This window comes from Micromonospora sp. WMMC241 (assembly GCF_027460165.1).
Classification (GTDB): Bacteria; Actinomycetota; Actinomycetes; order Mycobacteriales; family Micromonosporaceae; genus Micromonospora; species Micromonospora humi.
This window is the reverse complement of sequence record NZ_JAPZBF010000001.1, coordinates 6,652,675-6,707,999: the sequence shown is the minus strand read 5'-3', so window position 1 is coordinate 6,707,999 and position 55,325 is coordinate 6,652,675. Positions and strand designations below refer to the sequence as shown.

Below are 55,325 nucleotides of genomic sequence, written 5' to 3'. Positions count from 1 at the left end.
TGCTCCTCGGCGACGCGGAGCTGGACGAGGGATCCAACCACGAGGCGATCGCGTACGCGGGTGCGACCGGGCTGGGCAACCTGACCGCGATCGTGGTGGACAACGGTTCCGCCACGCACGGCTGGCCGGGCGGCGCGGCGAGCCGGTTCACCGTCAACGGGTGGACCGCCGCCACCGTCGACGGCCGCGACCACGACGCCCTGCACACCGCCCTCACCGGGCACGACCACCACCGGCCGCACGTCGTCGTCGCGGCCGTCGCCGACGGGGAGTGACGCCATGACCATGCGGGACAGGTTCGTGACCAGCGCCGGGGAGGTGCTGGCGGATCCCCGGAGCGTGATCGTGCTGGCGGACATCTCCGCGGACGCGTTCGCCCCGGCCGCCGCCCGCCACCCGGACCGGGTGGTCAACGTCGGGATCCGGGAGCAACTCATGATCGGGGTGGCCGGCGGGCTGGCGTTGACCGGGCAGCGGCCGATCGTGCACAGCTACGCCCCGTTCCTGGTCGAGCGGGCGTACGAGCAGATCAAGCTGGACCTCGACCACCAGGGCGTCGGCGCGGTGCTGGTCGGCATCGGCGCCTCGTACGACCGGGCGGCGGCGGGGCGGACCCACCTCGCGCCGGCCGACGTGGCCCTGATCGACACGCTCGACGGGTGGACCGTGCACGTGCCGGGTCACCCCGACGAGGTGCGACCGCTGCTGCGCGACGTGGTGTGCGGGACCGGCTCGGCCTACCTGCGGCTGTCCACCCGGAGCAACGCGGAGGCGTACCCGGAGGCGGGTGACCTTCGGGTGGTGCGCGACGCCGGTCCGGGCGCGCCGCTGCTGGTGGCGGTCGGGCCGGTGCTGGACGCGGCGCTGGCCGCGGTGGCCGACCGGCCGGTGACGGTGGCGTTCACCCACCGGCCGCGGCCGTTCGACACCGCCGGGCTGCGCGCGCTGGCCGGCGTCGAGGTGATCCTGGTCGAGCCGTACCTGGCCGGCACCTCGTCCCGGGTGGTGGCCGATGCGCTGGCCGACCGGCCGCACCGGCTGCTCGCGCTCGGCGTGGGCCGGGCGGAGCTGCGCCGCTACGGCGGCCCCGAGGACCACGACCGCTGGCACGGGTTGGACGCGGCCGGGCTGCGCCGCTCGGTCGACGCTTTCCTCGACCCGGCCTGACCGGGGACGACGGGCCGGCCCGGGGAGCGACGGGACCGGCCCGGGGAGCGACGGGACCGGCCCGACCCGGAGACGACGGGACCCCGCGACCCGGCCGGTGCCGGGTGCGGGGTCCGCAGGTCGTGCAGGGTCAGCGCGCGGCGGCGCCGGCCGGGCGGCGCCGGGTGCGCTCGCGGGCCAGGATCCAGATCGCCTCGACGCCGTCCTTCCAGGTGATCTTCTTGCCCTCCTCGCGGCCCCGGGCCCGGTAGCTGATCGGCACCTCGTAGGGACGGATGCGCTGGCGCAGCAGCTTGCCGGTGACCTCGGCCTCCATGCCGAAGCCCCGCGACCGCACCTGGAGCGAGCGGTAGAGCTCCAGCGGCATCAGCTTGAAGCAGGTCTCCAGGTCGCCGATGTAGGAGTTGTAGAGCACGTTGGCCGCCAGCGTGACGCCCTTGTTGCCCACCACGTACCAGAAGCTGTAGGAGCTGTGGCTGCCGAAGGTGCGGTTGCCGTAGACCACGGTGGCCCGACCGTCGAGCACCGGCTCCAGCAGGCGCGGAATGTCCTGCGGGTCGTATTCGAGGTCGGCGTCGAGGATGACCATGTATTCACCCTCGGCGTTGTCGACGGCGGTCTTGATGGCCGCGCCCTTGCCGGCGTTGCGCTGGTGGGTGATCACCCGCAGGCGGGCGTCGTCGACCCGGCCGAGCACCTCACCGGTGCCGTCGCGGCTGCCGTCGTCCACCACGACCAGCTCGATCTCGCACGGGTAGTCGACCGCCAGTGCCTGCTTGAGCGCGTCCGCGACACGATCTTCCTCGTTGTAGACCGGCATGAGGATCGAGAGCTTCACGGGTTCTCCACGGAGGCGATGGCAGGTCGGGGCATAGCGTAGCCTGGCAGATCCGGCAGGTCACGACGGCCCGTCAACCTTACTGCTGCTTGCGGGGCACCACGACGAGCCGGGCGATCCCCTGGTCGCCCTCCTTGGCGCCCGCCACGCCGACCGTGGTGCCGACCTTCACGTCGGTCGCCCGGAGCGTGGCGCGCCGCTCGACCACCCGCAGCTTCTCGTCGAACGTCCAGGTCATGGTGAACCCGTCGGCGGACTTGACGGTCATCGACTTCGCGTCGACCGCGGTGACCTGCCCGCGTTGGACCGCGACCGTCTTCGTCCCGTTCTCCTTGGTCTGCACCACCACCTCGCCGTGCAGCGTGTTCCGGCGCAGCAGCACCTTGGCGCGGTGCCGCTTGCGCCATTCCTGGGCCCGGTCGCCCTTGCGTTCGCCGGCCTGCGTGCCCGGCGAGCCGGAGGCGGACGGGGCGGGCGCGGCGACCGGGTCGACGTCCAGGTCTTCGGCGTCGACGCCGAGCGCGGCGAGGGCCTGCCCGTCCACGCCCATCGCGGCGGCCACCTCGACCGCGCTCTCCCGGGCCTGGTCCGTGCCGACCTGGGCCGCCCCGCACCCGGCGAGGCCGAGCGCCGCGGCGGCGAGCAGTGCGGTGGCGCCGGTGACGATCCGCTGACGTGTCACGTGGGTTCCTCTCGTCCGGTGGTGACGTCAGCGTTCCGCACCGGCACGAGCGGACCGTCAGGCCGATGTTCGAGTCAGGTAAGGGTCTCCGGGCAGCCGGACGGCGAACGCCGCGCCGCCCTCCGGGGCGTGCCCGGCGGCGATGTCCCCGCCCAGCCGGCGGACCAGGCCGGCGGCGAGCGCCAGCCCGAGCCCGCTGCCCACCTTGCGCACCCCCCGGTACCGCTGGTGCAGCGCACCCCGCTCGAACGCCACGGCCAGGTCGTCGTCGGTGAAGCCGGGTCCGCCGTCCCGGACCTCCAGGACACCGCCGGCGGCCGGGCCCGCGCCGGCCGGCCGGACCGCGAGCACCACCGGCGCGCCCGGGGGTACGACCCGCAGCGCGTTCTCCAGCAGCCCGTCCACCACCTGCCGGATCCGCCCCGGATCGGTGTACGCCGGCACCGGCAGGCGCGGCGTCTCGACCCGGAACGGCACCCCCACCGCCGCGCACCGGTCCGACCAGGTGCGCTCGGCGTCGGCGGCGAGCCGGGTCAGGTCCACCGGCCCCGGCTCCAGCGGGAAGTCGGCGGCCTCCAGGCGGGCCAGCGCCAGCAGGTCGCTGACCAGCCGGTCCAGGTGCTCGGCCTCGGCGAGCACGGTCCGGCCGGTCGCCGGTACCGCGTCCGCGTCGAGGACGCCGTCGGCAAGCGCCTCGGCGTAGCCCCGGATGGCGGTGAGCGGGGTGCGCAACTCGTGCGAGACCGAGAGCAGGAACTCCCGTTGCCGGCCCTCGCTGGTGGCCAGCGCGGCGGCCAGCCCGTTCAGCGCGTACGCCAGGTCGGCGACCTCGTCGGGCGGCTCGACCGGCACCCGGACCGCCCGGTCACCGGCGCGGAGTCGGGCGGCCGCGTCGGCCGCGGTGCGGATCGGCCGGGCCAGCCGGCGGGCGAGGAGCAGCCCGGCGGCGGCCCCGGCGGCGAGGCCGGCCAGCAGCGGCAGCCACAGCCCGCGCAGCACCTGCCGCCACGGGCCGGTGGTGACCGCCCGGGTGAGCACCACCCCGTCGCCTCCGGGCAGCGCCCGCGCCTCGACCAGCCGGCGTTGCCCGTCGACGAGCCGCCGGCCGGAGACGTTCCCGCCGGCAGCGACCCGGGCGACGAGCGGCCCGGGCAACCCGCGCCGGTCGACCTGGCCGCCCCGGACCACGTACACGTCGATCCGCTGCTGGCGGAGCTGCCGGATGAGCCGGTCCCCGGCGCCGTCGCGCTGGCGCGCCGGCCGGATCCGCAGCACGTCGGCGGCGAGCCGGGCCTGGGCGGCCAGCGCTTCCTGGTCCCGCCGTTCCGCGCCGCGCACCGCCAGCGGCACCGCGACCAGCGCGGTGACCAGCACCGACACCAGCGCCACCGCGCAGGTGACGAGCACCGCGCGGGCGGTCAGGGTGTGGCCGGGCCGGCGGCGGGCGGGCGGCGCGCCCGGGCCGACGACCGGCAGCGCCATGGTGGGCGGCTCAGGCATCGGCCGCGTACCCGACGCCCCGGTGGGTGCGGATCACGCCGGCCGGGCCGAGCTTGGCCCGGACCTGCGCCACGTGCACGTCGACGGTTCGGGTGCCGCCGTGCGCCGCGTAGCCCCAGACCGCGGCCAGCAACTCCTCCCGGGTGAACACCCGGCCGGGCCGCGCCATCAGGTGGGCGAGCAGGTCGAACTCGGTGGAGGTGAGCTGCACCGGCGTCCCGCCGGCGGTCACCGCCCGCCGGACCGGGTCCAGCGTCACCGCGCCCAGTACCCGTGGCTGCTCGACCGGCGTGCCGGCGCTGCGGCGCAGCACCGCCCGGACCCGGGCGACCAGCTCACGCGGGCTGAACGGCTTGGTGACGTAGTCGTCCGCGCCCAACTCCAGGCCGACCACGCGGTCCACCTCGTCGTCGCGCGCGGTAAGGAAGATGACGGGCGTCCAGTCGTCCGCCGCGCGCAGCCGCCGGCAGATCTCGGTGCCGGCGAGGCCCGGCAGCGCGATGTCGAGCACGCAGGCCACCGGGCGCAGGCGCCGCGCGGCGGCCAGGCCGGCCGTGCCGTCCCGTTCCAGGTGTACGCCGAAGCCGTCCCGGGTCAGGTAGAGCCGGACCAGGTCGGCGATGGCCGGTTCGTCCTCGACGACGAGGACGAGCCCGCGCTGCGCGGCGTCGACGGTCACCGGCCCATGATGACCGACCGGCGGCGTCGGGGACGGTACGGGCGATGTTCGGGTTCGGTAAGGAGAACGTCAGTGCGCCGCGGCCGGGCGGAACACGGCGGGACGGGTCACGGCCGGCGGGTCACCGATGGTGGCGACCAGCCGTTCCGCCGGCGTCCGCAGCCGGGTCCGGAAGGCGTGGTTGAGCAACGCGTCGAGCTGCCACACCTGCTTGGGGTGGTGGGTCCGGATGAGGAAGCGCTCCCGTGCCCCGTCGATGGCGGTGGCCGCCAACTCCAGGCTGTGCGTTCGCGGGTCCGGGCTCCAGGTGACGTTGCTCAGCTCCCGCAGCTCGGTGTTGAGGTGCAGGCGCAGCCGGTGCAGCACCCGCGTCTGCCGGGTCACCACCAGCCGGCGGTGGGTGAGGAGCATCAGGTATTCGCCGCCGACCGGGTGGTCCGGCCGGCTGCACCGGGTGACCAGGATGGTGGCGTCGCCGGAGCCGACGCACCGACGGAAGACGGGCATGTGCCGGGTGGCGGTCTGGGTCGCCAGGCCGGTCTCGGCGGCGGCCGGAAGGAACGTTCGCGAGAACACGTCCATGCCCGGTGCAACGAGCGTCTGACCTGGAGTGATATGGGTCACGCCCGATTTCTGGAACTTCCATCCGTGCAAATCGCACCCGCGGTGCGACCTCCGGCTCCGCTCAGAGCAGCTCGACGATCGTCGCGTTTGCCATGCCGCCGCCCTCGCACATGGTCTGCAGGCCGTAACGGATGCCGTTGTCCCGCATGTGCTGGAGCATCGTCGTCATGATCCGGGCGCCGGAGCCGCCCAGCGGGTGACCGAGCGCGATCGCCCCGCCCCGCGGGTTGAGCCGCTCCGGGTCCGCCTCCGTCTCGGCCAGCCAGGCCAACGGCACCGGGGCGAACGCCTCGTTCACCTCGTACACCCCGATCTCCTCGATGCCCAGCCCCGCACGGCGCAGCGCCTTCGCGGTGGCCGGGATGGGTGCGGTGAGCATGGCCACCGGGTCGTCGGCGGCGACCACGGCGGTGTGCACCCGCGCCAGCGGCCGCAGGCCGTGCCGGCTCGCCCACTCGGCGGTGGTCACCGCAAGCGCCGCGGCGCCGTCGGAGATCTGCGACGCGGACCCGGCAGTGACCACGCCGTCGGCGCGGAACGGGGTGGCCAGCTCGCCCAGCTTGGCCAGCGACGTGTCCCGGCGGATGCCCTCGTCGGCGGCGAACTTGCCGCCGTCGGCGAGCGCCACCGGGGCCAGCTCCGGGTCGAACGCCCCGGCGTCCTGCGCGGCAGCCGCCTTCTCGTGGCTGGCCAGCGCGAACTCGTCGAGTTGGGTGCGCGAGAAGCGCCACCGCTCGGCGATCAGCTCCGCCCCGACGCCCTGGTTGAACGGCAGCGGCGAGTCCGCCGCGACGCCCTCGACCCCGCGGTAGCGCTCCAGGATCGCCGCGCTGAACGGCATCCCGCCGGCCACGCTGGAGCCCATCGGCACCCGGGTCATCGACTCGACACCGCCGGCGACGACGAGGTCGGCCTGCCCGGAGAGGACGGTGGCGGCGGCGAAGTGCAGCGCCTGCTGGCTCGAACCGCACTGCCGGTCGAGCGTGGTGCCGGGGACCGACTCGGGCCAGCCGGCGGCCAGCACCGCGTTGCGCGCCACGTTCCAGGACTGCTCGCCGACCTGCGACACGCAGCCCCAGATCACGTCGTCGACCTGGCCCGGATCGATGCCGGTGCGCTCCGCCAGGGCACGCAGCACATGCGCCGACAGATCGACCGGGTGCACGCCGGCGAGGCTGCCCTTGCGCCGCCCGACCGGGGTCCGTACCGCACCGACGATGACCGCGTCACTCATGTCTACTCCCCGGTAACCTCGCTTCCCCCGATCCTACGTGCTGACCGACCGGTCGTCCTCCCCCGCGCCCGGGGCGGTCGCGGCCGGGTCGTGCGGTCGTCCTACCCCGCGCCCCGGCGGCAGTGACCGGGTCGTGCGGTCGTCCTCCCCCGCGCCCCGGCGGCAGTGACCGGGTCGTGCGGTCGTCCTCCCCCGCGTCCCGGCGGTAGTGACTGGCATACTTGGCGCATGGATCCACAGCCGTCGCCGGCCCGGCAGTGGCGCGTGCCGCGGTCGCTGCCGCTGGTCAAGGCGCTCGGCGCGCTCGCCGTGACCGCCCTGGGCCTGCTCCTGGCCGCCGGTGACCCCATCCGCCCGGCGCTGGCCGGGGCGGTCGCCGCCGCGCTGCTCGCCTGGGCGCTGCGCGACCTCGTCGCGCCGGTCCGGCTCACCGTCGACCCGGAAGGGCTCACCGTGATCCGCGGGTTCGCCGGGCGGCGACGGCTGCCGTGGGCCGCGGTGGAGGCGATCCGGCTGGACCGGCGCAGCCGTCGCGGGGTGACCGCCGAGACGCTGGAGATCGACGCGGGCGAGTCGCTGCACCTGTTCGGCCGCCGCGATCTGGACGCGCCGCTGGACGAGGTGGCCGCCGCGCTCACCGCCGCCCGGTCCGCCGCGCGCTGACTCCCGCCCCGGCGCGGCTTCCCGCCGCACGACCCCGATTCGCGCGCTACCCAGCCCGGCCACCTCGCCCGCCGCCCGCTGCCCGCTGCCCGCCGCCCGCCGCCCGCCGCCCGCCGCCCGCTGCCCGCTGCCCGCTGCCCGCTGCCCGCTGCCCGCTGCCCGCTGCCCGCTGCCCGCTGCCCGCTGCCCGCTGCGATGATCATGAAGTTGACGGTTCGATTCGACCGTTTCGTCACCGCTAACTTCATGATCGACGCCACCGGGCCGAGATCTTGGAAGGAAGCGGTCCCCGGAGGGGCACTCATCTTCCAAGATCTTCCCGGATTCCGGCGTGCGAGAAGGCTCGTCCTCCGTATGGGAGCCGTGAGCGAATGCATGCGACGGACCCCCACGAGCGCCCCCAGGGGCCGCCCCGCCGCGCCGACGTTCATGAAGCCTCGGCGGCGCCGCGTCACCTCGCCGGAATGGCGGCAACCGGGACGGCGGGACGGCACCACCTCGGCGAAGTGGCGTTGATCAAGGAATCGGGTCACCGGGAGGACGTCCACCTGCCGGCACAGTGCAGCACGCCGACCAGGCCGGACCGTGCGAGGGGCGTACCCGACCGGGTCAGCCGGTCAGCGCGGCGGTGCGGACCAGCGTCAGGCCGATCAGGGCGATCAGTACGAGCGCCCCGCCGGCGACCTGGAACGCGGTCCGCCGCGATCGCGGCGCGTACGCCAGGACCAGTGCCATCACGGCGCCGACCACCAGCCCGCCCAGGTGCCCGGCCACCGAGATGCTCGGCACGGTGAACGTGAAGATCAGGTTGATCACCAGGATCGGCACGATCGCCGACGTGTCCCGGCCCATCCGGCGCATGATCACGAAGATCGCGGCGAACAGGCCGAAGATGGCTGTCGACGCGCCGGCGGTGGACCGGTTCGGCGCGGTGAAGACGTAGGCCGCGACGTTGCCGCCGAGCCCGGCGATCAGATAGAGCGCGAGGAACCGCAGCGGCCCGAGCACCGCCTCCAGCGTCCGCCCCAGCACCCAGAGCGCCCACATGTTCAACAGCAGGTGCAGCACGCCGAAGTGCAGGAACATCGCGGTGACCAGCCGGTACCACTGCCCGTCGGCCACCCCGCCGAGCGTCTGGTCCGGCAGGATCGCCAGGCCGATCACGCCGCCCCAGTCGGTCAGCGGGGTCGAGCCGCCCATCAGGCCGCCGAGGCCGCCGCCGGCGATCGCGTTCCCGCTGCGGGCCGAGATGACGGAGAACACCATCATCAGCACGTTCAGCCCGATCAGGGCCTTGGTGACGTAGCCCTCGCGGCCGGCGGCACCGCCACCGAAGGCGGTGCGCGCCGGCCGCACGCTGCGGCGTCCCTCCGCGACGCACTCCGGGCACTGGTGGCCGACGGAGGCGTCCCGCATGCACTCCGGACAGATCGGCCGGTCACAACGCGTGCACCGGAGGTAGGTCTCCCGATCGGGGTGCCGGTAGCAGACCGGAGTGGTCGGCACCGGCCCCTCGGTCGCGTCGCCTGCCGGCCCGGAGCGCTCAGTCATGCGAGCAAAGGTACCCGCGCGACGCTCAGGACTGCTGCCGCTCGATCTCGACCCGCTCGATCACCACGTCCTGCAGCGGCCGGTCGCTCGGCCCGGTGGGGGTGTTCGCGATCGAGTCGACCACCTTCACCGACTGCTCGTCGGCCACCTGACCGAAGATGGTGTGCCGGTTGTTCAGGTGTGGCGTCGGTCCCACCGTGATGAAGAACTGCGAGCCGTTCGTGCCCGGCCCGGCGTTCGCCATCGCCAGCAGGTACGGCCGGTCGAAGCGCAGCTCGGGGTGGAACTCGTCGGCGAACTTGTAGCCCGGACCACCGCGACCGGTGCCGGTCGGGTCGCCCATCTGGACCATGAAACCGCTGATCACACGGTGCGAGATGGTGCCGTCGTAGTACGGCCCGCTGCCCGGCTGGCCGGTGCGCGGGTCGGTGTACTCCCGGGTGCCCTCGGCCAGCTCCACGAAGTTCCGGACGGTCTTCGGCGCGTGGTTCGGGAAGAGCTCCAGCCGGATCGGGCCGGCGTTGGTGTGCAAGGTGGCGTAGACAGCCTCGGCCACGGGTACTCCTCACTCGTTGGTCAGTTCCTTGCGGATCCTCCCATGTGCCCGATCTGGCCATGCGGAGGCATCCGAAGGTGGAGGATGACGAAGGAACAACTCCCAGGAGGTGGGACCGTGTTTGGAATCGGGCGGCGAAAGACCCAGGGCCAGCTCGCGAAGGTCGAGCTGAACCAGGGCATCGGTCACCTGAGGCAGGCCGCCTCGCACGCGGCGAAGGGTGCCGGCGCCACGGTCGGCCCGCGGGTCCAGGCAGCCCGGGTCGCGGTCGCACCCACCGCCGTCCTGGTCCGGGACCGGGCGTCCAGCGGTGTCGCGTCGAGCGCCGCCGCGCTGGCGCCGGTGCTCCTGGCCGTGCGCAACGCCCGGGCCGAGGCCGCGGGCAAGGCGCTGACCGGCCGCAAGGCCGTGGCGGCGAAGCAGTCCGCGATGACGAAGAAGGCGAAGAACATGAAGGCCGGAAAGAAGAAGCAGCGCAGGTCGCGGGGCATGACCACCGGCCTGCTGATTGCCGGCACGGTCGCCGGTCTGGCCGGGGCGATGGCCATGCGCCGCCGGCGCGAGCAGCAGGAGTGGGCCGAGTACGACCCGACCGGCGCGATCGCCCCGACCGGTCAGGACAAGTTGGAGCCGATGCGGGAGGACGTGGACACGATCGTGGTGGAGACCCCGGACGCGACCGCGAAGGTCACCCAGGCCGGCCCGACCGGTGCCGGCAGCTCGGCCGTGGCCGACGGCAGCAGCGCGTCGACCACCGCGCCCGGCGCCGACCCGGTGATCCACCCGAACAGCCAGGTCCCCTCGGTCGCCGAGGGTGCCCGGGACGTCTCCGGCCGCCCGGCCGACGACATCACCAAGGCCGCGCAGAACGGCAGGAGCGCCGCCAAGGCCAGCGGTCGCCGCTGAGCCGGCACCGGCCGTCGGACCAGCGCCGGCGCGCGGGCACACGTCCCGCGTGGCCGGCGCTTCCGTGCCCGGACCTGCGCGCGTCGCCGGTCAGAGCCAGCCGTTGCGGCGGAACCAGCGGTAGAGCACGAACGACAGCGTCAGGTTCACCGCCCAGATGCCCGGATAGCCGTACGTCCACTTCAGCTCGGGCATGTTGTCGAAGTTCATGCCGTAGATGCCGGCGATCGCGGTCCACACCGCACCGATCGCGGCCCAGGCGGCGATCTTGCGCATGTCGTTGTTCTGGTCGACGGTGACCTGGGCCAGCCGGGCCTGGAGGATCGAGTTGAGCAGGTCGTCGTAGGAGTTGACCTGCTCAACCGTGCGGCTGAGGTGGTCCTGCACGTCCCGGAAGTAGCGCCGCACCTCCTGCGGCACCGCGCGGTTGGCCTGGGAGGTGAGGGTGAGCAACGGTCGCTGCAACGGCACCACCGCCCGCTTGAACTCGACCAGCTCCCGCTTCATCTGGTAGATCCGCTGGATCCGGCCGCTGCTCTGGCGGTCGAAGACGTCCGCCTCCAGCACGTCGAGGTCGTCCTCCAGCCGGTCGGCGACCTCCAGGTAGAGGTCGACCACCCGGTCCGTGATCGCGTACGCGACCGCCCACGGCCCGTGCCGCAGCAGGTCCCGCTTCGCCTCCAGGTCGGCGCGCACCGGCGACAGCCGGCAGGCGTCCCCGTGTCGCACGCTGATCACGAAGTTCGGCCCGATGAAGAGCATCACCTGGCCGGTCTCCACCACCTCGGAGTTCTCCGTCAGCTCGGCGTGCTCGCAGTAGCGGGCGGTGCGCAGCACCAGGAAGACGATCTCCCCGAAGTGCTCCAGCTTCGGCCGCTGCTCGGCCTTGACCGCGTCCTCCACGGCCAGCTCGTGCAGGCCGAACGTGGCGGCGATCTCGGTCATCTCGGTCAGGTCGGGCTCGTGCAGGCCGAGCCAGACGAACCCGTCGCGCTCCCGGCGGGCGTCGGCCAGGGCCTCGGCGTACTGCGGGCGGCCGGGCCGGCGCTCGCCGTCGACGTAGAGCCCGCAGTCGACGATCCCGCTGCGCCCGGAGCGGGCCGGCTGCGGCGTCCGCGGCGAGCCGTCGGCGTTGAGGATGCGGGACATGGCTCGTACCGGGGCCGCCCAGGCGCGTGGCCTGACCGTCCGGTCGCCGTTCTGGCCGGCGTTTCGCTCGCGTGCCACCCGGTCCGTCATCTCTCGCCCCCTCCCCACGTGGCTGCGGCTTGCAGGCTACGCCGCCGGGGAGCGCGGGTGCCGGTCACGTGTGTGGCGCCGGGCGGGCCGGCCGCGTCAGGGGGGTGAGGGGCGACACGGCCCACCCGGCACCCCTTGGGGGCGGGAGTGATGCTGGACGCGCCGCCGTCCCGCCGGGACGGGTCGCCGACCGGAAACGTGAGCGACGCTCGCAGCATTGTGGGCCGCAGGCCGGCCCGGCGGGAGAGCCGGACCGGCCTGCGAGGTCCTTCTGTCGGAAACCCGACAGATTCTCAGCCGCGAACGGCCGCCATCGCCTCGGCGAGCCGCCGGACACCCTCGTCGATCCGGTCCGCCGTCACCGCGGAGTACGCCAACCGCAGCGCGTGTCGGCCGCCGTCGACCATGAAGTCGCTGCCCTTCACCACCGCGACGCCGCGCTCGGCCGCGGCCGGCGCCAGCCGGTCGACCTCCACGTCCTCCGGCAGCTCCACCCAGAGGAAGTAGCCGCCGTCCGGCTCCACGAACCGCGCCTCCGGAATGTGCCGCCGCAGCGACTCGGCCAGCGCGCCGGCCCGCTCGCCCAGCGCCGTGCGGACCGTGTGGATCGACCGCTCGATCGATCCGGAGACGCAGAACTGGTGCACGATCGACTGCGCCACCATGCCCGGCGAGATGTAGAGGTTGGTGGCCTTCTTGGCGATCGCCGCGATCAGCTCCGCCGGGCCCACCAGGTAACCGACCCGGACGCCCGGGCACACCGTCTTGGTGAAGCTGGAGGCGTGCACCACCACGCCCCGGCCGTCCATCGACAGCATCGAGGGCAGCGGCTCGCCCCGGAAGCGGATGTCCGCGTACGGGTCGTCCTCGAAGATCGTGAACTCGTACTCGGCGGCCAGGTCCAGCAGCTCACGACGCTTCTCCAGGGAGAGGGTCACGCCGGCCGGGTTCTGGTAGTTCGGGATCACGTGGGCCAGCCGCGGCCGGACCCCGGACTCCAGCAGCTTGCGCAGCTCGGCGGTGTCCAGGCCGTCCGGCTGGATCGTCACGCCGTGCACCTCGCCGCCCATCTGCTGGAGGTTGAGCAGCGTGCGGTCGTACGTCGGGCGCTCGACGACCACCGCGTCGCCCCGGCGGACCAGGTGGTCGAAGAGGAACGCGTCGGCCTGCAACGAGCCGTTCGTGACCAGCACCTGGTCGGCCTCGACGCCGTGCTTCTCGGCGATCCACTTCCGCAGGGGCGGGTAGCCGACGGAGGTGCCGTACGCCGTGACCCCGGCGGGGTCGGCGTCGAAGGCGCGGACGGCGGCGGCCTTGAGCCCCTCGACATCGACGATGTCCAGCGAGGGAGCCCCACGGGCGAAGGAGATCAGCTGCTCGGCGGTCATGCGCAGAGCCTAGGGCCTGCCCCGGCGGGTCCGACCGGCATACACGCGAAGTTCAACATGCGGGCGGTCGTCGGCGTCCACCAGGGTCGACGCGGAACCGAGACCGACTCGCGGCTGTCTACGATCCGACCGGACGGTGGCACCGACCGCACCGGCCGCCGAAGGATGACGGGTCGACAGACCCGCGAGACAGGGATGGGGCTCGTGACCGAGGACGAGACGGGACGACTCGACGACCAGCGGTTCGCACAGTGGCTGGCCACCGAGGCCGGGGGCGCGCTCACCGCGCTGCGAAAGCGGCAGGGCCACGCCGACCCGAAGGCGCTCAAGGACGCCGGCGACCGGGCGTCGCACGAGCTGATGACCGCGGCGCTGGCCCGGTGGCGCCCGGCCGACGCGGTGCTCTCCGAGGAGGAGGCCGACGCGCGCCGGGCCTGGGCGGACGGCGAACGCGCGCCCCGGCACGAGGCGGACCGGGTCTGGATCATCGACCCGTTGGACGGCACCCGCGAGTTCTCCGAGGCCGGGCGGGACGACTGGGCGGTGCACGTGGCGCTCTGGCAGCGCTCCGCCGCGCCGGACGGCGCGCTGGTCGCCGGTGCGGTCGGCATGCCGGCGCGCACCACCGTGGACGGTGACCCGGTCGTCCTCGGCACCACCTGCCCGATGCCGAAGGCGACCGACGGGCCGATCCGCATCGCGGTGAGCCGCAGCCGCCCACCGGCGTTCGTCGGCGAACTGGTCGAGTTGCTGGGCGCCCGGGCCGTGCCGATGGGCTCGGCCGGGGTCAAGGTCTGCGCGGTGGTGACCGGCGAGGTCGACGCGTACGTCCACGCGGGCGGCCAGTACGAGTGGGACAGCGCCGCGCCGGTGGCCGTCGCACTGGGCGCCGGCATGCACGCGTCCCGGATCGACGGGTCGCCGCTGCGCTACAACCGGGCCGACCCGCGCCTGCCCGATCTGCTGGTGTGTCGCCCCGAACTGGCGGACCGGCTGCTCGACGCGATCTCGCGTACCGGGGTCGAGATGCCCGCTTCGGCCGTCACCGGTGGGCAGGGTGAGGCGTTCGGCTGAGAGTGACGGTACGTACGGCCAGGGTGAACGAGGGATATTGTCGGGCGGGAATGCGCGTCCGACCTGAGCCCACGACACGGGCCGCCGACAGCCAGGGAGGGCCATGCCGGCCGACCGAGACCCGCACACCGCCTTCGGGCAGCCGCCCGGCCTGTGGCCGGGGCAGGACATTTCGCACCAGCCGGACAGCTTCGCGCTGCCCTGGCCCGATGCCCGGGCCGCGCCGCCGGTGCCACCGCAGGTCCACGACGACCTGCCCTGGCCGGAGCGCGAGCTGCCCGGCCACGGCCACCCGGACCAGCCGTGGACGGACGCCGACCAGGGCTGGCCGGGCTACGACCCGGCCGGCGTCGACCGCGCGTCGCGTGTGGCCGACCCCGCGTCCGGCCGGAGCCCGTCGGCCGGGCCGGCGTTCGACGACGGCACCGGCTGGGCCGGCTCGCCGGAGGGGACCGGTTCCGGGCCGGACTGGGGTCCGCCCGTCGGACCGACTCCGCACGAGGGTGCCGGCTGGGGTCCGCACGAGGCGTCCGGCTGGGGTCCGCACGAGGGTGCCGGCCGGGGTCCGCACGAGGGTGCCGGCTGGGGTCCGCACGAGGGTGCCGGCCGAGGCGTGCCGGTCGACGGCGTCGGCCGGGGCGAGGCGGCGACCGCCACGCTGACCGACCCGCGTACCCGACCGGGCGTCGGCGGCCCCGGACAGCCGCCGCCCCCGCCCGTCGCACCCGGCCCGCCGCCCGGCGGAGCCCGGGGGCGTGGGCGGATGGTTCTCGCGGCGGCCGTGGCGCTGGCCATGGTGGGCGGCGGCGTCGCGGTGGCCGCCCTGCGGCCCGACGCGACCAACCCGCAGGCCGGCCAGGTGCCGACCACCGCCGGGCCGGCGCCGTCGGCCGGCCTGGGCGCCCCCGCCGCGCCCGCCGCCTCCCCGAGCGCCGCCCAGGGGCTCGGTGGCAAGCCCGCCGTGAAGCCGTCGGCGTCCGCGAGCGCGAACGCGAACGGCTTCTCCGGGACCCGGCTGACGCTGCCCGGCGCCTCGGTCGACCCGCAGAACGGGGAGACGTTCAGCCAGGCGCTGTCCCGCTCCGACCGCACCATCGGCCGGCTGCGGATGGCCCGGGTGTTCTACCCCGGCCTGCCGCCGGCCTGGGGCGGCAGCCGCAGCGACGTGGTCGACCGGACGGTGGTCGTCTCCTTCAAGGCGCCGCCTCAGGAGATCAACGCGGGCAAGTACGACGCCCGGCTCACCTCCTGGTTCGCCTCGATCCCCCGCGACCACGACGTCTACTGGGCCTACTTCCACGAGCCGGAGGACGACGTCGAACGCGGCTCGTTCACCGCCGCCCAGTACAAGCAGGCCTGGCGCCGGATCGCCGGCATGGCCAACCGGGCGAACAACCCGAAGCTGATCAACACGGTCATCCTGATGTGCTGGACGGTCGACCCGAAGTCCGGCCGGAGCTTCGACGCCTTCTACCCCGGCAGCGACCTCGTCGAGACGATCGGTTGGGACTGCTACAACTGGGCGGTCAAGTGGAAGCGCTACGCGCCCCCGACCGAGGTCTTCGACCGCATGGTCGACAAGTCCCGGGCGCTGGGCAAGCCGTGGGGGCTGGCAGAGACCGGCAGCGACCTGCTGCCCGGTGACGCCGGCACCGGGCGGGCGGCGTGGATCCGCTCCATGACCAGCTACATCAACGGCAAGCGGCCCGAGTTCGTGGCCTACTGGAACAACGCCGTCAGCTACGGCGACTTCCGGCTGCTCGACCAACCGAGCATCCAGGCGTGGAAGTCGTTCTGCGTGGCCTGACCGGCCCGGCGCGGTGAACGGGCGGGCGCCCTGGGGTCGCCCGCCCGTTCACCGTCTCTCTCAGATGCCCCGGCCGCGCTTGTGCAGCGTGCGCAGCACCCGGTCGGCCTGTACGGCCCGGCTCGCCACGGCCAACGCGAGATAGGCGCGTGGCTCCTTCGGGTTACGGGCCAGCGTGCGCCGCGCCCAGCGCACCGCGTCCCGCCGGTTGCCCATCGCCGCCTGGGCGAAGGCGATCTGACCGGCCACCCGCGCCTCGCCGTGCGGCACGGTGGCGAACTCCGGATAGCGGCGCAGCAGCCACTGCAACGCGGTCGAGATCGTCTCCCAGCGCTGCGCGAAATAGGACCGCTTGTGCCAGCGGACCAGCACGTACGGGCTCTCCACGTTGACCAGCGGGGCGTACCGGGCGGCGCGGAGCAGGAACTCGTAGTCCTCCGCGTAGCTGCCCGGGATCTGCTCGTCGACCAGGCCGATCGCGTCGAGCAGCGCGGCCCGCCGGATCAGGAACGTCGACGGGTGCAGCTCGGTGAGCCGGTCGCGGAGCAGCGCCTCCAGCGAGATCCGGGCCCGGTCCAGCGAGCGGTCCACCGTGCGGTCGTCGTAGCTGACCCGGATGCCGCAGCTCACCAACGCGCCGTCCGGGTGCGCGTCGAGCGCGCCGAACTGGGCGGCCAGCTTGCCGGGCAGCCACTCGTCGTCGTCGTCGCAGAACGCCACCCAGTCGCCGGTGGCCGCCTCGATGCCGGTGTTGCGGGCACCGGCCAGCCCGGCGGTGCGGGTGTTGGTGATGACCCGGACCCGCCGGTCACCACGGTCCGACTCCAGCGACCGGTCCGGCTCGGACTGGTCGTAGACCACGATCGCCTCGACCAGGCCGGGATGCGCCTGGCTGAGGATCGCGTCGAGCGCCGCGCGCAGCAGCTCCGGACGGTCCCGCGTCGGTACGACGACCGAGATGCTCGGCCCACTCATGTTCTCTCCCCGGACTCGTCGGATCCCCGCTGGCCCAGGTAGCCGTAGCGGACTCGGAGGGGCAGCGTGGCCAGGCTGACCACGGCCCGGCTGCGGCGCGGCAGGCGCTCCCGCCACGCCTCGTCCCGCCGTACCGTCAGCGGGCCGCCGCTGAACCGCAGCGGGTTGCCCGCGACGCTGTGCGCGCGGAACGGCGCGGCCGGCTCCGCCGAGGCCTCGGACGCGCCGCCGGCCAGGACGCGCAACGCCGCCGGATCGTCCGGCAGGCCGCTGAAGTCGCGAACCCGGCGTACGGTGCCGGCCGGGTCGGCGGTGAAGTCCTCGTAGCGCAGCCGGAGCACCTTCGCCCGCCCGGCGAGCAGGTGGAACGCGGCGTTCTGCGCGGTCCACAGCTTGCTCACCTCGAACGGCGAGAACGTCGGCATGAAGTCCTCGCCGTCCACCACCTCGGGCCGGCGCACCTGCTTGCCCCACGAGTACGCCACCGCCCGACTGTCCCGGACCAGGTGCAGCACCCGCAGGTCGAGGTCGTCGGCCCAGCTCAACGCGAAGGCGAGCGAGGCGTGCTTGCTGGAGTCGACCACCACCCGCGCGCCGGTCACCGCGAGCGCGGCCCGGTAGATCCGGGTGTAGAGGTCGGCGTAGCGACGCACGTCGGCGAGCTGCTCCGGGGGGAGCGAGGTCTTCGCCAGCCGGGGGATGTGCCGGGTCCGGTCGACCCGGTCCTTGAGCGCCAGCACGTCGTCGCGGTCGACCGCGGACCAGCCGCCGAACGCCTGGTCGCCGACCTGCCGCCAGAACGGGCAGGCGGTGAACCGCTCGCCGCAGCCGCACCGCTCGTCGGCGCCGAGAGCCCGCTCCCAGAGGTGCACCACCTCACCGACCGCGCACACGTCCCGACTCTGCGCCAGCAGCAGTTCCAGCAGCGTGGAGCCACTGCGGCCGAGGCCGCCGACGAAGAGGACGCGGGGTTGCGGCGACTCCGGCGCGCTCATCCGCGCCGCCCGCCGGCCCGCTGGCGGCCCCGGCGGGCCACCAGGTCGTCGATCACGGCGCCGACCCGGGCGACCGCCTCGGCGCGCGGGTCCGGCCGGCCGGGGTCGGCGGTCAGGGCGAAGCGGGCCGGCTCGGCCAACCCCTCGTCGAGGGCGGCGAGCAGCTCGGCCTCGGACTCGCAGAGCCGGACCATGCCGGCCGCCCCGAGCCGCCGGGAGAACAGTTGCTGGTGGTTGTCGACGTGCTCGTCGTGGGTCGGGTCGCGGGGCACCACGATCGGCAGGTGGCCGGTGCGCCGGGCCTCGGTGATGGTGGCCGGGCCGCCGTGGCTGACCACCAGCGTGGCCTCGGCCATCGCGCGTTGCAGCTCGTCGTGGCCGAGGAACGGGGTGGCCTCGGGAAGCGCCGGCGGGCGGCTGTGGCCGTACTGCAGGACGAGCCGCACCCCGGGTCGGGCGGCGTGCCAGCGCTCCAGCCAGCCGACCAGGCGGTCGAAGCGGTGCACGTCGGTGCCGACCACGACCAGCACGAACGGCACCGAGCGGCGGTCCCGCTGCTGCGGAATGTGCGCCATCAGAGGAGGTTCCCCACGACGGTCGCCTCCGGGTACATCCGGCGCTGCTCCTCCCACTGCACGAGCATCGCGGAGAGGAAGGGCCGGCAGAGCCGGGCGGTCAGCGTCGCGCTGTCGATCCGGTCGTACACCTCGATGTAGACCGTGGGGATCCGGCGCAGCCGGGCCGCCACCACGAACGGCAGGGCGACCCCGGCCCCGGTGGTGACCACCGCGTCCACCCGGCGCCCGCGGACCACCTTCAGCGCGAGGAACGCGTTGCGGACCAGGTTCTTGACGTTGCGGGTGGTGGGGTGGTGGGCCCAGACCACCTCCTCGCCGTCGAGCAGTGAGCGGGCGTCCGGTGTGTCGAAGGTGACCCAGGCCCGGTGCCGATCCCGGTACCAGGGTTCCAGTGCCAGCAGCTGGGCCAGATGGCCGCCGCTGGAGCCGACCAGCAGGACCTGCCCCGCGCCGTCGGTTGACCCGCTCACCACAACGTTTCCTCCCGTACACGTGTGATCGCGTCCGGATTTACGTGAATGACCCTCGGACGCGCCCTGACAACCTACTGGCGCGCCCCTGGACAACTGAAGGGGCCGTTGGACGGATCCCGGCCCACCGGTCGGGTCACCTCGGGATTCCCGCCGCCGGGATCCCCCCGAGGGTGGGACCCGCCAGGTCAGTCGCGGTGCCGCCGGGGCGGTGGGCCGGGCCGACGACGTCGCGGCGGCATGTGTCAGGATTCCGTCACCGCTCCGCACGCGAGCCGGCGACGACGTCGGCTCCCGGGGGCAGGTCGGGCCCGCTGCCGGGAACCCGCCGAATGGCCAGCACCGGTCGGCCATCTCTATGCGGGCTGCCCACACCTGGGCAGGCTTACCGGAACGTGAGCAGACTTTCCCTCAACGTTCGGATCGGGGACACTCGAAGTCACGGTCAGGTCCAGCTGTGCCGTGGGACTGCCCGGCTCGGTCGAAAGGGAGCGACAGACACTCATGCCCTCACCCCATTTGGCCGAGAACGACGCCGACGGTCTTGCCCTGATGGCCTACCTGGGCTGGTTGCGCCGCCGCTGGTGGATCCTGCTGCTCGCCGCGGTCCTCGGTCTGGCCGGCGGTCTGGCGGTGAGCCAACTCCAGGAGGCGCGCTACACGTCGACCACCTCCCTGCTGGTGCGTCCGCTCAGCTCCGGGTCGGAGAACAACCCCAACACCAAGGTCAACCTCGACACCGAGGCGCAGGTGGTCCGCTCACTCGTGGTGGCGGAGCGGGCGAAGGACCTGATGAAGATCGGCACCGGCGGTGACGAGCTGGTCAAGTCGGTGACGGTGACCGTCCCGCCGAACAGCCAGATCCTCCAGGTGGCCTACGAGGCGACCAGCCCGGAGGAGGCGCAGTCGGGCTCGCACGCGTTCGCACAGGCCTACCTCGACCTGCGCAAGGCCACCGCGCAGAAGGCGCTGGAGAACGAGACCAAGGCCCTGACCCAGCAGATCGACCAGGTCAAGAAGCAGCTCAACGAGGTCGCCGGGAGAATCGCCGCGGCGCCCTCCAACTCGCCCGAGCGCCAGCGCGCCGAGGCCGACCAGAACGTGCTGACCAATCAGCTGAGCGGCCTGAACAACCGGCTCAGCCCGCTGATCTCGGCCGACATCGACCCGGGCGAGATCATCTCGGACGCCCGGCTGCCCGACCACCCCAGCTCCCCGAACCGGACCCTGAACCTGGCCAGCGGCATGGGCGCCGGCCTGCTGCTCGGCATCGTCCTGGCGTTGGTGCTGGACCGGCTGGACAACCGGGTCCGGCGCGGCCGCGACATCTCCGACCGGGTCGGCCTGCCGCTGCTCCTGGAGCTGCCGGCCCGCACCCCGTCGCTGTCCGTGCTGCCCGCCTCGCACAAGATCTCCCGGGAGCTGGGCCGGCTGCGCAACGTCCTGCTCTCCGCGGTGCCCGAGCCGGCGCAGGCCGGCCGCGGCCGCCAACTCCTGCTCTGCGACGGCTCGGCCGGCACGGCAGCCGGGTTCGTGGCCGCCAACCTGGCCGCCGCGTACGCCCGCACCGGCGCGCAGGTCGCCCTGATCACCACCAAGCCGGACTCGGCGTTGAGCAGCATCACCGGGGTGGCCGAGGGGCGGCACAGCCTCGCCTCGGTGCTCCGCCGCGACGTGCCGGCGCTCAAGGCGCTGGCTCCGGTGCCGGGGCTCGGCCAGCTCCGGGTGCTCGTGCCGGGCGACCTGGACGCGGAGGTCGAGCTGCCGGTCGCCGGCCTGCTGGAGATCCTGCGCGAGCTGACCGCGCGCTTCGACCACGTGCTGATCGAGACGGCCCAGCCCACCCACGCCGTGGAGGCGCAGGCGCTCGGCCGGTACGCGGACGCGGTGATCGTGGTCGCCGAGACGGGGCGCACCCGCAGCGTCGAGATCACCGCCGCACTCCAGCAGTTCGAGCAGGTCAACGCGCCGGTGCTCGGTGCCGTGCTGGCACCGCGGATGCCGGCCGCGCCGGCCGCCGCCGGCCGGCCGGCGACGCCGTCGGACCCCGCCAACCCGGCGGGTCCGGCAAATCAGACGAACCGGCCCAAGCCTCGACCGAGCCCCGGGCCGTCCGCCGAGTCCACCATGGTGCTGCCGCGGATGCGGCCCTCCGGCACCGGCGCCCCGGCCAAGCCGGCGACCCCCGGGCCGACGTCCGGCACGGCGTCCTCCACCCCGGTCAAGCCGCCCGCGCCGCGCAAGCCGTCGACCCCGAGCAACCCGATGCCGGTCAACGGCGGCGGCGGGACCTACCGGTCCCGGGGCGACGGCGACGGCCGCAGCTACGCCCTGGAATCCGGCGAGGACCTGGGGTGAGTCGCCGGCAGATCCTCCGCGCCGTCGTCGGGCCGCTCATGGTGGCCTGTCTCGTGACGGCGTGCCAGCCCGAACCCAAGCGGAGTGGCGTCCAGGTCGTCGAACCGGGCACCGCGCCCGCGACGACCGCGGCGAGCACCGCTCCGAGCCAGCCCCCGGCCCCGTTGACCGGGGTGCCGGCCGGCACCCCGGCGGTGGCCACCCGGCCGGCGCTCGCGGTGCCGGTGCGGGTGAGCCCGTCGACCACCCCGGCCGGGCTGGACGCGGCCGACGTGGTCTACGCCGAGTTCGCCGAGTCCGACTCCCTGCACCTGACCGCGGTGTTCCACTCCCGGGAGGCCGCCAAGGTCGGGCCGGTCACCGAGATCCGCCCGGTCGACATCCGGTCGGTCGCCGTGCTGCGTCCGTTCGTCGGCTACACCGGTGGCCCCACCGGCTTCCTGGCTCAGTTCAAGGACTCGAAGCTCGGCGGGATCACGCCCGACGACGACGACAAGGCGTTCTCCGGGGACTACACCTCGACGGCGGCGCTCTGGCGGGCGGCGCCGAAGGCCGCAGCGCCGCCGACCCCGGTGCTGGACTACGCGACGACTCCGGGCGACGCGCTGGCCGGGCGCGACCTCGCCCCGGCCCGGCAGCTCACCGTGAGCGTTCCCGGTGGTCCGCCCATGGTGTGGCGTTACGACGCGGCGAAGTCGGTGTGGACCACCCGGGTGGGCAAGGCGACCGTCGCGGCGACGTCGGTGGTGGTGCTGACGACCGAATACCGGACGCTGGACGTCCGCAAGCCGTCACCCCGCTCGCTGCCGTCCGCCAAGGTCTTCGGCCAGGGTGCCGCGATCGCCGTCTCCGGTCCGTCCGGCGCCAAGGGGACCTGGCGGAAGCCGGGCCAGGACCTGGTCTGCAACGTGGTGGACGCCGACGGCGGCCTGATGCATCCGCAGCCGGGCAACGCCTGGGTGGTCTACGTGTCGAGCACCGCCAAGGTCACGCTCGGATGAGCACCCTCGCCCCGAACGAACCGACCCACGGATTCGCGCCGGCGCCGCCGACGGGCTCCCCGGCGGCGGGCGCCGTCCCGGCCCGGACGCCGGTCCGACCGACGGCTCCGTCGTTCCGACTGTCGCCGTCCTGGCCGCTGAGCGCGGCGTTCGTGCTCTACCCGGTCGCCTGGATGCTCGGGGTGTCCACCTTCATCTTCGTCGTGCTGGCCGTGCCGATGGCCGTGCAACTGCGCCGCCGGGGTTCCGTCCAGGTGCCGCCGGGCTTCGGCATCTGGCTGGTCCTGCTGCTCTGGATCTTCCTCTCCGTGGTGATGCTCGGCCTCCGGGCACCCAACACGCTGCCGCCCTCCGGCGGCGGCCGGTACCTCGGCTGGGGCATCTGGCTGGCCAACTACGTGGCCCTCACCGTGGTCATGCTCTACGTGCTGAACCTGCGCGAGCGGGAGCTGTCGCAGCGTCGGGTGATCCGGCTCTTCGGCTTCATGGGCGTGGTCACGGTGATCGGCGGCTACCTCGGCTCGCTGCTGCCGTCCGTCGGCTTCGTAGCGCCGCTCAACTACCTGCTGCCGCCCGCCATCGCCAACCAGCCCTACGTCGCCTCGCTGATGGACGTGCGGTTCGCCCAGGTGCAGCAGGTGCTGGCCGGCGAGAGCGAGTCGCCGCGCCCCTCGGCCCCGTTCGAGTACACCAACTCGTGGGGCGAGAACATCGCGATCCTGCTGATCTGGCTGATCGTCGGCTGGGTCGTGCTGGGCGGGCCGGTGCGGCGCCTGCTCGGCATCGCGATCGCGCTGGCCGCGATCTTCCCGATCGTCTACTCGCTCAACCGCGGGCTCTGGGTCGGCCTCTGCATCGCCGCGGTCTACGTCGCCATCCGGCTCGCCCTCCGCGGCCGGATGGTGGTGCTCGGCGGGCTCGCCCTGGCGGTCGGGTTGATCGGCGTGCTGGTCGTCGCCACCCCGCTCGGCCGCACCTTCGACGAACGGCTGCAGAACGGGCACAGCGACGACATCCGGGCCACGCTCTCCGCGGGCGCGGTCACCGCGGCCAACCACTCGCCGGTCCTCGGCTACGGCGGCAACCGGGCGCTGATCGGCAGCAACCGGTCCATCGCCATCGGCAAGTCGGAGGACTGCAAGCAGTGCGGCAACCGGGAGCTGGGCAGCAACGGCCAGCTCTGGGCGCTGCTCATCGGCCAGGGGTGGGTCGGCGCGCTGGCCTACAACGGCTTCTTCCTCTACTGCCTCTGGCGTTACCGGCGCGACCACAGCGCGATCGGCATCGCCGGCACGCTCGTCATCATCCTCATGCTCTTCTTCCAGTTCACCTACGGGGCGCTGGAAGCCACCCTCGCCTACGCCCTGATCTCGGTCGCCCTGCTGGCCCGCAACGACCGGCTGCGCCGGGCGCTCGCGCCGACGCCGCCCAAGGGCACGATCGCCGGGCTACGGGCCCGACTGGAAGCAGCCGGTGACCGCTGATGGTGTTCCGCGTACCTCCGGACGGCGACGGCCGCTCCGCCTACCTCGGTGAGCTGGCCGGCCTGATCTGGCCCGAGCCGGCCGAGCCCGCCCTGCGCCGGGGCGGCCCCGGCTGGGTGGTGGTGCCCTCGGCCGCCCGTCCCCGGCTGCTGGTGCCCACCGGCTCCGGCCGGGCCGCCGCCGGCGCCGTGCGGCACTCCACCGAGGCGGTCGGCCGCAAGGCCAGGCTGGTCCGGCAGGGGCTGGCCACCGCGTTCCGACTCGGGCTGGGGCCGGTGGTGTTCCGCGACCGGCTGGTGGTGGACGGCGGCGGGCTGGACGCCTACCTGACCGAGGTGCTCGGCGAACCGGCGCTGGTCAGCCTGCACATCGGGCCGGCCCGGGCCAACCGCAAGCCGGTGCTGCAGCTGCTCGCGCCGGACGGCCGGGCCCTGGGCTACGCGAAGCTCGGCGTCGACCCGCTGACCCGGGCCCTGGTCGACGCCGAGGCCGCCGCGTTGCGCCGGCTCGCAGGCGTGCCGCTCGGCCCGGTCGTGCTGGCCGGGGTACGCCACCACGGCGACTGGCACGGGCACGCGTTGCTAGTGCAGGAGGCGCTCCCGGTGCGGTTGCCCCGGGCCACCCCGGCCGTCGCGGCGGAGGCGGAACGGGCCGCCATGGTCGCGGTCGCCGGCTGCCTCGGCGTACACCGGGGGTCGTGGGCGGGCAGCGGGCACGCGGCCCGGCTGGCCGGCGCGGTGGACGAGTTGGGTGACCGGCCGGAGGCCGGGCGGTTGCGCGCGGTGCTCGCCTCGGTCGCGGACGCCGACCCGGTGGTGGCGTTCGGCGCCTGGCACGGGGACTGGAACGGCGGAAACAGCGCGGTGCTGGCCGACGGCCGGGTCCTGGTCTGGGACTGGGAGCGGTTCGAAGCCGACGTGCCGGCCGGTTACGACGCGCTGCACCTGGCGGTGCAGGGCGCGATGAGCCACGACGGGGTGGAGCCGCTGGCGGCCGCCCGGGCGTTGATCGCCGGCGCGGACCGGACGCTCGCGCCGTTCGACCAGGGCGGCGGGGGCGCCGACCTGGTCGCCGTGCTCTACCTGGTGGAGCTGGCGACGCGTTATCTGCGGGACCGGCAGGCCGAGGCGGGTGCGCGACTGGGGCACGTCGACACCTGGCTGCTGCCTGCCGTCGAGGAGCACCTGGCCCGCCGGGCCCGGTGAGAGTGAGGAGTGGGGACGTGACGGTGGCCAGGGAGCAGGCGCTCCGCGCGGTGAAGTCGGTGAGTCGGACGGTCGGTCGGTTGACCGCGGGCTCACGGATGGTGCCGGGATTCCTGATCGTGGGGGCGCAGCGCTGCGGCACCACCTCGCTGTTCAAGACGCTCTCGCAGCACCCCGGGGTGCTGCCGCCCGCCTACCACAAGGGCGTGCACTACTTCGACATGTCCTACCACCGGGGGATGAGCTGGTATCTCGGCCACTTCCCCACCACGAGCAAGGCCGACGCGGTGAAGGAGCAGCTCGGCGTACGCGGGATCACCGGCGAGTCGAGCCCCTACTACATGTTCCACCCGCTGGCCGGGCAGCGGATCGCCAAGGACCTGCCGTCGGTGAAGCTGCTGGTGCTGCTGCGCGACCCGGTGGAGCGGGCCTACTCGGCGCACTCGCACGAGCTGGCCCGGGGCTTCGAGACCGAGGCGGACTTCGAGCGGGCACTGGCGCTGGAGGAGCAGCGGACGGCCGGCCAGCGGGAGCGGATGACCGCCGACCCGTCGTACGCCAGCGAGCACTTCCAGCACAACGCCTACCTGGCCCGGGGTCGTTACATCGAGCAGGTGGAGCGGTTGGAGGCGCTTGTCGGCCGGGACCGGCTGCACGTCATCGACAGCGACGACTTCTTCGCCGACCCGCGCCCGTCCTTCGACGCGGTCTGCGACTTCCTGGAGCTGCCCCGCTGGGCGGACATCGCCTTCGGCAAGCACAACTCGCGGTCCCGCTCGCCGATGTCGGCCGAGCTGCGGGCCCGGCTGGAGGACCACTTCGCCCCGTACGACGAGCGGCTGGCCACCTGGTGGGGACGCGTGCCGTCGTGGCGGCGGTGACCCGGCCGGACGCCGGGGGGGTCGAGACCGCGGAGGCGCCGGCCGGCGGCGGCGGGTCCGGCGCGGGTCTCGGCGGCGCCGCACGTCAGGGCTTCGCCAACCTGGTCGGGGTCGGGCTGGCCGCGGTGGCCGGTTTCGGCCTGAACATCGTCATCACCCGCGGCTGGTCGGTCCGTGAGGCGGGCATGTTCTTCGCCGCCACCAGCGCGTTCATGATCGCCGCGTCGGCGGCCCGGCTCGGCACCGACGTGGGGACCATCTACTTCGTCAGCCGGCACCGGACGCTCGACCGACGCGACCGGATCCGCGGCACGATCGCGGTGGGTCTCGTGCCGGTGCTGGTCGTCGGGGCGCTGCTCGCGGTGGCCGGCTGGCTGGCCGCCCCCGCGTTGGCGCGGCTCACCATGCCGGAGGCGGGCCCCGGCGCGGTGACCGCGCTGCGGGTGCTGCTGGCGTTCGTGCCGCTCGCCGCGCTCAACGACTACGCCGTCGCCGCCTGCCAGGGCTTCGGCCAGATGCGCCCGCTGCTGACCGTGGAACGGCTCGGCCGGACCCTGGTGCAGTTCGTCGCGGTCGCCGTGGCGGCCTGGCTCGGCCTCTCCGCCACCAGCGCGTTGCCGCTGGCGTGGGCGCTGCCCTACCTGTTCGCGGCCGCCGCCGGCCTGCTCTGGCTCCGCCGGCTCGTGCGCCGGGCGGAGCGCGACGTGCCGAGGCCGGTGCCGGCGGCCGAGCAGATCGGCCCGTTCTGGCGGTTCACCGGGCCCCGCGCGCTGAGCACGCTGGCCGCGATCGTCGTGCAGCGGCTCGACATCGTGCTGCTCAGCGCGTTGCGCGGGCCGGCCGACGCGGCCCTCTACACCGCCGCCACCCGGTTCCTGGCCCTCGGCCAGCTCGCCGGGACGGCGTTGGGCAGCTCGGTGCAGCACCGCATGGCGGCGGCCTTCGCGCGCGCCGACCACGACGAGGCGCGTCAGCTCTACCAGGTGGCCACCGGTTGGCTGGTGCTGTTGTCCTGGCCGATCTATCTGGGTTTCGCCGCCTTCGCCACGCCGATGCTGGCCCTGTTCGGCTCGGGTTACGGCGCCGGCAAGTCCGTGGTGGTGCTGCTCTCGCTGGTCATGCTGGTGGCCACCGGGTGCGGCATGGTGGACGTGGTGCTCAACATGGCCGGCCGCACCGCGTGGACCTTCTACAACGCGATGGCCGCCACGGTCCTCAACGTGGTGCTCAACCTCGTGCTGATCCCACGCCACGGCATCGTCGGCGCGGCGCTGGCCTGGACCGGCGCCATCCTGGTGAACAACCTGGTGCCGCTGGCGCAGCTCTGGTGGTCCCTGCGGCTGCACCCGTTCGGGCGCGGCAGCCGGGTCGCCATGACGCTGGGCCTCACCTGCTTCGGCCTGCCGCTGGGGGTGGCCGTCCTGTTCGGCGCCGCACCACTGGTGCTCGTCGCGGTGACGCTGGCCGGTGGCGCCGCCTACGTGGCGGCGGCCTGGCGCTGGCGGGGCACGCTGCACCTCGACGCGCTCCGCAGCCTGCGGCGTGGGGGCGGTGCGGGAACGGCCGCCCGGGCCTGACCCGCCGGCGTCCGCGCGGTCCGTCGAGGACTCGGGGTCCGGCGGACAGGACTCAGCACGGGTAGAGTGCCAAGGGTCGCCTGCCCGCCCGGCTGGCCGTCGCCTCGGGGAGGTCCGCCAGGGCTGCATTCGTCGGCCGGCGACATCCTGGGGAGAGGTTGCGGTGGTGCTACGGGTGCGGCGTGCGTTGGCGTCTCTGTCCATTCTGGTCTGCCTGGTTCCGGCGGTGGTGGCCTGCGACTCCGGGTCGGGCCGACCGTCCGGGCAGGCGTCCTTCGTGCCTCCGCCCCCGTCGGTGGCGCCCCGGACCGATCCGGTGCGCACCACCGGCCGCGGGCCGGAACCCCCGGAGAAGGGCGCCTGGCTCGGCGCCTGGGTCCAGCCGGAGTTCCACAACCCGGCCGGACGGGCGACCGCGTTCGAGGCGTTCGACCAGGCGGCCGGCGGCAAGCTCACCGTGGCCCACATGTTCCACGAGTGGAACAAGCCCTTCCCGGGCGACACGCAGACCGCGTTCAACGCGATGGGCAAGCTCCAGATGATCTCGTGGAGCGGCACCGACACCCGGTCGACGGTCAGCGGCGTCTACGACCCGCTGATCCGGCAACGGGCCGAGAACGTGAAGGAGTTCGGCATCCCGGTGCTGCTGCGCTACCGCTGGGAGATGGACCGGCCGAACCTGCGCGCCAGCGTCCACTCGCCGGAGGACTACATCGCCGCCTGGAAGCACATCCGGGCCATCTTCACCGAGGTCGGCGCCACCAACGCGGCCTGGGTCTGGTGCCCGCACGCCGACGGCTTCGCCAACCCGGAGCGCGACGCCGCGGCCTACTACCCCGGCGACGACCAGGTCGACTGGCTCTGCGCGGACGTCTATCCGGGCACCGAATGGGTGAGCTTCGCGGAGCGGATGGACCACTTCATGGCGTTCGCCAGCAAGCACCCCCGGCCGGTGGTGATCGGCGAGTTCGGCCCGACCGAGAAGGGCCGGCCCGGCCAGCGGGCCGACTGGCTGCGCGGGGTCCGCGGCTACCTGAAGGAGCACCCGCAGATCAAGGCCGCGATGTACTTCTCCGGCCGGGACACGAAACCGGTGTACGACACCACCTTCGACGACGACCCGGAGAGCGCGGCGGTGTTCCGCGAGTTGGCCACCGATCCCTACTTCTCCCCACCGCTGCCGAACCTCAGTCCCACCTCCGCGCCACCGTCCAAATCCACTGAGTGATCTTTCCTCGTCTTTTCGTTCGACCCGAGCCCTTTCCTCGGCCAAAAAGGCCGGTCCCGGGTGGACGCGCGGTGGCCGAATGCGAGAAGGTGTTTTCCTCACGTCTGCGGTCGGTCGCGTGCGACCTCACCTCACGTCGCCACCGGCCACGATCGCAGCGCCTCCGACGTTCCCCCCGGAGCAGCCTGTGCCTTCCTCGTTCCTGAGACACCGCTCGGTGTCCGCCTTCGGCGCCGCCGTGCTCGGCATCGCCGCACTGTTCACCCCGGTCCCGGCCCTCGCCGCACCCGCGGCCTTGGTCGCGCCCGACCACAGCACCCTGGTCAGCGAGCTGACCACGGACAAGACGCCGAACATCAACGACGGCAACGTGCTGGCCATCTACGACGCCGGCAGCAAGGTGATCGTCGGCGGCTCCTTCACCAACGCGCAGAACCGCGGCTCGTCGCCGACGCCCGTCGACCGGCGGGCGATCCTCGCCTTCGACAAGGCCACCGGCAAGATCGACAACGCGTTCGTGCCGCTGCTCGACGGCGACGTCAACGCCCTGATCGCCGGGCCCACCCCGGGCACCGTCTACGTCGCCGGCAGGTTCAACAAGGTCGGCGACAAGAGCATGCGCAAGCTGGCGCTGCTGAACGTCGAGGACGGCAGCCTGGTCGACGGGTTCAAGAACCCCGCGTTCGACGGCGCGGTCAGCGACGTCCTCCTGGTCGGCGACCACCTGCTGGTGGGTGGCAACTTCACCTCGACCAACGGGGCCACCCGCAACGGCCTGGTGTCGCTGGACCCGACCACGGGCGCGGTGGACGACTACCTGACCGTGGCGCTCACCGAGCACCACAACTGGACGCCGACCAACGGTGGCGCGTCGGCCGCCGTGGGCACCGAGAAGATGGCCGTCTCCCCGGACGGCAAGCACCTGGTGGTGATCGGCAACTTCAAGAAGGCGGACGGCGCCGTCCACGACCAGATCGTGCGGATCGACCTGGGCGCGAGTTCCGCCAAGGTCGCCGACTGGAACACCGACGGCTACGCCGGCGCCTGCAAGTACAGCGCGTTCGACTCGTGGGTCCGCGACGTGCAGTTCTCGCCGGACAGCAAGTACTTCGTCGTGGTGAGCACCGGCGCGTCCTACCCGGGCACGCTCTGCGACTCGGCGGCCCGCTGGGAGACCGACGCCACCGGAGCCGGCCAGAAGCCGACCTGGACCAACTTCAGCGGCGGCGACACCTTCCTCTCCGTCGGCATCAGCGAGAAGGCCATCTACGTCGGCGGCCACTTCCGCTGGTCCAACAACCCGCTGGCGCGTGACAAGGCCGGCCCCGGCGCGGTGCCGCGGGCCAGCATCGCGGCCCTCGACCCGCTGAGTGGCCTGCCGCTGGCCTGGAACCCGGGCCGCAACCCGCGCGGCTACGGCGTCACCGAGATGCTGGTGACTCCGCAGGGCCTCTGGCTCGGCAGCGACCAGGAGTGGATCGGCAACTACGAGTACCAGCGGAAGCGGCTCGCCTTCTTCCCGCTGACCGGCGGCGACGCCCCGCACTCGACCAGCACGAAGGGCCTGCCCGGCGACGTCTACCAGGCCGGTCGGGCGGCGCAGACCGAGGTGCTCTACCGGGTCAACGCGGGTGGCCCGGCCATCCCGGCGACCGACGGCGGCCCGGACTGGTCGGCCGACACCGACGCCACGCCCAGCCCGTACCACAACGGCGGTAACAGCGCGAAGTCGTACCCGACCAACGCGACGTTCGACGCGACCGTGCCGACCAGCACCCCGGCCACCCTGTTCAACACCGAGCGGTGGGACCAGGCGACCGCGCCCGACATGCAGTGGGACATCCCGGTCGCGGCCGGCACCCGGGTGAACGTCCGGATCTACCTGGCCAACCGGTACGCCGGCACCGCCGCCCCGGGCAAGCGGAAGCTCGACGTCAGCATCGACGGCGTGCTCAAGATGAACGACTTCGACCCGGTGGCCGTCGCCGGCGGCACCGACCGCGGCACCATGCAGTCCTTCTCCGTGGTCAGCGACGGTGTGGTCGACATCGACTTCGGTCGGGTCCTGGAGAACCCGCTGGTCCAGGGCATCGAGATCGTCAAGACCGCGCCGACGCCGGACGCCTCGGACGTGCTCTACCGGGTCAACGCCGGCGGCGAGGAGCTGGCCGCGCCGAGCGGCCCGGCCTGGGCCGCCGACACCCTCACCGCGCCGATCTCCTACCACAACGCCGGCAACACGGTCTCGACGTACCCGACGGAGGCGGCGCTCGACGCCACCGTCCCGGCCGGCACCCCGGCGACGCTGTTCCGGAGCGAGCGGTGGGACCAGTCGCCCGCCCCGGACATGCAGTGGGACTTCCCGGTCCCGGCCGGCACGCCGGTGCAGGTGCGGCTCTACCTGGCCAACCGGTACGCCGGCACCGCCACCGCGGGCAAGCGCAAGTTCAACGTCAGCATCGACGGCGTGCAGAAGCTGAGCAACTTCGACCCGGTGGCCGCAATCGGCGCCACCAACAAGGGCAGCATGCGGGCCTTCGCGGTGACCAGCGACGGCAACGTCGACATCGACTTCGGTCGGGTCCTGGAGAACCCGCTGGTGCAGGGCATCGAGATCGTCAAGCTGCCGCCGGTGCCGCCGGCCACCACGGTCGACAGCATCACCAAGCGGTCGTACGACGGCGCGACCGGCGTCGGCAACGCGATGTCGGTGCCCAACTCGGACGACACCCGCTGGTCGGAGGTCAAGGGCGCGTTCTGGGTCGGCGGCGACCTGTTCTACGGCGTCGGCGGCGACCTCCACAAGCGGTCGTTCGACGGCTCCGAGTTCGGCGCCGCCAAGAAGGTCGACCCCTACCACGACGCGAAGTGGGACAAGATCCTCACCGGCTCCGCGCCGGAGGGGCAGACCTACGCGGGCATGACGGTCAACTTCTCGGCCGAGCTGCCCAACGTGACCGCGATGTTCTACAAGAGCGGGCGGGTCTACTACACGCTGGCCGGCCAGAGCGCGCTGTTCTGGCGCGGCTTCGCACCGGACACCGGCACCGTCGGCGCCGAGCGGGCCACGGTCACCGGCACCACCGGCTTCGCCGACGCGGCCGGCCTGTTCCTCGACGGCGACAAGCTCTACGTCGTCTCCCGGAGCACCGGCAACCTGTCCTCGATGGACTGGGCCGACGGCGCGCCGACCGGCTCCGCCACGTTGCGCAGCGGCCCCGGCGTCGACGACGTGGACTGGCGCGGCACCGCGGTCTTCGTCGGCCCCTGACCGGGCGGGCACGACCGAGAAACACCGCACGACGATGGCCCGGCCGGTATCGGCCGGGCCATCGCCCTTCTCAGGCCCGGGTCGGGGCGTGCTCCCGCGCCCAGACCCGCATCAGGTCACGCACCGAGATGACCCCGGCCACTTCCCGGCCGTCGAGCACCACCAGGTGGCGGAACCCGCCGCGGGCCATCGCCGCGGCCGCCTCCTCCACCGTCCAGTCCGGGCCGGCGTAGACGACGTCCCAGGTCAGGTGGGCGCCGGTGCGCTCGACGTCCGGGTCGAGCCCGGCGCCGATCGCCTTCAGCACGTCGCGTTCGGTCATGATCCCGACCCCCTCGGAGTCCGGGTCGATCACGACCGCCGACCCGACACCGCGGGCCGACATCATCCGGGCCGCCTGGCGGAGCGTGTGCTCCGGGCCGACCACGAGTACCTCGCTGGACATCGCTTCCCGAACCTGCATCACACATCACTCCTGTGGGACGGCGACTGGTTACGGACATGGTGGGCCATCGATGCGTACCGGGACAAGAACGGGCATCGCCGGGCGCGGCGTGGATGGCTACTGTCGGAGGGTGTCCACCGAGCCCCTCCGCTGTGCCGGCGCGCTGATCGTCGACGACGACGGCCGCATCTTCGTCCAGCGCCGCTCTCCCGAGCGGCGGCTCTTCCCCAACTGCTGGGACATCGCCGGCGGCCACCTCGAACCGGGTGAGGAGATCGACGACGCGCTGCGCCGGGAGGTCGCCGAGGAGACCGGCTGGAGCGTCTCGCACGTGCTCGGCCTGGTCGGCGAATACCGCTACACCGGCGACGACGGGCTGGAGCGGGTGGAGACCGACTTCCTGGTCCGGGTGGACGGCGACCTGAGCCGCCCCCGGCTGGCACCGGCCGAGCACACCGAGTTCCGCTGGCTGGCCGAGCGGGACGTGGCCCTGCTCGACGAGCACCGGGACGTGAACGACGGGCTGCTCCGGCGGATCGTGGCGGACGGCTTCGCCGCGCTGCGGTCGATCGGGCTGTAGGGCGATCACGGGCTGAACCGCGGCCGCCGAGTCGCCGACGATATCCTCGCCTCGTGGAATCGGTCGAGAAGAGGAGCGTGTCGGCATGATCGGGATGGTGCTCGCCGCGGGTGCGGGGCGCCGGCTGCGGCCGTACACGGACACCCTGCCCAAGGCCCTGGTGCCGGTCGACGGGGAGATCACCATCCTCGACATCGCGCTGCGCAACCTCGCCGAGGTGGGGCTGACCGAGGTGGTGATCGTGGTCGGCTACGCGGCCGACGCGGTCCGGCAGCGCCAGGCCGAGCTGGCGGAGAAGTACGGCGTCACGATCACCCTGGTCGACAACGACAAGGCCGAGGAGTGGAACAACGCCTACTCCCTCTGGCTGGCCCGGGAGCACTTCGCCAAGGGCGTGCTCCTGGTCAACGGCGACACGGTGCACCCGGTGAGCGTGGAGAAGACGTTGCTGGCCGAACGCGGGCCGGGCATCCTGCTGGCGGTCGACACGCTCAAGCCGCTGGCCGAGGAGGAGATGAAGACCACCTTCGACGCCGCCGGCCAGCTCACCCGGATCACCAAGCTGATGGACCCGGGCGACGCGTACGGCGAGTACATCGGCGCGACGCTGATCGAGCCGCAGGTGGCCGACGCGCTCGCCGACGCGCTGGAGGCGACCTGGCGACGCGACCCGAACCTCTACTACGAGGACGGCTACCAGGAGTTCGCCGACCGGGGCGGGGAGGTGCGGGCGGCGCCGATCGGGGACGTCTCCTGGGTCGAGGTCGACAACCACGAGGACCTGGCCCGGGCGCGGGAGATCGCGTGCCGCTACTAGCCCGTAGCGTGCTCACCCCGCTGCACATCGACGTGCGGCGGGGCGCGGTGGCCGACCTGGCGGCGATCCTCTCCGACGGCCGGATCTCGTCCGGCGGTGACGTGGCGGTGGTGGTCGGGCCGGGGCAGGGCGAGAAGATCGCCGAGCTGCTCCGGCCGTCGCTGCGGTCGGCGGACGTGTTCACGGTTTCCGGCGGCACCCTGGACGCGGCCGACGAGCTGGGTGGCAAGCTGCGCGCCCGGTCCTACGACGCGGTGGTCGGCATCGGCGGCGGCAAGACCATCGACGTGGCGAAGTACGCGGCCACCCGACGCGGGCTGCCGATGGTGACGGTGGCGACCGCGCTCGCGAACGACGGCATCGCGTCCCCGGTGGCCAGCCTGATCACCGAGGGCCTGAAGGGCTCCTACGGGGTGCACATCCCGATCGCGGTGATCGTCGACCTGGACTTCGTGGAGGCCGGGCCGGAGCGGCACAACCGGGCCGGCATCGGAGACGTGGTCAGCAACATCAGCGCGTTGGCCGACTGGGAGCTGGCCCGGCAGGTGCGCGGCGAGCCGGTCGACGGGCTGGCCGCCTCGCTGGCCCGGGCCGGCGCGGAGGCGGTGCTCAACCATCCGGGCGACATGGCCGATGACGCGTTCGTCACGGTGCTGGCCGAGGCGTTGATCTCCAGCGGCCTGGCGATGGCGGTCTGCGGCACCAGCCGTCCGTCGAGCGGCGGCTGCCACGAGATCATGCACGCGGTCGACGCGCTCTTCCCCGGCACCGCCTCGCACGGCGAGCTGGCCGGGCTCGGCGCGTTGTTCTGCACGTTCCTGCGCGGCGACGAGCGCCGGTTCGCCGAGATGTCGGCCTGCCTGGCCCGGCACGGGTTGCCCCGGCTGCCGGCCGAGGTGGGGTTGACCGACGACCGGTTCGTCGAGGCGGTGCAGTTCGCGCCGGCCACCCGGCCGGACCGCTACACCATCCTCGAACACCTGGCGATGTCGGCTTCCGAGACCCGGGAGCAGCTGGCAGACTACGCCGGTGCCCTCCGCGACCACCTTGGCTGAGCCCCGTCCCACCGTCGCCGACTTCCACCGGGTCAACCGGGGTGGCGGCCTGTTCAGCGAGTCGATCAGCCAGTGGATCGGGGCGGCGTTCGCGCTCGTCGCCCAGCGTCTGGGGCTGCGGCCGACCGCGCTGACCCTGGCCAACCTGGTGCTGGGTCTGGCCGCCTCGGTGACCGTGGTGGCGCTCGCCGACGAGGTGGCCGCCGGCACCGTCGGAGCCTGGGTGGTCGGTTTGGTCGCGCTCGTCGGCTGGCAGATCGCGTACGCGCTGGACTGCGCCGACGGGCAGCTCGCCCGGGTGACCGGCCAGGGCAGCGCGGCCGGCGCCCGGATCGACGTGCTCTGCGACGTGGCCGCCCAGATCGCGCTGGTGACCGCGATCGGCGCGGTGGCGGTGGCGCAGCGCCCGTCGACGCCGGTCTGGCTGGTGGCGGTCTTCGCCGGCACCTGGATGGTCAACCTGGTGACGTCGGTGATGCAGGCCGGCCCGAACGCGGCCAGCATGGTCACCTCGACGTCGCTCCCGGTCCGGCTGGTGAAGCTGGTCCGCGACTACGGCGCGGTGATCTTCGTGGCCGGGCTGGTGCTGGTGTTCGCGCCGGCGTTGGCGTTCTGGCTGATGGTGGCGTTCACGGTCGTGAACGGCGGGTTCCTGCTCGCCAGCATCGCCTTCACCGCGCGCGCCGCGCTGTAAGGCGGGGGCCCCTCTCGTTGCGCTGACGCGCCGATTCGTAGAGCACGACGGTCGCGGCGGCCGCCGCGTTCAGGGAGCTGGCGGTCCCGGTCATCGGGACCCGGACGAGCTGGTCGCAGGCCTGACGCCAGCCGACGCTGAGACCGGTGGTCTCGTTGCCGATCAGGGTCAGCGTGGGTTGCGTGAAGTCGTACTCGGCGACATCCACCGCGCCGTTCTCGTCGGCGCCCACGACGCCGACGCCGACGCCGCCGGCGCGCACGGCGGCGACCCAGGACAGCACGGCCTGAGGTGCGGGCGCCCGGACCACGGGCAGCGCGAACAGTGAGCCGGTGCTGGCCCGCACCGCCTTCGGGTCGTACACATCGGCGGCATGGCCGGTGACGATGACGCCGGACGCGCCGAGGGCGTCCGCGGACCGGATGAGCGTCCCGATGTTGCCGGGGCTCGTGGGCCGGTCGAACACGACGGTGTTCATGGTCGGCCCGACCGGGATGCGGGACAGGTCGTCCTCCCGCATCGCCACCACGGCCAGCAGCTCCGGAACCGTGTCCGCCTTGCCGCCCAGCTCGTGCATCAGATCATGGGAGACCGCGAACCTCTCGGCCCGGACGGTGTCCAGGGTCTCGCGTGCCCAGCCGGAGAGCGGGACGTCGGCATCGTGGAGCAGCTCCCGGACCTGCCAGCCGTGTTCGACGGCCATGGCGATCGGGCGTACGCCCTGGACGAGGAACTCGCCCCGGCGCTGCCGCTTGGCCCGATTGCGGAGCAGGGCCGTCCACTGCTGGAACCGGGCATTGCGGCCACTCACCCGCACCCTCACCGACTTCCCCTCAGGTCAGGGCCGGGGGTGTCCCGCCCGAGTCCTCGGCGAATCGCGATCTCCACGGGCGAGTACGCGCCGTCGGCCCGTTCCAGTTCGTACGGCGTGGCTGGCATCAGCGGAGGCTGGGCCATGAAGCGCGGTCTCGTCCCGTGGTGCGGTTGCGCCGCGTGCACCAGGAACGGATGGCACAGGAAGACATCGCCCGGAGAGCCGGTGGCCAGGGCGAGTGACCGGTGGTCGGAGGCCGCCACCAGCTCGGGCGCGAGGTCCAGCCCACTCGCCCCGTCCTCCCCGTACCTCGCCAGCACCTTCGGCACGTCGAGGTGTGAGCCGACCCGGATCCGGGTCGGGGCGTCCTCCGCACCGACCTCGCTGAACAGGAACAGCATCAGCAGCGCCCGGCCGCGGGAGCGGACATTGGTGAAGTACCAGCTCGCACCGTCCGGGAGGTAGCTGCCCTCGATGTGCCAGCCCGCGTCGTCCGGCTCGTCCCCGTGCGGGAAGCGCAACGGGAACGTGCCCAGCGAGTAACGCGGCTCCCAGCGCCCCTCGCCGACGAGCAGGTCGTACGCGTGATGGAGGAACGGAGAGTTGGGTGCGGCGGCGAACGGCCCCTGCGCCATGCCGGGCACCCAGTGCACGGGCTGCGTCCAGGTGGCTGGGTCGTCCGGGGCGCAGCCGGTCTCCCGCCACAGCAGCCGCGCACAGTCCGCTGCCACGCGCGGTGCGACGGCGCCCGCCAACTTCACGAAGCCGTCGCGAAGGAACCGGGATACCAGTGTCGTGTCGTCCATGCCCCCATCGTGTGGCGGCACCGATCCCGATCACCCGACACTTCCCGCCCCGCTCATGTCGGGTGTGCCGCACCAGCGACGGCCACGCTACGGAGGCCCGGCCGCCCAACCGTCGAAGGGAGCAGACACATGGAGACCCGTATCGTCGACCGTCCCGCGTTCCGGCTCGTGGGGCACGCTGCCCGGGTTCCCCTGATCCACCGGGGCGTCAACCCGCACATTCAGCAGCACATCGCCGCGTTGCCGGCAGAGGAGCACCTGCGCTTGAAGGCACTCGGTGACACCGAGCCGGGCGGCCTGCTCGCGGTCTGCGACGACCTCGACCCGGACTACGACGAGGGCAGCGAACTGACCTACCTGCACGGGGTCGCCGTGTCCGCGGGCACGCCCGTCCCGGGCGACCTCCACGTCGTCGAGGTGCCGGCGGGCCGCTGGCTGGTCATCCGGGCCGTGGGGCCGTATCCGCAGACCCTGCAGAGGACCTGGGCCACGGCGGCGGCCGAGTGGTTCCCCTTCAACCCGTGGTGCCTGCGACCGGGCCCGGAGATCGTCGCCGTGCCGGAGCCGATGGCCGGCGTCGGCACCGCGACCTGCGAGGTCTGGCTGCCCGTCGAGCCGGCGTAGCGACCGGGTGGCATCCGGTCAGGTGAGGGAGGCGTACACGTCGATCAGGCGCTTGGTGATCACGTCGGGGTGGAACGTGCGCTCGTAGCGGGTGCGGGCCGGAGCGGCCAGCGCGTGCGCCTCCGCCGAGGCCAGCGGCAGCGCGTCGGCGAGCGCGTCGACCTCCGGCGCCACCACCCAGCCGGCCTCGCCGCGCTGCACGCCGGTCGGCAGCGGAACGCGACCGTCGCCGGGCGCGGCGGTCGCCACCTCGGCCGGGCCGGTGCCGGCGGGCTCGCGCGGGGAGTCGGCGCCGACCAGGTACGGGATGCCGCCCAGCGCGGTGCCGAGCACCGGCCGGCCGGCGGCCAGCGCCTCGATGATCACGGTGGGCAGCACGTCGTGCCAGGTCGACGTGGCCAGCACCACGGCGCTGTCGGCCAGCGCCGCGCGTACCCCCGGGCGGTCGAGCTGGCCCAGGTAGAGCACGTCCGGCCGCTCGGCGGCGGCCGCCTCGGCCAGCGGTCGCAGCTCGCCGTCACCGGCGATCCGCAGCGGGCCGAGCGCGCCCGCCGGGTGCCGCCGCCACGCCGAGAGCAGCAGGTCCAGCCCCTTCTCCGGGCTGAGCCGGCCCATGAACAGGAAGCCGTTGCCCGGCGGCACCGGGGTGCCCGGGTCCGGCACCGCGTTCGGCTTGACCACGATCCGGTCCGCCGGGATGCCGTAGTCGCGCAGATGGTCGGCGACCGCCGTGGTCAGCGCGATGTAGCGGTCCACCGACTTCCAGGTCGGGCGGTGCACGGCGAGCGTGGTGGCCATCAGCGCGCTCTGTGCCCGGGAGTCGCGGTAGCACCGATGCACGATCGCCGGCACGCCCAGCGTCCGGCCGCGGCAGTCCTGGCAGATCACGCCGTCGCGGAAGTAGAGCCCGGAGGAGCAGACCTGCCGGTAGTTGTGCACCGTCTGCACCACGGGCACGCCGCGCCGGTGCGCGGTCCGCACCACCCAGGGCGAGAGCAACGGGTACGGGTTGTGCAGGTGCAACGCGTCCGGCCGGTGCTCGACGAGCAGTCGGTCGAGGTCGTGCTGGGCCTTCGGGGCCCAGATCGGCGAGATCGGCAGCAGCGCCTTGGCCGGCTTGGACATCGAGGGGATCTCGTCGGAGCTGCGCAGGAACGGCAGCACCTCCACGCCCGCCGCGGTGAGCTGCTCGATCTCCGCGTCGACGATGGTGTTCTCGCCGGAGGGCTGAGCTTCCCGGTACCGGTTGTGCGCCACCACGATTCTCACTGAGCTTGCCCTTCGTTCGCGACTGCGGGACTCGCAAGCTCATTCCTCGCGCTCACGGGAGAAAAGGCTACCGTTGTCCCGTGCCTGAACTACCGGAGGTGGAAGCGCTCGCCGGTTACCTGCGCGAGCGGGCGGTCGGCCGGCGGGTCGAGCGGTTCGAGGTGGCCTCGATCAACGCCCTGAAGACGTACGATCCGCCGCCCAGCGCGGTGGCCGGCCGCCCGGTCACCGGCGCGGACCGGCACGGAAAGTTCCTGGACGTCCGGTTCGGCGACGATCTGCACCTGGTGGTGCACCTGGCCCGGGCGGGCTGGCTGCACTACCGGGAGGCGTTCCCGTCCGCGACCCCGCTGCGGCCGGGCAAGGGCCCGATCGCGGTGCGGGTCCGCCTCGACGACGGTTCCGGGTTCGACCTGACCGAGGCCGGTACGCAGAAGAAGCTGGCCGCCTACCTGGTCACCGATCCGGCCCTGGTGCCGGGCGTGGCGAAGCTGGGCCCGGACGCGTTGGCGGCCGACCTGCCCACGTTCGCCGAGCGGCTGCGCAGCCGCCGGGGCCAGGTCAAGGGCGTGCTGACCGACCAGGCGGTGCTCGCCGGCGTCGGCAACGCGTACTCGGACGAGATCCTGCACGCGGCGCGGCTCTCCCCGTTCGCGATCACCGACCGGCTGACCGACGAGCAACTCGCCGGGTTGCACGCGGCGACCCGGACGGTGCTCGGCGACGCGGTCCGACGGTCGATGGGGCAGCGGGCGGCGGAGCTGAAGGGTGAGAAGCGCTCGGGGCTCAAGGTGCACGCCCGGAAGGGCCTGCCGTGTCCGGTCTGTGGCGACACGGTGCGGGAGGTGTCGTTCGCCGACTCGAGTCTCCAGTACTGCCCCACCTGTCAGACCGGGGGGAAGCCGCTGGCTGACCGAAGGTTGTCCCGACTCGTACGGTGAGTAACCGCACCGGCCGATTACTGAGCGGAATCATCCGGGGATCGCGGAAGGTCCCACTCCGCGGCTCTACCCGAGGCGTCATCCATCGGTATAGTGGCTCGGTCCCCGGCTTCACAACTGACTAGGAGCCGGCCAGATCTCACCCGAGCACGTGGGAGACTGGAACGGTGAGCGACCCGGGTCCTCACGGCGAGTGAGGGCACGGGTCATGCGGGAGGACATGGGTTGAGGTGACGACAAGCCTCCAGCGCCCGGTAACCGACACAGGCCGGAGCAAGAGCGTGCGGCACGTCGACAGCTTTGAGATCCAGCCGCCGACACCGCCGTCCCACAACGGCGTGCCCCGGTCGGGGTGGGCCCGTGCCCGGCGCCGGGTCTCCCGCTGGCACCGCCCCTACATCGCGATCCTGCTGCTGCTCGACTTCGGCGCGGCGGCCCTGGCCAGCTTCCTCGCCGTGCAGATCTTCGAGCAGGCGGACTCCGGCTTCAAGAACTCCCCGCAGGTGTGGTTCTACACGGTCGCGTTCCTGCTGCTGCCGCTCGGCTGGGTGCTCATCCTGTGGGGCAACCGGGCGTACGACCGGCGTTACCTGGGTCTCGGGCCGGACGAGTACAAGCGGGTGATCCGCTCCGGCGTGGCGGTCGCCGCCACCGTCTCGTTCCTGGCCTTCGCCACGGTGACGTCGCTGTCCCGGTGGACGGTCGGCTTCGCGTTGCTCGGCGCCCTGCTGCTGATCCTGCTCGGCCGGATGATCGCGCGTGGCAGCCTGCACGCGCTGCGCCGCCGGGTGGGGCAGGCCGGGCACCGGATGGTGCTCGTCGGCACGCTCCCGGAGTGCCTGGAGGTCTACACCACCGTCACCCGCAACCCGGGCGTCGGGCTGGTGCCGGTGGCCATCCACCTCACCGACGGGTACGCCGCCGCCCGCGGTCTGGAGACCCCGGTGCCGGTGTACGCGGGCCGCGACGTGCTGGCCCTGGTCCGCGAGGTCGGCGGGGACACCATCGCGGTGTGCGGTTCGGCCAGCGCCGAGCCGGGCGAGCTGCGGCGGCTGGCGTGGCAGCTGGAGGGCTCCGGCGTCGACCTGGTGGTCGCGCCGCAGCTCACCGACATCGCCGGCCCCCGGGTGCACATCCGCCCGATCGAGGGCCTGCCGCTGCTGCACGTCGAGGAGCCGACGCTCTCCGGCCCGGCGCTGCTGCTCAAGAGCCTGCTGGACCGGGTCGCGTCCGGGTTGGGGCTGCTGCTGCTCTCGCCGCTGTTCCTGGCCGTCGCGCTCGCCATCCGGATCTCCGACCCCGGCCCGGTGTTCTTCCGCCAGCCCCGGGTCGGGCACGAGGGGCGCACCTTCCGGGTCTGGAAGTTCCGCACCATGTACGTGGACGCCGAGGAGCGGCTGGCCGGCCTGGTCGACCAGAACGAGACCGACGGCATGCTGTTCAAGATGAAGCAGGATCCCCGGGTCTTCCCGGTGGGTCGCTTCCTGCGGGCGTCGTCGCTGGACGAGCTGCCCCAGCTGATCAACGTGCTCTGGGGCGAGATGTCGCTGGTCGGCCCGCGCCCGCTGCCCGCCGACGACGGCGACTTCCTGGGCGACGTCCGGCGCCGGCTGTTGGTGCGTCCGGGCATGACCGGGCTGTGGCAGGTCTCCGGTCGCTCCGACCTGTCCTGGGACGAGGCGGTCCGGCTCGACCTCTACTACGTCGACAACTGGTCGCTGGCGTACGACCTGAGCATCCTGTGGCGGACCGTCGGGGTGGTGTTGGCGCGCAAGGGCGCGTACTAGCGTTCTGCGGGTGGGTGCCAACCTCTCGGCGGTCTTCGCCGTCGTCTCGCTGGTCACGGCGTTGGCCGCCGCGCTCTGGGCGGTGCTTCGGCTGCGTGCCCGCCGGGGCATCGCCACCGCGACGCAGCGGGCCACGTACGAGGTGCTGCACACCGCCGGCCTGGCCGCCGAGCCGCTGCGGGCCGGCCTGAGCGCGGCGGACGCGGCGAAGGCCGTACGCCACCTGCGGGCGCTGGTGGGCGCGGCCGGGCTGGCGCTGACGGACCGGGACGTGCTGCTCGCCATCGACGGCGGCGGCGCGCACCACGGCGACCAGCTGGTCGCGGCGGCCCGGCGGGTGGTCGACAGCGGGCGCTCCACCGTGCTGCACGAGTCGGAGCTGCACTGCGACCTGGTCGACTGCCCGGTGCGCGGCGCGGTGGTGGCGCCGCTGAGCGCGGACGGCCGGGTGGTCGGCGCGCTGGTGGCGGTGGCCGACGAGCGGCCGGCGCCGGGGCTGGTGCAGGCGACGCTGGAGACCGCGCACTGGGCGGGCGACCAGCTCGCCCTGGCCGAGCTGGACTCGTCGCGGGAGCGGTTGGCCCGGGCCGAGGTCCGCGCGCTGCGCGCGCAGATCAGCCCGCACTTCATCTACAACGCGCTCACCGCGATCGGCTCGTTCGTGCGCACCGACCCGGAGCGGGCCCGCGAGTTGATCCTGGAGTTCGCCGAGTTCACCCGCTACTCGTTCCGGGCGCACGGTGAGTTCACCACGCTGGCCGAGGAGCTGCGGTCGATCGACCGCTACCTGACCATCGAGCGGGCCCGGTTCGGCGAGCGACTCCAGGTGCGCCTCCAGATCGCGCCGGAGGTGCTGCCGGTGACGCTGCCGTTCCTCTGCCTCCAGCCGTTGGTCGAGAACGCGGTCCGGCACGGCTTGTCCCGCAAGCCGGGCACCGGCATGGTGAGCATCGAGGCCCGGGACGCGGGCGCGGAGTGTCACATCATGGTGGAGGACGACGGAGTGGGGATGGATCCGACCACGCTGACCGCGGGCATCGCGGAGGTGTCCGGCGTCGGCAGCGACCCGACCGACGACCCGGGGCAGCACGTCGGCCTCTCCAACGTCGACGAGCGGCTGCGGTCGGCGTTCGGGGACCGGTTCGGCCTGGTCGTCGAGACCGGCCTGGGCTCGGGTACGAAGGTCAGCATGCGGGTGCCGAAGTTCCATCCCGGCGTCCGGGTCTCCTCATGACGGTCACCGGCACGGGTTTCCTCCGGGTGCTGGCGGTGGACGACGAGCCGCCCGCCCTCGACGAGTTGGCATATCACCTGCGGGCCGATCCCCGGGTGGCCCGGCTGCACACGGCCGGCGACGCGACCGAGGCACTGCGGGTGCTCCGCGACGACGACGTGGACGTGGTCTTCCTCGACATCCGGATGCCCGGGCTGGACGGCATGGAGCTGGCGCGGGTGCTGCGCCGGTTCGCCCGGCCGCCGGCGATCGTGTTCGTCACCGCGTACGACGACGGCGCGGTGGACGCGTTCGACCTGGGCGCCACGGACTACGTGCGCAAGCCGGTGCGCGCCGAGCGGCTGGCCGAGTCGCTGCGCCGGGTCACGGGCTCGCGGGTGGTGCCCTCGCATCCGGCGGCGCTGGCCCGGGCGGAGGAGGATCCGACCATCCCGATCGAGCTGGCCGGCACCACCCGGATGCTGCCGCGCTCGGCGGTGCGTTGGGTGGAGGCGCAGGGCGACTACGCCCGGCTGCACACCGCGGAGGGGTCGCACCTGGTCCGGGTCTCGCTGGCCACGCTCGCCGAGCGGTGGGCGGACGCCGGTTTCGTCCGAGTGCACCGCTCCTACCTGGTGCAGTTGCGGCTCATCGCGGAGCTGCGGCTGGTCAACTCCGGTTACGTGGTGGTGATCGACGGGACCGAGCTGCCGGTGAGTCGCCGGCACACCCGGGAGTTGAAGGACAAGCTGGTGCGCGCCGCCAAGCAGGACTGGAGTCGCTGAACCCCTGACGTACAATGTACGGGAGTCCGTACGACAGGGTGGAGGACCGCATGTCCGACGACCAGTTCGACGCCGCCGCCGAATTCGACCGCCAACTCGACCGCCTGGTGACGCTCGGCTACCCCACGCTCGCCGGGTTGCCCGAGGAGGCGTTCCGCGCCCGCCTCGCCCCGCTGCGCGACGCGGCCGTCACCGGGGCCGCCGGCCTGGCCGCGCCCACCGACCGGCGGGTGCCGTTCCTGCTGGTGACCGCGCGGGAGCTGGTGCCGGTCCCGGAGCGGATCGCGCTCACCACGCTGGCCGGCAAGCGCAAGCCCGGCGTCCTCGACCGCAACTTCCCCGCCGACGACCTGCCCACGTTCCACCCGATCAAGGAGCTGGAGGTGCCCGCCGGGCCGGCGTACCTGCTGTTCGACGTGGACCGTGGCGAGGAGTACCGCAACCAGCCACCGTCGGCCGCGCTGGAGGACATGACCGCGCGGGACCGGCTGCCGATCACCATCGACGAAGGGCTGGCCTTCGTCACGCTGCACCCGGAGGCGCTGGCCAGCAACAGGTGCTTCTCACTGGTCGGCTCCCGCTGCGGCGACCGGCGCGTGCCGGCGCTCTGGATCAGCCAGGGCGCGCCCAAGCTCGGCTGGTGCTGGTTCGGCAACCCGCACACCTGGCTCGGCTCGGCCACCGCGCACCCGGTCCGGGTCGGCCTCGACTGAGCTCAGCCGGCTCAGAAGATGTCGGCGACCGGCAGGACGATCGGGAACGGGTCGTCGGTGCGGTAGGTGTCCGCGGCGGAGAGGACGGCCGACTCGCGGTAGCCGGCGCCGACGTGCTCCAGCACGGTCACGGTCTGCTTGCGCGGCTCCACGAGCCAGTAACGCGGGATGCCGGCCACACCGTATTCGTGGCGCTTGAGCACCAGGTCTCGGCCGGCGTTGCCGGGGGAGACGACCTCGACCACGAGCAGCACATCGGCCGGGGGGAGGGCCGGGCCGCCCCGTTCGAGGGCGTCCTCGTGGGCGACGAAGAGGTCGGGCACGAAGTAGGAGGAGCGCTTCGCGCTGACCCCGACGTCCTGCCCGACGAACAGGCCGGGCGGGGCCTGCCGGTCGAGGAGCCGGCGGAGGCGGTTGGCGATCGCCCCGTGGCGGACGTCCGCGTGTGGGGACACGAGCAGGCTCCCGTCGAAGATCTCGTAGTCCTGGCCGTCCTCGGGGAGGTCCTGGAGGTCGTCGACCGTCCAGGCGTCACCGCTGCCGGGCCGTGCCGGGCTGGTCACTGTCACACCTCCTCTCTACCGGCTCACCCTGACATCCGGTCCGGTCGTCCACAACGACTCCACGCTCATCCACCGGGTTGTCCACAGGTTTGGCCGGTTATCCACAGGTTGTGCACAGGGCTTCCGGGCTGTGCTTGACATTCACCGCGAGCAGGCGAGACTGCCGGGGATGACCGCAGCCGAGGAACAGCAGCCGGCTCCGCTTCCCGGCCCGCGCGCGCCACAGCCGGCCCGCCCGCCGCAGCGGACCCGGATCGTGCTGGCCGAGGTCTCCCGCACCGGCAACCGGGCCGACCGCACCCGGTCCGAGCTGGCCCAGCAGACCCGGGTCGGCGAGACGCTGGTGCAGGGCCTGATGCGCGCCCAGCTCTCGCTCGCCCTGCGGCTGAGCCTGCTGGTGCTGATCGGGTTGGGCGGGCTGCCGTGGCTGTTCGCCATCGCGCCCTCGGTCGGGCGGGTCACCGTGCTCGGGGTCAACCTGCCGTGGCTGCTGCTCGGCGTGGCCGCCTTCCCCTTCCTGATCGTGGTCGGCTGGGCGTACGTGCGGCTGGCGGAACGCAACGAGCAGGACTTCGTCGACCTGGTCCAGCGGCCGGAGCGCTGATGGGCAACGGCTACGTGGTCCCGGCGATCGTCGCGGTCACCCTGGTCACCGTCGGCATCGGCTTCTACGGCCTGCGCCTGGCCCGCACCACGTCCGACTTCCTGGTCGCGTCCCGCTCGGTCAGCCCGACCTGGAACGCGGCCGCCATCGGCGGGGAATACCTGTCGGCGGCGAGTTTCCTCGGCGTGGCCGGGCTGATCCTCAAGTACGGCGTGGACGTGCTCTGGTACCCGGTCGGCTTCGCCGCCGGCTACCTGGCGCTGCTGCTGTTCGTGGCCGCACCGCTGCGCCGCTCCGGTGCGTTCACCCTGCCCGACTTCTGCGAGGTGCGGCTCGGCTCGCGCCGGCTGCGCACGCTCGCCACCGTCTTCGTGATCTTCATCGGCTGGCTCTACCTGGTGCCGCAGTTGCAGGGCGCCGGGCTGACGCTTGCCACGCTGACCGGCTCGCCCTACCCGGTCGGGGCACTGCTGGTCGCCGTGGTGGTGACCGCGAACGTGGCGCTGGGCGGCATGCGGGCGATCACGTTCGTGCAGGCGTTCCAGTACTGGTTGAAGCTCACCGCGCTCGCCGTACCCGCGATCTTCCTGGCGTTGCAGTGGCAGGCCGACGCCCGCCCGGCGGTGACGCCGCCCGACGGGCCGGCGTTCCGGACCGCCACCACCGTGGTGGTCGAGCACCGCGCGACGCTCACCCTGCCCGACGGCGACATCCGGGAGGTACGCCCCGGCGACCGCCTCGACTTCGCCGCCGGCGACCCGGTGCCGGAGGTGTCCGGCGCGGCGATCGGCGCCACCGAGTGGCTGCTGCCGGACACCGCGGGCGACGACGACCGCAGCCTGTTCGCGACATATTCGCTGATCCTGGCCACGTTCCTGGGCACCATGGGGTTGCCGCACGTGCTGGTGCGCTTCTACACCAACCCCGACGGGGCCGCCGCCCGGCGCACCACGCTCGTGGTGCTGGCCCTGGTCGGCGTCTTCTACCTGCTGCCCACGATCTACGGCGTGCTGGGTCGGATCTACACACCGCAACTGCTGGTCACCGGCCAGACCGACGCGGTGGTGGTGCTGCTGCCCGGCGCGGCGCTCGGCGACGGCACGACCGGCCGGCTGCTCGCCGCGCTCGTCGCCGCGGGGGCGTTCGCCGCCTTCCTCTCCACCTCGTCCGGGCTGCTCACCAGCGTGGCCGGGGTGATCTCCACGGATGTGCTGGGCCGCGGCTCGGTACGCGGTTTCCGGCTCGCCACGGTGATCGCCGGCGCGGTGCCGGCGGTGCTCGCGTTGAACGTCAGTGGGCTGGACGTCTCGCAGGTGGTGGGGCTGGCGTTCGCGGTCGCCGCGTCGAGCTTCTGCCCGCTGCTGGTGCTCGGCATCTGGTGGCGCGGCCTGACCGACCTGGGCGCCGCCGCCGGGGTGCTGGTCGGCGGCGGCGCGGCGATCGGCGCGGTGCTGCTCACGGTGCTCGGGCCGCCGCTGACCGGGTGGCCGGCGACGCTCACCACCCAACCGGCCGCGTGGACGGTGCCGCTGGCGTTCACCGTGATGGTGCTGGTCTCCATGGCCAGCCGGCGGCGGCTGCCCCGCGACGTCGGCACCACCATGCTCCGCCTGCACACCCCGGAGTCGCTCCGCCTGTAGCCCGCGGTACCCCTCAGGTATGACGGGAAGATCCTCCTTCCGCCGGACCGGACGGTGGCCGGAGCGGGCTACCGTCGGACCATGACCGATCAGCACCCGGCCCTGCACCTTCGTGGCCTGGCCAAGCGCTTCGACACCAAAATCGCGGTGGCGGGCGTCGACCTGGCCGTGCCGACCGGCTCGTTCTACGGCCTGCTCGGCCCGAACGGGGCCGGCAAGACCACGACCCTCTCCATGGCCGTCGGCCTGCTGCGGCCCGACGCGGGCGAGGCCCGGGTGCTCGGGTACGACGTCTGGGCCGATCCGGTACGCGCGAAGAGCCTGCTCGGCGTGATGCCGGACGGGGTACGCCTCTTCGATCGGCTGAGCGGGGCGGAACTGCTGGCGTACCACGGTCTGTTGCGCGGCATGGACCCGGCGGTGGTCGACCAGCGGGCGGCGGAACTACTCGACGTGCTGGCGCTCACCGACGCGGGCCGGACCCTGGTGGTCGACTACTCGGCCGGCATGAAGAAGAAGATCGGCCTGGCCTGCGCGCTGCTGCACGGCCCGCGCCTGCTGGTGCTCGACGAGCCGTTCGAGGCGGTCGACCCGGTCTCGGCGGCGCTGATCCGCGACATCCTGCACCGCTACGTGACCGGCGGCGGCACTGTGGTCTTCTCCAGCCACGTGATGGAGGTGGTCGAGCGGCTCTGCTCGCACGTGGCGATCCTGGCCGACGGCACGATCAAGCGGGTGGGCACGCTGACCGAGGTGCGCGGCGACCGGTCGCTGGAGGACGTGTTCGTCGAGGTCGTCGGCGGCCGGACCGCGACCGGCGAGGAGCTGTCGTGGCTGTCCCGGTGACCGCCGACGAGCGGCCGGCACGGGCCGTCTCGGCCCGCCACTTCGTCCGGCTGAAGCTGCGGGTGCTCGGCAACAACTTCCGCGGCCAGGCGTGGCGGATCGCGCTGTTCGTGGTGGGCGTGCTGTTCGCGCTCTGGTTCGCCGCGGGCGGCTTCCTGCTGCTGGCCGCGCCGGGCATGACCGACGAGCCCCGGTACGCGCTGATGACCGCCGCGTTCGGCGGTGGCTTGCTGACCCTCGGCTGGCTGCTGCTGCCGCTGGTCTTCTTCGGCGTGGACGAGACGCTGGACCCGGCCCGGTTCGCGCTGCTGCCGCTCTCGCGCCGCACCCTGGTCACCGGCCTGTTCGCCGCCGCCCTGGTCAGCGTCCCGGCGGTGGCCGTGATGCTGGCGGTGACCGGGCTGGTGGTCACCGCCGCCGCGCTGGGCGGCTGGTCGGCCGCGCTGGTCGGTGCCGTCGGGGTGGTCGTCGGGGTGCTGGTCTGCGTGGCCGGGGCCCGCGCGGTGACCAGCGCGTTCGCCACCATGCTGCGGTCCCGCCGGGTACGCGACCTGGCCGCCGTGCTGCTCGCCGTGCTGGCGGCCCTGCTCGGGCCGTTGCAGTTGCTGGTGCTCGGCGCGGTGCAGAACGCCGACTGGGACCGGCTGACCGGGGTGGCCCGGGTGGTCGGCTGGACGCCGTTCGGCGCGCCCTGGACGGCCGGCGTCGACATGGCGCAGGGACGGGCCGGCGCGGCGGTGGTGAAGCTGCTGATCAGCGTCGCCACGCTCGGCGTACTCCTGTTCTGGTGGTCCCGGTCGCTGGAGTCGGCGATGGTCGGCGCGGTGAGCGCCGGGCCGGCGAAGGCCCCGCGCGGCACGCTCGGCGGCGCGATCGCGCAGCTCTTCCCCCGCGCGGTCGGCTGGGCCCGGCGGGACCGGTTCGGCGCGCTGGTGGCCCGCGAGTGCCGCTACTGGTGGCGGGACGCCCGGCGGCGGGCCAACCTGATCACGGTCGCGGTCATCGGCGTGTTCGTGCCGGTGATGGTCAACCTGGGCGGCGTCTCGTTCGGCACCGGCGGTGGGACGTCGTTCGGCGAGTCCGCCGCCGATCCGTCCCCGGTGCTGGTCAGCATCTCGATGGTCTTCGTCGGGGTGCTCGCCTCGTTGACGCTGGCAAACCAGTTCGGCTTCGACGGCAGCGCGTACGCGGCCAACGTGGTGGCCGGCGTGCCCGGTCGCGTCGAGCTGCGCGCCCGGATGGCGGCGTTCTCGCTCTACGTGGTGCCGATCCTCCTGGTGATCTCGGTCGTGGTGGCGGTGGTGCTCGGGCGACCCGAGTGGCTCGGGGTGATGGCCGGCGGGTTGTTCGCCGCGTACGGCTGCGGGCTGGCGATCAACGTGTTCATCTCGGTGCTCGGCGCCTACTCGCTGCCGGAGACGAGCAACCCGTTCGCCATGAACACCGGCGCGGGCGTCGCGAAGAGCCTGCTCACCCTGCTCTCCATGATCTCGTCGGCGGTGGCGGCCGTGCCGTTCGTGGTGGCCGCGGCCCTGCTCGGCGACGTCTGGCTCTGGCTGGCGCTGCCGGTCGGCCTGGCCTACGGGGCGGGCGCGGCGCTGCTCGGCGCGTACCTGGCCGGGGACACGCTTGATCGCCGGCAGCCGGAGCTGCTGGCCGCGGTCACCCCGAGACGCTGATGCCGGTCGTCGAGGCGGTCGTCACCGTCGGCGTCCCGCCGGCGGTGGCGTTCGCCGTCTCGCAGACCGTCGCCCCGGTGCGCTACCGGTGGGACCCGTTCGTCCGCGAGCAGCACTTTCTCGACGGCGCGACCCACCCGGGCCGGGGCGTGCGCACCTTCACCCGGTCACGGCACGGCCTGGTGATGGTCAGCGAGTACGTCTCCTGGTCGCCGCCGACGAACGTGGGCATGAAGATGGTCCGCGGACCGTGGTTCTTCGAGCGGTTCGGCGGCGGGTGGCGTTTCGCGCCCGGCCCGGAGCCGGGCACCACGGTGGCGACCTGGCGCTACAACTTCCGGTGCCGTCCGGCGTTCCTGCGCCCGGTGGCCGAACGGATCGGCGGGTGGCTGCTCGGGCGGGACATCCGCCGCCGGATCGCCGGGTACGCGGCCGGCTGCGCCGACCCGGAGGTGCTGGCCGCCGCCCGCCGCTCGCTGCCCGGCTAGTCGCGCCGTGCTTCGGGGCTGCTTCGGGCTGCTTCGGGCTGCTTCGGGGCTCGGGAAGGCTCCACTTTTATGCGGTATGACTGAGAGTCATAATTATGACTGCCAGTCATACCGCAAAAAGGCGGTCTCTTCTCGACGCCGGACCACCCTGAAGACAGAGTCGGCCAGCGGCTACGCGGTGCGACGCATCGCGGCGTAGACGTGGTGACCCTCGCCGACGCTCAGCACGTTGACCAGCTCCCAGCCGTAGTTCGACAGATGCTCGACGGCCTCCATCAGCGGCGGGAACCCACTGCTGCCCCACTTGTGGCGCGCGATGATCATCAGATGCCGGTGCGGGTAGGCGCGCAGGTCGACCTGGCCGCCGAGGATCGCGTCGGCGGTGATGACGCGCTCCTGGGCAAGCTTCTGCGGGGGTACGAGAGCCATGCCCGCAGGGTAGGCGGGTCAGTCGAGCGGCGCCCGGTGGAGGTGCGCGACCAGCGAGCGCCAGGCGTCGGGGGTGAAGGCGAGGGCCGGGCCGGACGGGTCCTTGCTGTCCCGGACCAGCACCACACCGGGCAGGTTCCCCGCCACCTCGACACAGTTGCCACCGGAGTCGGTCGATCGCAATGACGTGCGCCAGCAGGGCTCGTCGGAGGTCATGGCGTCACCTTCAACTTCCGGACCAAATCGAGGGTTGCTCCTGTGGACAGCGATTCGCCGAGGAGGCTATCCCACTTGCGCTCGATCAAGGTGATGTTCTCCGGGTCGTCCACCACGTGTCCCCGCGCCGCGTTCTCCAGGTAGAGCACTCGCTCCGAGTCCGGCAGTTCGGCGAGCACGAACCCGCCGCCCAGGCCGGCATGCTCGCCGACCGCCAATGGCACCACATGCAGTCGCACGGCCGGCAGTTCGGCCAGTTCCAGCAAACGCGCGAGCTGACCGTCGAGGACTGCTGGTCCGCCGACCGGGCGACGGACCGCCGTCTCGTCCAGCAGGAAGACACAATGCGGCGGCTCGTCGCGGTGCAGTAGTTGTTGCCGCTCCATCCGGAGCGCCACCAGCTCGTCGGCCAGGGCCGGGGAATGAAGGCCACCGGTGGAGATGACGGCGCGGGCATAGTCCTCGGTCTGGAGCAGACCCGGCACCAGGCATGCCTCGAACGCGCGCAGTCTGACCGCCTGCTGTTCGTACCCCCGCCAGGGCACGAACCACGACGGACCGCGCCCCTGGTCGGCGGTGGTGAGCAGGCTTGCCAGGAGGCCGCCGGTGCCGAGGGCCTGGTCGGCGGCGGCCGCGAACTCCATGGTGGGCCGGCGGCGGCCGGTCTCGATGGCGGCGACCGTCGACGGGCTCCACCGGATCGTGGCCGCCAGCGCCTCCTGGGAGACCTCGGCCCCGGCGCGGGCGGCCTTCAACGCCCGGATCCACACCTCGATGTCCACCCTCACCTCGCCGGTAAATACGCGACCGCGCTCCGTAGTAACCCCTGGCATCCTCCCCGCCGATCCGACCGAGTCCAGGGTGGAGGTACGCGGCCCGGCCGGTGGAGGCGACGACCCGGCAGTCGGTCTGCGACGGGTCGCCCCGGCCACCCCCGGCCGGGGCGACCCCTTCCCCGGGGAGGCGCAGGTGCGAGGAGAACGCGGAGATCTTGGAAGGAAAGGGCCCCCGGAGGGGCCAAAATCTTCCAAGATCTGGACCGGGCCGACACGGGCACATCTGCCGATGCGGCCGGCGTGGCGGTGCCGGGGATGCGGGGCGCCCTGGCCGTGTCAGCCGGCCCGACTCGGGCTGCTGCGCGAGTTCCGGGGCGACCGAACCGCGTTGCTGTTCCATCTCGGCTCGCTGCTGGCCGAGGCGTACACGCAGCTCGGCGACGCCACCGACCTGCACGGGCGCTTCCTCGGCTGAGTCCGGGGCCGGGGCGGCACAATGTTTCACGTGAATCATGAGCAGCCGGGTGCCGAGATCCACCACACCGACCCGTTCGCGGTGCCGGCCGGGCAGCGCTCGCCGGTACGCCGGCTGCGTGGCCGGCTGGCCGCACCGGTGACGCTCTGGACCGCGCCCGGCCCAGCCGGACTCACCGTTTCATCGACGCTGGTGGCCGAGGGTGAGCCGGACCGGTTGCTCGGTCTGGTCGACCCGGAGTCGGAGCTGTGGGCGGCGGTCGAGGACGCCGGGCGGTTCGCGGTCGCCCAACTGGACCCGCGCCACCGGCAGCTCGCCGACCGTTTCGCCGGCCTGTTCCCGTCCCCCGGCGGCCTGTTCGCCATGGACGCCTGGACCGAGACGCCCTACGGCCCGGTGCCCGCGGACGCGGGCGGGTGGGCCGGCTGCCGCCTCGACACCGCCCGGGAGTACGGCTGGGGCCTGCTGGTCGAGGCCACCATCGAGACGGTCGACCTCCCGCAGGACACCCCGCCCCTCCTGCACTACCGAGGCCGCTACCGCGAACTAACCGACTAAGGCCGCCCACCGCCCCCACCGCCCGCCACCGCGTTGATCATGAGGTTAGCGGCGTATCGGATCCGATTTGTCGCCGCTAACTTCATGATCGACGCGGCTGGGTGGACCGGTTAGCGGAGTGATGTGGGTCACTCGGCGCAGTGAGGACGCCGTTGGGCGCAGGAGGTGACCAGCGCCCGTCCGAGCCTTTCGGCGGCAGGCTCCGCGCTCCTAGCGTGCGCGGAAATCCCCCACGCCTGCGAAGGTGGTGATCCACAGATGTCCACGGACACACCCGCGTCCGCACCCTCCGAGTCGACGGCGGAACGGTACCTAGCCGTCCAGCGGTCGGACGAGTTCGCCGGGTTGCGGCGCGCGCTGCGCGGCTTCGTCTTCCCGATGACCGTCGCGTTCTTCCTGTGGTACGCGCTCTACGTCATCCTCTCCGCGTACGCGCGGGGCTTCATGGGCACGAAGCTGATCGGCAACATCAACGTCGCCCTGGTCTTCGGCCTGCTCCAGTTCGTCTCGACGTTCGTCATCGCCTGGCTCTACTCGCGGTTCGCCAACCGGCGGATCGACCCGGTAGCCGACCGGATCCGCGCCGAGATGGGGGAGGTGAACCATGAACACGGTCCTCGCGGCTGAGGCGGGCAGCACCACCGCCCGCAACCTCACCATCACGCTGTTCCTGATCTTCGTGGCGATCACGCTGGCGATCACCGTGTGGGCCAGCCGGCAGACCAAGACCGCCACCGACTTCTACGCCGGCGGGCGTTCCTTCTCCGGCTTCCAGAACGGCATGGCGATCGGCGGCGACTACATGTCCGCCGCGTCCTTCCTGGGCATCGCCGGCATCATCGCGCTCTACGGCTACGACGGCTTCCTCTACTCGATCGGCTTCCTGGTCGCCTGGCTGGTGGCGCTGCTGCTCGTCGCCGAACTGCTGCGCAACTCCGGCCGGTACACGATGGCCGACGTGCTGGCGTTCCGAATGCGGCAGCGGCCGGTGCGGACTGCGGCGGCGGTCTCCACCATCACCGTGTCGATCTTCTACCTGCTGGCCCAGATGGTCGGCGCCGGCGCGCTGGTGGCGCTGCTGCTCGGGATCAAGCCGGGCACCACGTTCCTCGGCATGGACGCCGACACCGCCAAGGTCGCCACCATCATCCTGGTCGGCGCCCTGATGATCATCTACGTCACGGTCGGCGGCATGAAGGGCACCACGTACGTCCAGATCGTCAAGGCGTTCCTGCTGATGAGCGGCGCCCTGGTGATGACGCTGCTGGTGCTGGCGAAGTACAAGTTCAACCTGTCCTCGCTGCTCGGCGACGCGGCCGACGCCTCGGGCAAGGGGGCGGCGTTCCTCGAACCCGGGCTGCGCTACGGCGTGGAGACACCCGGGGACGCGCTGAAGACGTTCTACAGCAAGATGGACCTGCTCTCGCTCGGCATCGCGCTGGTGCTCGGCACCGCCGGCCTGCCGCACATCCTGATCCGCTTCTACACCGTGCCGACCGCGCGGGCGGCCCGCAAGAGCGTGCTCTGGGCGATCGGCATCATCGGCGCGTTCTACCTGCTCACCCTGGCCCTGGGCTTCGGCGCGGCGGCGATCGTCGGCGGGCAGGCGATCACCGCGCAGGACAAGGCCGGCAACACCGCCGCACCCCAGCTGGCCGAGGCGTTGGGCGTGGACTTCTTCGGCGGGAACCTGGGCGGCGCGACACTCTTGGCGATCATCGCGGCGGTCGCGTTCGCCACGATCCTCGCCGTGGTGGCCGGGCTGACGCTGGCGTCGTCGTCGAGCCTGGCGCACGACTTCTACGCCAACGTCGTCAAGAACGGGCAGACGTCGGAGCGGCAGGAGGTGAACGTCGCCCGGATCTCGGCGCTGGGGATCGGCGCGGTCTCGATCGTACTGTCGATCTTCGCGCAGAACCTCAACGTGGCGTTCCTGGTCGCGTTGGCCTTCGCGGTCGCCGCCTCGGGCAACCTGCCGGCGATCCTCTACAGCCTGTTCTGGAAGCGGTTCAACACCTCGGGCGCGGTCTGGTCGATCTACGGCGGCCTGCTCGCCGCGGTGCTGCTGGTGTTCTTCTCACCGGTCGTCTCCGGCGCGCCGACGGCGATGTTCCCCGACCACGACTGGCACTGGTTCCCGCTGTCGAACCCGGGCATCATCTCGATCCCGTTCGGCTTCCTGTGCGGCTGGCTCGGCACGATCCTGTCCAAGGAGCGTGACGACGACAAGTACGCGGAACTGGAGGTGCGCTCGCTCACCGGCGCGGGCGCGCACTGACCGACACTCTCGTGAGGCGGGGCCCTGCCACAGGCGGGGGCCCCGCCTCACCTGTATAGGGTGGCGGGCATGAAGGTCGCTCCCCGGTTCGGCGCCGGTCACCGCATCCTCGTCACCGGCGGCGCCGGATTCGTCCCGTCCCACCTGGTCGACCGGCTCGTCGAGCGCGGCTGCACGGTGGTGGTGCTGGACAACTTCGTCACCGGGTCCCGGGACAACGTGGCCCACCTGCTGCAGAAGCCGACCTTCACGCTCGTCGAGGCGGACATCTCCGACGGCCTGCCCACCGACCATCCGGC

General features: G+C 73.0%; 54 protein-coding genes and 1 pseudogene (2 of these 55 only partly in view). 33 read left to right on the top strand and 22 right to left on the bottom strand.

Features of this window, described 5'->3' with window-relative positions:
* Window positions 1–275, top strand: the 3' portion of a protein-coding gene (locus tag O7598_RS30665) for a transketolase (RefSeq protein WP_269694644.1). The gene continues 409 nt to the left of window position 1, outside the view; the window shows 275 of its 684 coding nt (coding positions 410–684); its start codon lies off the left edge, out of view; the stop codon is at window positions 273–275.
* 10 nt (window positions 276–285) lie between these two features.
* The gene (locus tag O7598_RS30660) at window positions 286–1,167 is read left to right on the top strand and encodes a transketolase family protein (protein WP_269695041.1); all 882 of its coding nucleotides are present in this window, start codon (window positions 286–288) and stop codon (window positions 1,165–1,167) included.
* A 130-nt stretch (window positions 1,168–1,297) separates the two neighbouring features.
* Here the strand turns inward: O7598_RS30660 and O7598_RS30655 are convergent, their stop codons facing one another.
* The 6 genes from O7598_RS30655 to O7598_RS30630 all read right to left on the bottom strand — a co-directional run bounded on the left by O7598_RS30655 (window position 1,298) and on the right by O7598_RS30630 (window position 6,724).
* A complete protein-coding gene (locus O7598_RS30655; protein ID WP_269694643.1) occupies window positions 1,298–2,005 on the bottom strand; it encodes a glycosyltransferase family 2 protein in 708 nt (235 codons plus the stop codon).
* Window positions 2,006–2,084: 79 nt separating this feature from the next.
* Entirely contained in the window at window positions 2,085–2,687 is a 603-nt protein-coding gene (locus O7598_RS30650) for a hypothetical protein (protein WP_269694642.1), read from the bottom strand.
* A gap of 57 nt (window positions 2,688–2,744) precedes the next feature.
* On the bottom strand, window positions 2,745–4,187 hold the full coding sequence (locus tag O7598_RS30645) for a sensor histidine kinase (RefSeq protein WP_269694641.1): 1,443 nt from the start codon (window positions 4,185–4,187) through the stop codon (window positions 2,745–2,747).
* Window positions 4,180–4,866 (bottom strand): response regulator transcription factor, encoded by a 687-nt coding sequence (locus tag O7598_RS30640; RefSeq protein WP_269694639.1) that lies wholly within the window; start codon window positions 4,864–4,866, stop codon window positions 4,180–4,182. The genes O7598_RS30645 and O7598_RS30640 overlap by 8 nt, the downstream gene beginning before the upstream one ends.
* Window positions 4,867–4,935: 69 nt before the next feature.
* Complete coding sequence (locus tag O7598_RS30635; protein ID WP_091061615.1) at window positions 4,936–5,448, bottom strand: hypothetical protein; 513 nt, start codon at window positions 5,446–5,448, stop codon at window positions 4,936–4,938.
* 103 nt (window positions 5,449–5,551) lie between these two features.
* A complete protein-coding gene (locus tag O7598_RS30630; RefSeq protein ID WP_269694638.1) occupies window positions 5,552–6,724 on the bottom strand; it encodes a thiolase family protein in 1,173 nt (390 codons plus the stop codon).
* A gap of 228 nt (window positions 6,725–6,952) precedes the next feature.
* Between O7598_RS30630 and O7598_RS30625 the strand changes: the two genes are divergently transcribed.
* Complete coding sequence (locus O7598_RS30625; protein WP_269694637.1) at window positions 6,953–7,387, top strand: PH domain-containing protein; 435 nt, start codon at window positions 6,953–6,955, stop codon at window positions 7,385–7,387.
* Window positions 7,388–7,996: 609 nt separating this feature from the next.
* Here the strand turns inward: O7598_RS30625 and O7598_RS30620 are convergent.
* Together O7598_RS30620 and O7598_RS30615 are read right to left on the bottom strand one after the other, a co-directional pair.
* Window positions 7,997–8,938, bottom strand: a complete 942-nt coding sequence (locus O7598_RS30620) for a rhomboid family intramembrane serine protease (protein ID WP_269694635.1) — start codon at window positions 8,936–8,938, stop codon at window positions 7,997–7,999.
* A 25-nt stretch (window positions 8,939–8,963) separates the two neighbouring features.
* A complete protein-coding gene (locus O7598_RS30615) occupies window positions 8,964–9,494 on the bottom strand; it encodes a peptidylprolyl isomerase (protein ID WP_091061623.1) in 531 nt (176 codons plus the stop codon).
* A gap of 84 nt (window positions 9,495–9,578) precedes the next feature.
* Between O7598_RS30615 and O7598_RS30610 the strand changes: the two genes are divergently transcribed.
* Window positions 9,579–10,400, top strand: coding sequence for a hypothetical protein (locus O7598_RS30610; protein WP_269694634.1), 822 nt, complete (start codon window positions 9,579–9,581; stop codon window positions 10,398–10,400).
* Window positions 10,401–10,490: 90 nt separating this feature from the next.
* Here O7598_RS30610 and corA read toward each other — a convergent pair whose 3' ends face one another.
* Both corA and O7598_RS30600 read right to left on the bottom strand, forming a co-directional pair.
* Complete coding sequence (gene corA, locus O7598_RS30605) at window positions 10,491–11,639, bottom strand: magnesium/cobalt transporter CorA (protein WP_269694633.1); 1,149 nt, start codon at window positions 11,637–11,639, stop codon at window positions 10,491–10,493.
* Between the two features lie 293 nt (window positions 11,640–11,932).
* On the bottom strand, window positions 11,933–13,027 hold the full coding sequence (locus tag O7598_RS30600; protein ID WP_091061630.1) for an aminotransferase-like domain-containing protein: 1,095 nt from the start codon (window positions 13,025–13,027) through the stop codon (window positions 11,933–11,935).
* Between the two features lie 195 nt (window positions 13,028–13,222).
* Here O7598_RS30600 and O7598_RS30595 point away from each other — a divergent pair, with 195 nt between their 5' ends.
* Both O7598_RS30595 and O7598_RS30590 read left to right on the top strand, forming a co-directional pair.
* Window positions 13,223–14,101 carry a 3'(2'),5'-bisphosphate nucleotidase CysQ gene (locus tag O7598_RS30595; protein ID WP_269694632.1) on the top strand — a complete coding sequence of 293 codons (879 nt, stop codon included), beginning with the start codon at window positions 13,223–13,225 and terminating at the stop codon, window positions 14,099–14,101.
* A 103-nt stretch (window positions 14,102–14,204) separates the two neighbouring features.
* Window positions 14,205–15,908, top strand: a complete 1,704-nt coding sequence (locus tag O7598_RS30590; RefSeq protein ID WP_269694631.1) for a hypothetical protein — start codon at window positions 14,205–14,207, stop codon at window positions 15,906–15,908.
* A 60-nt stretch (window positions 15,909–15,968) separates the two neighbouring features.
* Here the strand turns inward: O7598_RS30590 and O7598_RS30585 are convergent, their stop codons facing one another.
* The 4 genes from O7598_RS30585 to O7598_RS30570 are packed head-to-tail and all read right to left on the bottom strand — an operon-like array spanning window position 15,969 to window position 18,929.
* Window positions 15,969–16,883 carry a glycosyltransferase family 2 protein gene (locus tag O7598_RS30585; protein ID WP_091061636.1) on the bottom strand — a complete coding sequence of 305 codons (915 nt, stop codon included), beginning with the start codon at window positions 16,881–16,883 and terminating at the stop codon, window positions 15,969–15,971.
* Entirely contained in the window at window positions 16,880–17,878 is a 999-nt protein-coding gene (locus O7598_RS30580; RefSeq protein WP_269694630.1) for a sulfotransferase family protein, read from the bottom strand. Before O7598_RS30580 ends, O7598_RS30585 begins: the two co-directional genes overlap by 4 nt.
* Window positions 17,875–18,453, bottom strand: a complete 579-nt coding sequence (locus O7598_RS30575) for a glycosyltransferase (RefSeq protein WP_269694629.1) — start codon at window positions 18,451–18,453, stop codon at window positions 17,875–17,877. Before O7598_RS30575 ends, O7598_RS30580 begins: the two co-directional genes overlap by 4 nt.
* Window positions 18,453–18,929 (bottom strand): UDP-N-acetylglucosamine--LPS N-acetylglucosamine transferase, encoded by a 477-nt coding sequence (locus O7598_RS30570; protein ID WP_269694627.1) that lies wholly within the window; start codon window positions 18,927–18,929, stop codon window positions 18,453–18,455. The genes O7598_RS30575 and O7598_RS30570 overlap by 1 nt, the downstream gene beginning before the upstream one ends.
* Before the next feature lie 501 nt (window positions 18,930–19,430).
* On the opposite strand from O7598_RS30570, the gene O7598_RS30565 reads away from it, so the two are divergent.
* The 8 genes from O7598_RS30565 to O7598_RS30530 all read left to right on the top strand — a co-directional run bounded on the left by O7598_RS30565 (window position 19,431) and on the right by O7598_RS30530 (window position 31,931).
* A complete protein-coding gene (locus tag O7598_RS30565; RefSeq protein WP_269694626.1) occupies window positions 19,431–21,284 on the top strand; it encodes a Wzz/FepE/Etk N-terminal domain-containing protein in 1,854 nt (617 codons plus the stop codon).
* Window positions 21,281–22,285: a DUF3048 domain-containing protein gene (locus tag O7598_RS30560; RefSeq protein WP_269694624.1), complete on the top strand. Its 1,005-nt coding sequence runs from the start codon at window positions 21,281–21,283 to the stop codon at window positions 22,283–22,285. Before O7598_RS30565 ends, O7598_RS30560 begins: the two co-directional genes overlap by 4 nt.
* The gene (locus O7598_RS30555; protein ID WP_269694623.1) at window positions 22,282–23,769 is read left to right on the top strand and encodes an O-antigen ligase family protein; all 1,488 of its coding nucleotides are present in this window, start codon (window positions 22,282–22,284) and stop codon (window positions 23,767–23,769) included. Before O7598_RS30560 ends, O7598_RS30555 begins: the two co-directional genes overlap by 4 nt.
* Window positions 23,769–24,974 (top strand): hypothetical protein, encoded by a 1,206-nt coding sequence (locus O7598_RS30550; RefSeq protein ID WP_269694622.1) that lies wholly within the window; start codon window positions 23,769–23,771, stop codon window positions 24,972–24,974. The genes O7598_RS30555 and O7598_RS30550 overlap by 1 nt, the downstream gene beginning before the upstream one ends.
* Window positions 24,975–24,991: 17 nt before the next feature.
* The gene (locus tag O7598_RS30545; RefSeq protein WP_091061650.1) at window positions 24,992–25,855 is read left to right on the top strand and encodes a sulfotransferase family protein; all 864 of its coding nucleotides are present in this window, start codon (window positions 24,992–24,994) and stop codon (window positions 25,853–25,855) included.
* Complete coding sequence (locus O7598_RS30540; RefSeq protein ID WP_269694620.1) at window positions 25,825–27,432, top strand: lipopolysaccharide biosynthesis protein; 1,608 nt, start codon at window positions 25,825–25,827, stop codon at window positions 27,430–27,432. Before O7598_RS30545 ends, O7598_RS30540 begins: the two co-directional genes overlap by 31 nt.
* A 277-nt stretch (window positions 27,433–27,709) precedes the next feature.
* Window positions 27,710–28,660, top strand: a complete 951-nt coding sequence (locus O7598_RS30535; protein WP_269694619.1) for a glycoside hydrolase family 26 protein — start codon at window positions 27,710–27,712, stop codon at window positions 28,658–28,660.
* Between the two features lie 217 nt (window positions 28,661–28,877).
* On the top strand, window positions 28,878–31,931 hold the full coding sequence (locus O7598_RS30530; protein WP_269694618.1) for a malectin domain-containing carbohydrate-binding protein: 3,054 nt from the start codon (window positions 28,878–28,880) through the stop codon (window positions 31,929–31,931).
* Window positions 31,932–32,001: 70 nt separating this feature from the next.
* On the opposite strand, the gene O7598_RS30525 is transcribed toward O7598_RS30530, so the two are convergent.
* The gene (locus O7598_RS30525; protein ID WP_269694617.1) at window positions 32,002–32,394 is read right to left on the bottom strand and encodes a CBS domain-containing protein; all 393 of its coding nucleotides are present in this window, start codon (window positions 32,392–32,394) and stop codon (window positions 32,002–32,004) included.
* A gap of 112 nt (window positions 32,395–32,506) precedes the next feature.
* On the opposite strand from O7598_RS30525, the gene O7598_RS30520 reads away from it, so the two are divergent.
* The 4 genes from O7598_RS30520 (at window position 32,507) to O7598_RS30505 (ending at window position 35,522) form a co-directional block, all read left to right on the top strand.
* Window positions 32,507–32,956: an NUDIX domain-containing protein gene (locus O7598_RS30520; RefSeq protein WP_269694616.1), complete on the top strand. Its 450-nt coding sequence runs from the start codon at window positions 32,507–32,509 to the stop codon at window positions 32,954–32,956.
* Window positions 32,957–33,041: 85 nt separating this feature from the next.
* Window positions 33,042–33,773 (top strand): phosphocholine cytidylyltransferase family protein, encoded by a 732-nt coding sequence (locus O7598_RS30515; protein WP_269694615.1) that lies wholly within the window; start codon window positions 33,042–33,044, stop codon window positions 33,771–33,773.
* Window positions 33,761–34,828, top strand: a complete 1,068-nt coding sequence (locus tag O7598_RS30510) for an iron-containing alcohol dehydrogenase family protein (RefSeq protein WP_269694614.1) — start codon at window positions 33,761–33,763, stop codon at window positions 34,826–34,828. Before O7598_RS30515 ends, O7598_RS30510 begins: the two co-directional genes overlap by 13 nt.
* Window positions 34,803–35,522, top strand: a complete 720-nt coding sequence (locus O7598_RS30505) for a CDP-alcohol phosphatidyltransferase family protein (protein ID WP_269694612.1) — start codon at window positions 34,803–34,805, stop codon at window positions 35,520–35,522. Before O7598_RS30510 ends, O7598_RS30505 begins: the two co-directional genes overlap by 26 nt.
* Here O7598_RS30505 and O7598_RS30500 read toward each other — a convergent pair.
* Together O7598_RS30500 and O7598_RS30495 are read right to left on the bottom strand one after the other, a co-directional pair.
* The gene (locus O7598_RS30500) at window positions 35,500–36,339 is read right to left on the bottom strand and encodes a TrmH family RNA methyltransferase (RefSeq protein WP_269695040.1); all 840 of its coding nucleotides are present in this window, start codon (window positions 36,337–36,339) and stop codon (window positions 35,500–35,502) included. The two genes, O7598_RS30505 and O7598_RS30500, sit on opposite strands and share 23 nt — an antisense overlap.
* 2 nt (window positions 36,340–36,341) lie before the next feature.
* Complete coding sequence (locus O7598_RS30495) at window positions 36,342–37,142, bottom strand: phytanoyl-CoA dioxygenase family protein (RefSeq protein WP_269694611.1); 801 nt, start codon at window positions 37,140–37,142, stop codon at window positions 36,342–36,344.
* Window positions 37,143–37,271: 129 nt separating this feature from the next.
* Between O7598_RS30495 and O7598_RS30490 the strand changes: the two genes are divergently transcribed.
* On the top strand, window positions 37,272–37,766 hold the full coding sequence (locus O7598_RS30490) for a GyrI-like domain-containing protein (protein ID WP_269694610.1): 495 nt from the start codon (window positions 37,272–37,274) through the stop codon (window positions 37,764–37,766).
* 18 nt (window positions 37,767–37,784) lie between these two features.
* On the opposite strand, the gene O7598_RS30485 is transcribed toward O7598_RS30490, so the two are convergent.
* Window positions 37,785–39,035 (bottom strand): glycosyltransferase family 4 protein, encoded by a 1,251-nt coding sequence (locus O7598_RS30485; protein ID WP_269694609.1) that lies wholly within the window; start codon window positions 39,033–39,035, stop codon window positions 37,785–37,787.
* 80 nt (window positions 39,036–39,115) lie between these two features.
* Between O7598_RS30485 and O7598_RS30480 the strand changes: the two genes are divergently transcribed.
* From O7598_RS30480 to O7598_RS30460, 5 genes are all read left to right on the top strand, one after another.
* Window positions 39,116–39,976: an Fpg/Nei family DNA glycosylase gene (locus tag O7598_RS30480; RefSeq protein WP_269694608.1), complete on the top strand. Its 861-nt coding sequence runs from the start codon at window positions 39,116–39,118 to the stop codon at window positions 39,974–39,976.
* 281 nt (window positions 39,977–40,257) lie between these two features.
* Complete coding sequence (locus O7598_RS30475) at window positions 40,258–41,763, top strand: sugar transferase (protein WP_269694607.1); 1,506 nt, start codon at window positions 40,258–40,260, stop codon at window positions 41,761–41,763.
* Window positions 41,764–41,773: 10 nt separating this feature from the next.
* The gene (locus O7598_RS30470) at window positions 41,774–42,997 is read left to right on the top strand and encodes a sensor histidine kinase (RefSeq protein WP_091061679.1); all 1,224 of its coding nucleotides are present in this window, start codon (window positions 41,774–41,776) and stop codon (window positions 42,995–42,997) included.
* Window positions 42,994–43,761, top strand: coding sequence for a LytR/AlgR family response regulator transcription factor (locus tag O7598_RS30465; RefSeq protein ID WP_091061680.1), 768 nt, complete (start codon window positions 42,994–42,996; stop codon window positions 43,759–43,761). The genes O7598_RS30470 and O7598_RS30465 overlap by 4 nt, the downstream gene beginning before the upstream one ends.
* Before the next feature lie 50 nt (window positions 43,762–43,811).
* Window positions 43,812–44,474, top strand: coding sequence for a DUF5701 family protein (locus tag O7598_RS30460; RefSeq protein WP_269694605.1), 663 nt, complete (start codon window positions 43,812–43,814; stop codon window positions 44,472–44,474).
* Between the two features lie 11 nt (window positions 44,475–44,485).
* On the opposite strand, the gene O7598_RS30455 is transcribed toward O7598_RS30460, so the two are convergent.
* Window positions 44,486–45,037, bottom strand: coding sequence for a Uma2 family endonuclease (locus tag O7598_RS30455; RefSeq protein ID WP_269694604.1), 552 nt, complete (start codon window positions 45,035–45,037; stop codon window positions 44,486–44,488).
* A 169-nt stretch (window positions 45,038–45,206) separates the two neighbouring features.
* Here O7598_RS30455 and O7598_RS30450 point away from each other — a divergent pair, with 169 nt between their 5' ends.
* The 5 genes from O7598_RS30450 to O7598_RS30430 all read left to right on the top strand — a co-directional run bounded on the left by O7598_RS30450 (window position 45,207) and on the right by O7598_RS30430 (window position 50,294).
* Window positions 45,207–45,641: a hypothetical protein gene (locus tag O7598_RS30450; protein ID WP_269694603.1), complete on the top strand. Its 435-nt coding sequence runs from the start codon at window positions 45,207–45,209 to the stop codon at window positions 45,639–45,641.
* Window positions 45,641–47,281 carry a sodium/solute symporter gene (locus O7598_RS30445; RefSeq protein WP_269694602.1) on the top strand — a complete coding sequence of 547 codons (1,641 nt, stop codon included), beginning with the start codon at window positions 45,641–45,643 and terminating at the stop codon, window positions 47,279–47,281. Before O7598_RS30450 ends, O7598_RS30445 begins: the two co-directional genes overlap by 1 nt.
* Before the next feature lie 81 nt (window positions 47,282–47,362).
* Window positions 47,363–48,127 (top strand): ABC transporter ATP-binding protein, encoded by a 765-nt coding sequence (locus tag O7598_RS30440; protein ID WP_269694601.1) that lies wholly within the window; start codon window positions 47,363–47,365, stop codon window positions 48,125–48,127.
* Window positions 48,112–49,806: an ABC transporter permease gene (locus O7598_RS30435; RefSeq protein WP_269694599.1), complete on the top strand. Its 1,695-nt coding sequence runs from the start codon at window positions 48,112–48,114 to the stop codon at window positions 49,804–49,806. The genes O7598_RS30440 and O7598_RS30435 overlap by 16 nt, the downstream gene beginning before the upstream one ends.
* Complete coding sequence (locus O7598_RS30430; RefSeq protein ID WP_269694598.1) at window positions 49,806–50,294, top strand: SRPBCC family protein; 489 nt, start codon at window positions 49,806–49,808, stop codon at window positions 50,292–50,294. The genes O7598_RS30435 and O7598_RS30430 overlap by 1 nt, the downstream gene beginning before the upstream one ends.
* A gap of 171 nt (window positions 50,295–50,465) precedes the next feature.
* Here O7598_RS30430 and O7598_RS30425 read toward each other — a convergent pair whose 3' ends face one another.
* From O7598_RS30425 to O7598_RS30415, 3 genes are read right to left on the bottom strand one after another with little or no spacing between them, the layout of a single operon-like run.
* Complete coding sequence (locus O7598_RS30425) at window positions 50,466–50,723, bottom strand: hypothetical protein (protein ID WP_181570909.1); 258 nt, start codon at window positions 50,721–50,723, stop codon at window positions 50,466–50,468.
* 18 nt (window positions 50,724–50,741) lie between these two features.
* Window positions 50,742–50,939, bottom strand: coding sequence for a DUF397 domain-containing protein (locus O7598_RS30420; RefSeq protein WP_269694597.1), 198 nt, complete (start codon window positions 50,937–50,939; stop codon window positions 50,742–50,744).
* Window positions 50,936–51,721, bottom strand: a complete 786-nt coding sequence (locus O7598_RS30415; protein WP_269694596.1) for a helix-turn-helix domain-containing protein — start codon at window positions 51,719–51,721, stop codon at window positions 50,936–50,938. The genes O7598_RS30420 and O7598_RS30415 overlap by 4 nt, the downstream gene beginning before the upstream one ends.
* 283 nt (window positions 51,722–52,004) lie before the next feature.
* Between O7598_RS30415 and O7598_RS30410 the strand changes: the two are divergent.
* The 4 genes and pseudogenes from O7598_RS30410 to O7598_RS30395 all read left to right on the top strand — a co-directional run.
* Window positions 52,005–52,748: pseudogene (locus O7598_RS30410) on the top strand (flavin reductase family protein).
* 258 nt (window positions 52,749–53,006) lie between these two features.
* Window positions 53,007–53,375 (top strand): DUF485 domain-containing protein, encoded by a 369-nt coding sequence (locus tag O7598_RS30405; RefSeq protein ID WP_269694595.1) that lies wholly within the window; start codon window positions 53,007–53,009, stop codon window positions 53,373–53,375.
* Window positions 53,353–55,026 carry a solute symporter family protein gene (locus tag O7598_RS30400; RefSeq protein ID WP_269694593.1) on the top strand — a complete coding sequence of 558 codons (1,674 nt, stop codon included), beginning with the start codon at window positions 53,353–53,355 and terminating at the stop codon, window positions 55,024–55,026. Before O7598_RS30405 ends, O7598_RS30400 begins: the two co-directional genes overlap by 23 nt.
* 69 nt (window positions 55,027–55,095) lie before the next feature.
* On the top strand, window positions 55,096–55,325 hold the 5' end (the start) of the coding sequence (locus tag O7598_RS30395; RefSeq protein WP_269694591.1) for an NAD-dependent epimerase/dehydratase family protein. Its footprint extends 751 nt past the window's final position; only the first 230 of its 981 coding nucleotides appear in the window; the start codon lies at window positions 55,096–55,098; its stop codon lies beyond the right edge, outside the window.

What these genes read in the sequence shown, in the direction of transcription:
- O7598_RS30660 (WP_269695041.1), top strand. Translation starts at nt 286, where the DNA reads ATGCGGGACAGGTTCGTGACCAGCGCCGGGGAGGTGCTGGCGGATCCC.
- O7598_RS30645 (WP_269694641.1), bottom strand. Translation starts at nt 4,187, where the DNA reads ATGCCTGAGCCGCCCACCATGGCGCTGCCGGTCGTCGGCCCGGGCGCG.
- O7598_RS30635 (WP_091061615.1), bottom strand. Translation starts at nt 5,448, where the DNA reads ATGGACGTGTTCTCGCGAACGTTCCTTCCGGCCGCCGCCGAGACCGGC.
- O7598_RS30630 (WP_269694638.1), bottom strand. Translation starts at nt 6,724, where the DNA reads ATGAGTGACGCGGTCATCGTCGGTGCGGTACGGACCCCGGTCGGGCGG.
- O7598_RS30625 (WP_269694637.1), top strand. Translation starts at nt 6,953, where the DNA reads ATGGATCCACAGCCGTCGCCGGCCCGGCAGTGGCGCGTGCCGCGGTCG.
- O7598_RS30620 (WP_269694635.1), bottom strand. Translation starts at nt 8,938, where the DNA reads ATGACTGAGCGCTCCGGGCCGGCAGGCGACGCGACCGAGGGGCCGGTG.
- O7598_RS30610 (WP_269694634.1), top strand. Translation starts at nt 9,579, where the DNA reads ATGACGAAGGAACAACTCCCAGGAGGTGGGACCGTGTTTGGAATCGGG.
- corA (WP_269694633.1), bottom strand. Translation starts at nt 11,639, where the DNA reads ATGACGGACCGGGTGGCACGCGAGCGAAACGCCGGCCAGAACGGCGAC.
- O7598_RS30600 (WP_091061630.1), bottom strand. Translation starts at nt 13,027, where the DNA reads ATGACCGCCGAGCAGCTGATCTCCTTCGCCCGTGGGGCTCCCTCGCTG.
- O7598_RS30595 (WP_269694632.1), top strand. Translation starts at nt 13,223, where the DNA reads ATGGGGCTCGTGACCGAGGACGAGACGGGACGACTCGACGACCAGCGG.
- O7598_RS30590 (WP_269694631.1), top strand. Translation starts at nt 14,205, where the DNA reads ATGCCGGCCGACCGAGACCCGCACACCGCCTTCGGGCAGCCGCCCGGC.
- O7598_RS30585 (WP_091061636.1), bottom strand. Translation starts at nt 16,883, where the DNA reads ATGAGTGGGCCGAGCATCTCGGTCGTCGTACCGACGCGGGACCGTCCG.
- O7598_RS30580 (WP_269694630.1), bottom strand. Translation starts at nt 17,878, where the DNA reads ATGAGCGCGCCGGAGTCGCCGCAACCCCGCGTCCTCTTCGTCGGCGGC.
- O7598_RS30575 (WP_269694629.1), bottom strand. Translation starts at nt 18,453, where the DNA reads ATGGCGCACATTCCGCAGCAGCGGGACCGCCGCTCGGTGCCGTTCGTG.
- O7598_RS30565 (WP_269694626.1), top strand. Translation starts at nt 19,431, where the DNA reads ATGCCCTCACCCCATTTGGCCGAGAACGACGCCGACGGTCTTGCCCTG.
- O7598_RS30555 (WP_269694623.1), top strand. Translation starts at nt 22,282, where the DNA reads ATGAGCACCCTCGCCCCGAACGAACCGACCCACGGATTCGCGCCGGCG.
- O7598_RS30550 (WP_269694622.1), top strand. Translation starts at nt 23,769, where the DNA reads ATGGTGTTCCGCGTACCTCCGGACGGCGACGGCCGCTCCGCCTACCTC.
- O7598_RS30525 (WP_269694617.1), bottom strand. Translation starts at nt 32,394, where the DNA reads ATGCAGGTTCGGGAAGCGATGTCCAGCGAGGTACTCGTGGTCGGCCCG.
- O7598_RS30515 (WP_269694615.1), top strand. Translation starts at nt 33,042, where the DNA reads ATGATCGGGATGGTGCTCGCCGCGGGTGCGGGGCGCCGGCTGCGGCCG.
- O7598_RS30495 (WP_269694611.1), bottom strand. Translation starts at nt 37,142, where the DNA reads ATGGACGACACGACACTGGTATCCCGGTTCCTTCGCGACGGCTTCGTG.
- O7598_RS30490 (WP_269694610.1), top strand. Translation starts at nt 37,272, where the DNA reads ATGGAGACCCGTATCGTCGACCGTCCCGCGTTCCGGCTCGTGGGGCAC.
- O7598_RS30465 (WP_091061680.1), top strand. Translation starts at nt 42,994, where the DNA reads ATGACGGTCACCGGCACGGGTTTCCTCCGGGTGCTGGCGGTGGACGAC.
- O7598_RS30460 (WP_269694605.1), top strand. Translation starts at nt 43,812, where the DNA reads ATGTCCGACGACCAGTTCGACGCCGCCGCCGAATTCGACCGCCAACTC.
- O7598_RS30450 (WP_269694603.1), top strand. Translation starts at nt 45,207, where the DNA reads ATGACCGCAGCCGAGGAACAGCAGCCGGCTCCGCTTCCCGGCCCGCGC.
- O7598_RS30445 (WP_269694602.1), top strand. Translation starts at nt 45,641, where the DNA reads ATGGGCAACGGCTACGTGGTCCCGGCGATCGTCGCGGTCACCCTGGTC.
- O7598_RS30440 (WP_269694601.1), top strand. Translation starts at nt 47,363, where the DNA reads ATGACCGATCAGCACCCGGCCCTGCACCTTCGTGGCCTGGCCAAGCGC.
- O7598_RS30430 (WP_269694598.1), top strand. Translation starts at nt 49,806, where the DNA reads ATGCCGGTCGTCGAGGCGGTCGTCACCGTCGGCGTCCCGCCGGCGGTG.
- O7598_RS30425 (WP_181570909.1), bottom strand. Translation starts at nt 50,723, where the DNA reads ATGGCTCTCGTACCCCCGCAGAAGCTTGCCCAGGAGCGCGTCATCACC.
- O7598_RS30420 (WP_269694597.1), bottom strand. Translation starts at nt 50,939, where the DNA reads ATGACCTCCGACGAGCCCTGCTGGCGCACGTCATTGCGATCGACCGAC.
- O7598_RS30405 (WP_269694595.1), top strand. Translation starts at nt 53,007, where the DNA reads ATGTCCACGGACACACCCGCGTCCGCACCCTCCGAGTCGACGGCGGAA.
- O7598_RS30400 (WP_269694593.1), top strand. Translation starts at nt 53,353, where the DNA reads ATGAACACGGTCCTCGCGGCTGAGGCGGGCAGCACCACCGCCCGCAAC.